This is a genomic window from Rhodococcus sp. OAS809 (assembly GCF_040546695.1).
Lineage (GTDB): Bacteria > Actinomycetota > Actinomycetes > Mycobacteriales > Mycobacteriaceae > Rhodococcus_F > Rhodococcus_F qingshengii.
Window position 1 is genome coordinate 1,954,907 of the sequence record NZ_JBEPOI010000002.1, and the last position, 57,671, is coordinate 2,012,577.

Annotated in this window: 51 protein-coding genes (2 of these 51 running past the window's edge); 18 read left to right on the forward strand and 33 right to left on the reverse strand. The window is 63.3% G+C overall.

Features of this window, described 5'->3' with window-relative positions; genetic code table 11:
- A protein-coding gene (locus ABIE52_RS12050) for an MFS transporter (protein ID WP_192712580.1) crosses the window boundary here: on the forward strand, nt 1–632 show its 3' portion. The gene continues 577 nt to the left of window position 1, outside the view; the window shows 632 of its 1,209 coding nt (coding positions 578–1,209); the start codon falls outside the window, past its left edge; it ends in the stop codon at nt 630–632.
- Here the strand turns inward: ABIE52_RS12050 and ABIE52_RS12055 are convergent.
- Genes ABIE52_RS12055 through ABIE52_RS12065 form a run of 3 tightly spaced genes read right to left on the reverse strand, consistent with a single transcriptional unit; the run spans nt 629 to nt 4,069 of the window.
- Nucleotides 629–2,083, reverse strand: coding sequence for an MFS transporter (locus ABIE52_RS12055; RefSeq protein WP_192712581.1), 1,455 nt, complete (start codon nt 2,081–2,083; stop codon nt 629–631). The two genes, ABIE52_RS12050 and ABIE52_RS12055, sit on opposite strands and share 4 nt — an antisense overlap.
- A 49-nt stretch (nt 2,084–2,132) precedes the next feature.
- The gene (locus ABIE52_RS12060; RefSeq protein WP_003940972.1) at nt 2,133–2,792 is read right to left on the reverse strand and encodes a response regulator; all 660 of its coding nucleotides are present in this window, start codon (nt 2,790–2,792) and stop codon (nt 2,133–2,135) included.
- Nucleotides 2,789–4,069, reverse strand: a complete 1,281-nt coding sequence (locus tag ABIE52_RS12065; RefSeq protein ID WP_037125680.1) for an ATP-binding protein — start codon at nt 4,067–4,069, stop codon at nt 2,789–2,791. Before ABIE52_RS12065 ends, ABIE52_RS12060 begins: the two co-directional genes overlap by 4 nt.
- A 236-nt stretch (nt 4,070–4,305) precedes the next feature.
- Between ABIE52_RS12065 and ABIE52_RS12070 the strand changes: the two genes are divergently transcribed.
- Nucleotides 4,306–5,691 (forward strand): PspC domain-containing protein, encoded by a 1,386-nt coding sequence (locus ABIE52_RS12070; protein WP_192712582.1) that lies wholly within the window; start codon nt 4,306–4,308, stop codon nt 5,689–5,691.
- Nucleotides 5,688–5,921 carry a hypothetical protein gene (locus ABIE52_RS12075; RefSeq protein WP_003940832.1) on the forward strand — a complete coding sequence of 78 codons (234 nt, stop codon included), beginning with the start codon at nt 5,688–5,690 and terminating at the stop codon, nt 5,919–5,921. Before ABIE52_RS12070 ends, ABIE52_RS12075 begins: the two co-directional genes overlap by 4 nt.
- Nucleotides 5,922–5,976: 55 nt before the next feature.
- On the opposite strand, the gene guaA is transcribed toward ABIE52_RS12075, so the two are convergent.
- Complete coding sequence (guaA, locus tag ABIE52_RS12080; RefSeq protein ID WP_007727510.1) at nt 5,977–7,548, reverse strand: glutamine-hydrolyzing GMP synthase; 1,572 nt, start codon at nt 7,546–7,548, stop codon at nt 5,977–5,979.
- 367 nt (nt 7,549–7,915) lie between these two features.
- Here guaA and ABIE52_RS12085 point away from each other — a divergent pair, with 367 nt between their 5' ends.
- Both ABIE52_RS12085 and ABIE52_RS12090 read left to right on the forward strand, forming a co-directional pair.
- Complete coding sequence (locus tag ABIE52_RS12085) at nt 7,916–9,685, forward strand: Ig-like domain-containing protein (RefSeq protein WP_003940887.1); 1,770 nt, start codon at nt 7,916–7,918, stop codon at nt 9,683–9,685.
- Nucleotides 9,686–9,736: 51 nt separating this feature from the next.
- A complete protein-coding gene (locus tag ABIE52_RS12090; RefSeq protein WP_158170552.1) occupies nt 9,737–11,494 on the forward strand; it encodes an Ig-like domain-containing protein in 1,758 nt (585 codons plus the stop codon).
- A gap of 69 nt (nt 11,495–11,563) precedes the next feature.
- On the opposite strand, the gene ABIE52_RS12095 is transcribed toward ABIE52_RS12090, so the two are convergent.
- The 3 genes from ABIE52_RS12095 to guaB form a co-directional block, all read right to left on the reverse strand.
- Nucleotides 11,564–13,318, reverse strand: coding sequence for a GMC oxidoreductase (locus ABIE52_RS12095; protein ID WP_003940689.1), 1,755 nt, complete (start codon nt 13,316–13,318; stop codon nt 11,564–11,566).
- Nucleotides 13,319–13,491: 173 nt separating this feature from the next.
- Entirely contained in the window at nt 13,492–14,631 is a 1,140-nt protein-coding gene (locus tag ABIE52_RS12100; RefSeq protein WP_003940976.1) for a GuaB3 family IMP dehydrogenase-related protein, read from the reverse strand.
- A 27-nt stretch (nt 14,632–14,658) separates the two neighbouring features.
- A complete protein-coding gene (guaB, locus tag ABIE52_RS12105; protein WP_003940903.1) occupies nt 14,659–16,182 on the reverse strand; it encodes an IMP dehydrogenase in 1,524 nt (507 codons plus the stop codon).
- 243 nt (nt 16,183–16,425) lie between these two features.
- On the opposite strand from guaB, the gene ABIE52_RS12110 reads away from it, so the two are divergent.
- The gene (locus ABIE52_RS12110; protein ID WP_003940777.1) at nt 16,426–16,830 is read left to right on the forward strand and encodes a DUF5319 domain-containing protein; all 405 of its coding nucleotides are present in this window, start codon (nt 16,426–16,428) and stop codon (nt 16,828–16,830) included.
- An 89-nt stretch (nt 16,831–16,919) separates the two neighbouring features.
- Here ABIE52_RS12110 and ABIE52_RS12115 read toward each other — a convergent pair whose 3' ends face one another.
- The 3 genes from ABIE52_RS12115 to ABIE52_RS12125 all read right to left on the reverse strand — a co-directional run bounded on the left by ABIE52_RS12115 (nt 16,920) and on the right by ABIE52_RS12125 (nt 19,294).
- Nucleotides 16,920–17,849 (reverse strand): anti-sigma-D factor RsdA, encoded by a 930-nt coding sequence (locus tag ABIE52_RS12115; RefSeq protein ID WP_063836274.1) that lies wholly within the window; start codon nt 17,847–17,849, stop codon nt 16,920–16,922.
- Entirely contained in the window at nt 17,842–18,420 is a 579-nt protein-coding gene (locus ABIE52_RS12120) for a sigma-70 family RNA polymerase sigma factor (RefSeq protein WP_003940953.1), read from the reverse strand. The genes ABIE52_RS12115 and ABIE52_RS12120 overlap by 8 nt, the downstream gene beginning before the upstream one ends.
- A 175-nt stretch (nt 18,421–18,595) precedes the next feature.
- Nucleotides 18,596–19,294 (reverse strand): hypothetical protein, encoded by a 699-nt coding sequence (locus ABIE52_RS12125; RefSeq protein ID WP_003940892.1) that lies wholly within the window; start codon nt 19,292–19,294, stop codon nt 18,596–18,598.
- Nucleotides 19,295–20,062: 768 nt separating this feature from the next.
- Here ABIE52_RS12125 and ABIE52_RS12130 point away from each other — a divergent pair.
- The 4 genes from ABIE52_RS12130 (at nt 20,063) to ABIE52_RS12145 (ending at nt 22,686) form a co-directional block, all read left to right on the forward strand.
- A complete protein-coding gene (locus ABIE52_RS12130) occupies nt 20,063–20,359 on the forward strand; it encodes a WhiB family transcriptional regulator (RefSeq protein WP_003940939.1) in 297 nt (98 codons plus the stop codon).
- Between the two features lie 165 nt (nt 20,360–20,524).
- Nucleotides 20,525–21,190, forward strand: coding sequence for a fasciclin domain-containing protein (locus ABIE52_RS12135; RefSeq protein ID WP_007728616.1), 666 nt, complete (start codon nt 20,525–20,527; stop codon nt 21,188–21,190).
- Between the two features lie 88 nt (nt 21,191–21,278).
- A complete protein-coding gene (locus ABIE52_RS12140; protein WP_007728615.1) occupies nt 21,279–21,947 on the forward strand; it encodes a sigma-70 family RNA polymerase sigma factor in 669 nt (222 codons plus the stop codon).
- A gap of 1 nt (nt 21,948) precedes the next feature.
- Nucleotides 21,949–22,686 carry an anti-sigma factor gene (locus ABIE52_RS12145; protein WP_058226405.1) on the forward strand — a complete coding sequence of 246 codons (738 nt, stop codon included), beginning with the start codon at nt 21,949–21,951 and terminating at the stop codon, nt 22,684–22,686.
- A gap of 74 nt (nt 22,687–22,760) precedes the next feature.
- On the opposite strand, the gene groL is transcribed toward ABIE52_RS12145, so the two are convergent.
- The gene (gene groL / locus ABIE52_RS12150; RefSeq protein WP_003940715.1) at nt 22,761–24,371 is read right to left on the reverse strand and encodes a chaperonin GroEL; all 1,611 of its coding nucleotides are present in this window, start codon (nt 24,369–24,371) and stop codon (nt 22,761–22,763) included.
- An 86-nt stretch (nt 24,372–24,457) separates the two neighbouring features.
- A complete protein-coding gene (gene groES / locus ABIE52_RS12155; protein ID WP_003940763.1) occupies nt 24,458–24,757 on the reverse strand; it encodes a co-chaperone GroES in 300 nt (99 codons plus the stop codon).
- A gap of 233 nt (nt 24,758–24,990) precedes the next feature.
- Here groES and ABIE52_RS12160 point away from each other — a divergent pair, with 233 nt between their 5' ends.
- A complete protein-coding gene (locus ABIE52_RS12160; protein WP_192712583.1) occupies nt 24,991–26,706 on the forward strand; it encodes a TIGR03767 family metallophosphoesterase in 1,716 nt (571 codons plus the stop codon).
- 19 nt (nt 26,707–26,725) lie between these two features.
- Here the strand turns inward: ABIE52_RS12160 and ABIE52_RS12165 are convergent, their stop codons facing one another.
- A complete protein-coding gene (locus tag ABIE52_RS12165; RefSeq protein WP_007728612.1) occupies nt 26,726–27,286 on the reverse strand; it encodes a potassium channel family protein in 561 nt (186 codons plus the stop codon).
- Nucleotides 27,287–27,447: 161 nt separating this feature from the next.
- Here ABIE52_RS12165 and ABIE52_RS12170 point away from each other — a divergent pair, with 161 nt between their 5' ends.
- Complete coding sequence (locus ABIE52_RS12170) at nt 27,448–29,037, forward strand: Hsp70 family protein (protein WP_058226404.1); 1,590 nt, start codon at nt 27,448–27,450, stop codon at nt 29,035–29,037.
- A gap of 18 nt (nt 29,038–29,055) precedes the next feature.
- On the opposite strand, the gene tsaD is transcribed toward ABIE52_RS12170, so the two are convergent.
- From tsaD to ABIE52_RS12205, 7 genes are all read right to left on the reverse strand, one after another.
- A complete protein-coding gene (gene tsaD, locus ABIE52_RS12175; protein ID WP_007728610.1) occupies nt 29,056–30,093 on the reverse strand; it encodes a tRNA (adenosine(37)-N6)-threonylcarbamoyltransferase complex transferase subunit TsaD in 1,038 nt (345 codons plus the stop codon).
- Complete coding sequence (gene rimI, locus ABIE52_RS12180) at nt 30,090–30,584, reverse strand: ribosomal protein S18-alanine N-acetyltransferase (RefSeq protein ID WP_192712605.1); 495 nt, start codon at nt 30,582–30,584, stop codon at nt 30,090–30,092. Before rimI ends, tsaD begins: the two co-directional genes overlap by 4 nt.
- 10 nt (nt 30,585–30,594) lie before the next feature.
- Entirely contained in the window at nt 30,595–31,278 is a 684-nt protein-coding gene (tsaB, locus tag ABIE52_RS12185) for a tRNA (adenosine(37)-N6)-threonylcarbamoyltransferase complex dimerization subunit type 1 TsaB (protein WP_058226402.1), read from the reverse strand.
- A gap of 107 nt (nt 31,279–31,385) precedes the next feature.
- Nucleotides 31,386–31,877 (reverse strand): tRNA (adenosine(37)-N6)-threonylcarbamoyltransferase complex ATPase subunit type 1 TsaE, encoded by a 492-nt coding sequence (gene tsaE / locus ABIE52_RS12190; protein ID WP_058226401.1) that lies wholly within the window; start codon nt 31,875–31,877, stop codon nt 31,386–31,388.
- The gene (locus ABIE52_RS12195) at nt 31,867–32,919 is read right to left on the reverse strand and encodes an alpha/beta fold hydrolase (protein WP_003940782.1); all 1,053 of its coding nucleotides are present in this window, start codon (nt 32,917–32,919) and stop codon (nt 31,867–31,869) included. The genes tsaE and ABIE52_RS12195 overlap by 11 nt, the downstream gene beginning before the upstream one ends.
- The gene (gene alr, locus ABIE52_RS12200) at nt 32,916–34,118 is read right to left on the reverse strand and encodes an alanine racemase (RefSeq protein WP_007728606.1); all 1,203 of its coding nucleotides are present in this window, start codon (nt 34,116–34,118) and stop codon (nt 32,916–32,918) included. The genes ABIE52_RS12195 and alr overlap by 4 nt, the downstream gene beginning before the upstream one ends.
- A 55-nt stretch (nt 34,119–34,173) precedes the next feature.
- A complete protein-coding gene (locus ABIE52_RS12205; protein WP_050655851.1) occupies nt 34,174–35,607 on the reverse strand; it encodes an NAD(P)H-hydrate dehydratase in 1,434 nt (477 codons plus the stop codon).
- A 38-nt stretch (nt 35,608–35,645) separates the two neighbouring features.
- On the opposite strand from ABIE52_RS12205, the gene ABIE52_RS12210 reads away from it, so the two are divergent.
- Nucleotides 35,646–36,017 (forward strand): plastocyanin/azurin family copper-binding protein, encoded by a 372-nt coding sequence (locus ABIE52_RS12210; RefSeq protein WP_003940908.1) that lies wholly within the window; start codon nt 35,646–35,648, stop codon nt 36,015–36,017.
- Between the two features lie 53 nt (nt 36,018–36,070).
- Here ABIE52_RS12210 and glmS read toward each other — a convergent pair whose 3' ends face one another.
- Nucleotides 36,071–37,933: a glutamine--fructose-6-phosphate transaminase (isomerizing) gene (gene glmS, locus ABIE52_RS12215; protein WP_003940837.1), complete on the reverse strand. Its 1,863-nt coding sequence runs from the start codon at nt 37,931–37,933 to the stop codon at nt 36,071–36,073.
- Nucleotides 37,934–38,045: 112 nt separating this feature from the next.
- Here glmS and ABIE52_RS12220 point away from each other — a divergent pair, with 112 nt between their 5' ends.
- Nucleotides 38,046–38,885: a poly(ethylene terephthalate) hydrolase family protein gene (locus tag ABIE52_RS12220; RefSeq protein ID WP_003941000.1), complete on the forward strand. Its 840-nt coding sequence runs from the start codon at nt 38,046–38,048 to the stop codon at nt 38,883–38,885.
- A gap of 238 nt (nt 38,886–39,123) precedes the next feature.
- Here ABIE52_RS12220 and ABIE52_RS12225 read toward each other — a convergent pair whose 3' ends face one another.
- The 9 genes from ABIE52_RS12225 to eccCa form a co-directional block, all read right to left on the reverse strand.
- Nucleotides 39,124–40,227, reverse strand: coding sequence for a hypothetical protein (locus ABIE52_RS12225; protein WP_354541489.1), 1,104 nt, complete (start codon nt 40,225–40,227; stop codon nt 39,124–39,126).
- Between the two features lie 41 nt (nt 40,228–40,268).
- Nucleotides 40,269–40,574, reverse strand: a complete 306-nt coding sequence (locus tag ABIE52_RS12230) for a hypothetical protein (RefSeq protein WP_003941002.1) — start codon at nt 40,572–40,574, stop codon at nt 40,269–40,271.
- A 111-nt stretch (nt 40,575–40,685) separates the two neighbouring features.
- The gene (gene glmM / locus ABIE52_RS12235; protein ID WP_007728598.1) at nt 40,686–42,023 is read right to left on the reverse strand and encodes a phosphoglucosamine mutase; all 1,338 of its coding nucleotides are present in this window, start codon (nt 42,021–42,023) and stop codon (nt 40,686–40,688) included.
- Between the two features lie 154 nt (nt 42,024–42,177).
- Complete coding sequence (gene rpsI, locus ABIE52_RS12240) at nt 42,178–42,687, reverse strand: 30S ribosomal protein S9 (protein WP_007728596.1); 510 nt, start codon at nt 42,685–42,687, stop codon at nt 42,178–42,180.
- Complete coding sequence (gene rplM / locus ABIE52_RS12245) at nt 42,684–43,127, reverse strand: 50S ribosomal protein L13 (RefSeq protein WP_003940842.1); 444 nt, start codon at nt 43,125–43,127, stop codon at nt 42,684–42,686. The genes rpsI and rplM overlap by 4 nt, the downstream gene beginning before the upstream one ends.
- 290 nt (nt 43,128–43,417) lie before the next feature.
- The gene (locus ABIE52_RS12250) at nt 43,418–43,711 is read right to left on the reverse strand and encodes a WXG100 family type VII secretion target (RefSeq protein ID WP_003940975.1); all 294 of its coding nucleotides are present in this window, start codon (nt 43,709–43,711) and stop codon (nt 43,418–43,420) included.
- Nucleotides 43,712–43,811: 100 nt separating this feature from the next.
- Complete coding sequence (locus ABIE52_RS12255; RefSeq protein WP_003940986.1) at nt 43,812–44,117, reverse strand: WXG100 family type VII secretion target; 306 nt, start codon at nt 44,115–44,117, stop codon at nt 43,812–43,814.
- Between the two features lie 184 nt (nt 44,118–44,301).
- Nucleotides 44,302–45,804, reverse strand: coding sequence for a type VII secretion-associated protein (locus ABIE52_RS12260; RefSeq protein ID WP_058226398.1), 1,503 nt, complete (start codon nt 45,802–45,804; stop codon nt 44,302–44,304).
- On the reverse strand, nt 45,801–49,805 hold the full coding sequence (gene eccCa / locus ABIE52_RS12265) for a type VII secretion protein EccCa (protein ID WP_058226534.1): 4,005 nt from the start codon (nt 49,803–49,805) through the stop codon (nt 45,801–45,803). The genes ABIE52_RS12260 and eccCa overlap by 4 nt, the downstream gene beginning before the upstream one ends.
- Before the next feature lie 235 nt (nt 49,806–50,040).
- Between eccCa and eccD the strand changes: the two genes are divergently transcribed.
- Both eccD and mycP read left to right on the forward strand, forming a co-directional pair.
- A complete protein-coding gene (gene eccD / locus ABIE52_RS12270) occupies nt 50,041–51,507 on the forward strand; it encodes a type VII secretion integral membrane protein EccD (RefSeq protein WP_007728587.1) in 1,467 nt (488 codons plus the stop codon).
- A gap of 14 nt (nt 51,508–51,521) precedes the next feature.
- The gene (mycP, locus tag ABIE52_RS12275; protein ID WP_058226397.1) at nt 51,522–52,934 is read left to right on the forward strand and encodes a type VII secretion-associated serine protease mycosin; all 1,413 of its coding nucleotides are present in this window, start codon (nt 51,522–51,524) and stop codon (nt 52,932–52,934) included.
- Nucleotides 52,935–52,948: 14 nt separating this feature from the next.
- On the opposite strand, the gene eccB is transcribed toward mycP, so the two are convergent.
- Complete coding sequence (eccB, locus tag ABIE52_RS12280) at nt 52,949–54,415, reverse strand: type VII secretion protein EccB (protein ID WP_083291751.1); 1,467 nt, start codon at nt 54,413–54,415, stop codon at nt 52,949–52,951.
- Between the two features lie 97 nt (nt 54,416–54,512).
- Here eccB and eccE point away from each other — a divergent pair, with 97 nt between their 5' ends.
- Nucleotides 54,513–56,153 (forward strand): type VII secretion protein EccE, encoded by a 1,641-nt coding sequence (eccE, locus tag ABIE52_RS12285; protein ID WP_192712585.1) that lies wholly within the window; start codon nt 54,513–54,515, stop codon nt 56,151–56,153.
- Between the two features lie 16 nt (nt 56,154–56,169).
- Here eccE and ABIE52_RS12290 read toward each other — a convergent pair whose 3' ends face one another.
- Together ABIE52_RS12290 and ABIE52_RS12295 are read right to left on the reverse strand one after the other, a co-directional pair.
- Nucleotides 56,170–56,727, reverse strand: coding sequence for an NADPH-dependent FMN reductase (locus ABIE52_RS12290; protein WP_003940967.1), 558 nt, complete (start codon nt 56,725–56,727; stop codon nt 56,170–56,172).
- Nucleotides 56,728–56,749: 22 nt separating this feature from the next.
- Complete coding sequence (locus tag ABIE52_RS12295; protein WP_192712586.1) at nt 56,750–57,328, reverse strand: TetR/AcrR family transcriptional regulator; 579 nt, start codon at nt 57,326–57,328, stop codon at nt 56,750–56,752.
- 57 nt (nt 57,329–57,385) lie between these two features.
- Here ABIE52_RS12295 and ABIE52_RS12300 point away from each other — a divergent pair, with 57 nt between their 5' ends.
- A protein-coding gene (locus tag ABIE52_RS12300; RefSeq protein WP_007728582.1) for an acyl-CoA dehydrogenase family protein crosses the window boundary here: on the forward strand, nt 57,386–57,671 show its beginning. Its footprint extends 857 nt past the window's final position; 286 of the gene's 1,143 nt are visible here — the first part of the coding sequence; the start codon lies at nt 57,386–57,388; the stop codon falls past the right edge of the window.

Sequence of the window (57,671 nt, forward strand, 5' to 3'; positions counted from 1 at the left end):
TGATCAATCCCCCGCGGCCGGCGGCGCGGCCCACAGACATCCCGGTCGAAACGGTAAATCCTTATCGCTCGAACTGGTTCCTGTGGCGCATTCACGTCGTCTCGGCACTGCTGGTGTTTCCGCAGTTCACCCTCTCGACATTCGGTCTGGTCTGGCTGATCAGCGAGCAAGTATGGGACGCTGCGCCCGCTGGGCTCCTGATCGGGATCTCCCAGTTCGTGGGTGCACTCGGACGCATCGTTGTCGGCATCTGGAGTGATCGCGCCGGAAGCAGAGTAGGCCCGCTGCGGTTGGTTGCCGTCTCCGCGTCTGCGGTCATGTTGGCAATGGCGGCAGCCGGCGCAGCGCCTTGGGGCGTTCCCGCCTTGATCCTGCTGCTGGCAACCACTATCAGCGTCGCCGACAACGGTTTGGCATTCACTTCCGTCGCCGAAGCTGCCGGGCCGAAATGGCAAGGAAAAGCATTGGGCGCACAGAACACCGGGCAGTTCGTTGCCGCGTCAGCAGTGGGCCCGGTGGTCGGTGCGCTGATCGGCGCGGTCGGCTACCCGCTCGCCTTCGCGATAGTCGCGGCATTTCCCGCCGCAGCAATTCCCTTGGTGCCCAGCCGCGATCGCGACATCAGCGTCTAGTCCCTCATCGGATTCGGTTGCACTGCAGGTCCCGTCAGATCACAATGCGGCTTGCAGGCAACCGAATCCGCTTCCTGAACAGGCTCTACTGTCGGAGTTCGGATCAGCGTCGCGGCGATCGCTGCACCGACCAACAGCAGTGCCACACAGATGTACATCGCGTACCGGAACCCGTCGGAGAAACTCGTCGGATCGACCAGGCTCTCGGCATCAATGCCCACGAGAGCGGGCAAGGCCGCAACCGCAAGAAGCTGGCTCGTGCGAGCAACGGCATTGTTCACACCTGACGCGATTCCGGACTGCTCCACCGGTACCGAACCAAGCACCGCGGCGGTCAACGGCGCGACCATCACCGCCAGGCCGAGCCCGAACACCAGAACTCCCGGCAGCACGACGGTCAGGTACGACGCATCCGGGCCGATCCGCGTCATCAACACCAACCCCACCGCGGCAACGGCGGGCCCGACCGTCATCGGCAATCGCGGTCCGTGCGTCTGCGCGTAACTGCCCGCGCGCGAAGACAACAGCAGCAATGCCAAGGTGATCGGTACCGTTGCGACGCCGGCAGCCACCGGCGAGTACCCGGCAACCAATTGCAGTTGCAGCACGAGCAGGAAGAACACACCGCCCAGCGCCGCATAGACCGCAAGGGTCACCAGATTGGCCGCGACGAACATCCGCGAACGGAACAGGGACGGCGGCACAAGGGCACTCGGTGAGCGTCGTTCCACCACGACGAACAGGCAGAGCGCGATCACTCCGATCAGCCCGACTATCGGGTTGACCTCGATCAGCCCGTACGTCAGTGCGCCGAGACCGACTACTGCGCAGGCAGATCCGACCACGTCCAGGTGCTCGGGCGGATGCGGGTCGCCGCTCTCCGGTACATGGCGCACCGCTGCCCACACCACGACGATCGCCAGCGGGATATTGAGCAGGAATACCGATCGCCATCCCGCCACTTCCACCAGCCAACCACCGAAAAGCGGTCCGATGGCGCCGGCAACACCACCTAAACCCGACCACAATCCGATTGCCGCGCCGCGGTCCTCCTCACGAAGTGACGCGGAGATGATGGCAAGGCTGCCAGGTGTCAAGAGCGCAGCTCCCACTCCCTGCAGGATTCGTGCAATCACCAGAAACGTGATGTCCGGTGCAATTCCGCAGAGCAACGACGCGACCGCGAACCAGACCGTCCCCCACACGAATACCCGTCGCCGACCCCAACGATCACCGAGCGCTCCCCCGAGCAGAATCAGCGACGCCAAGGCCAAGGTGTAACCGCTGAGCGTCCACTGCAGTCCGGCGACACCGGAACCCAGTTCTTCACCGATGTGAGGAAGAGCAATGTTGACGACGGTGCCGTCGAGGAGAGCCATGCTCGAGCCGAGAACGGTGGCGGCGACAACCCAACGCCCACGCTTCGACGCGAGCGCCAGTGGTTCCGTCATCGGTCCATGGTGCGCCTTCACACGCAATCGCGAAAGAGCGCGCGGGAATTCAGTCGATCTGGCGACGATGTGCCCAACGCGTCAACGCATTGCGATTGGACTGCTGAGTCTTTCGCAGGACGTTCGATGCGTGAGTCTCGACCGTCTTCACGGAAATCACCAGGTCCTCGGCGATTTCACGGTAGGTGTACCCACGTGCCAGCAATCTGAGCACTTCGAGTTCTCGCGGAGTCAGCGAGTCGAGTTCCGGATCGAGTTGCGGTTCGGGTGCATTGGAACGCCCGGTGAAGGAGTCCAGTACGAAGCCTGCCAGGCGAGGCCCGAACACTGCGTCACCACCGGCAACGCGTCGTACACCCTCGGCCAGTTCGGATCCCGAGATCGTCTTGGTCACGTACCCGCGCGCGCCGCCGCGGATCACCGCGATCACATCCTCGGCCGCATCGGAAACGCTGAGCGCCAAGCACACCGGGCCGGAATCGATTCCGCGCAGAACTGCCACTCCACCACCGTCAGGCATGTGGACATCGAGCAGAACGACATGCGGTTTCGTCGAGTTGATACCCGCGATCGCCTCAGCGACGCCACCGGCTTCACCGACTACGTCCATGTCTGCCTCGCGCGAGAGTTCCGCCCTCACCCCGGAGCGGAACACTGCATGATCGTCGACAAGAAATACGCGGTACGGGGGCGGCGCAAGCGAAGTCACTGGGGCTGTTCCTCGGGGTTGTCGACACGGTCAGCAGTCTGGTCCCACTTTAGAGCAGAGTCACCGAGCGGCATGTGCACGCGGATCTCGGTGCCCTTTCCGATGTCGGATCGAACCACGACGCGGCCACCCCGTCGCTCGATGCGACCACGAATCGACTTGGCCAAACCCTGACGGTCCTCCGGCACCGCATTGACGTCGAATCCAACTCCGCGATCACGAACGAACACACTGACCTGGTCGCCCTCGACCTCGGCGAAAAGATTGATTTCCTTCTCCCCCGAGTGCTTTGCCGAGTTCACGAGAGCTTCACGCGTCGCACCGAGGAGCGCGGTGAACGCTTCCTTGGGCAGACCGTTCTCGACGCCTTCGCCTTCGAGTTGTACGTCGCCGACCGTGACGGGGCGGACCGTGACGCCATGCTGGTCCTCCACTTCACCGGCGATGATCTTCAGACCTTCGGTCAGGCTCGTGTGGTCGATATCCCCGCCGCTGAACAACCACTTGCGCAGCTCGCGTTCCTGACCACGGGCCAGGCGCGCCACCTCTTGCGGATTGTCGGACTGCTTCTGAATCAGCGCCAACGTCTGAAGTACGGAGTCGTGCAGATGCGAGGCGATCTCTTCACGTTCGTCGTTGCGAATCCGGGCCGCACGCTCGGCGCCGAGAGCCCGCCACATCCGCAGCCACAGCGGCACCGTCAACAAACCGACACCGATCAGCGTCACAACCACGGCCAGCAGGGACGAGCGCAGTGCTTCGAGGTCGACCTGAGCGAGGACGACGACGCCGAGACCCAAGATGATCAACGTCGCTCCCCCGACCACCCGCGCCCACGTGAGAACGGTAGGCCGCTGCGGCAAGCCGATGACGGTCCGGGGACCGTCGGAGTCGAACTCGCGCCACACCAAAGCGGCACCGATCGCGACGACGAAGAACGGTGCGAGCACCGAACCCGCCGTGCCGCTGAACAGCCAGGACAACGCGGCTGCGCCGCCCAATCCGAGTGCGATCAAGCCGTACGCCCGCTGCCGCTCGGCCGCGGACGGCTTCTGGGTGTCCGTGCCGGCGGAGGTGAAGATCCAGAGGGCGCCGTAAATCACGATGCCGGATCCGGCCATCGCCGCCAGAATCGCGAAGGCGACTCGAACCTTCAGAACGTCGATCCCGAGATGATCGGCGATACCGCCTGCAACACCGGCGACGATGCGACCGCCGGAGCGCCGCTCCAGCTTTCGCAATGGAACACCGCCCGGAATGGGCACACCCTTCTTCATGGGTACGGCATGCACCGGTACCCCGTTGACGGGCGGGCCTCCCGTGAACCCGGGAGCGGGACCGCTCACGAACGGCGGATCTGACAGATATTGCACATAGTCGATACTGGCACGAACCACTCGCAGTCACATCAGGGTCCAACCCTGAATCAGGGCGGCGCCCCTGGCCCCGATCGTCACAAAGATCAGGGTTGGCCCTGATGCGCGGAGGCCGCCCCGGAAGCCAGGATTGATTCATGAACAATCCGACTTTCCAAGAACAGATCCAGGATCTGTGGCGGACCCGCCCCGTGCGTCTGCCGGCACAAGGTCACGTGGCCGGGGTATGCGCCGGAATCGGATACCGGTACGGCATCGACCCCATTCTGGTACGTGTCGCGTTTGTGGCCTCCACTATTTTCGGCGGTTCAGGCATCCTTCTCTACCTCGCCGGGTGGTTGGTGCTCGCCCGCGCCGGTGACGGATCGTCCCCCGCACAGTCGCTGATGGGCCGCGGACACAGCTCCGATTCCAGTACCAAGACCATCGTCTTGTTGGTGGCTCTCGCCATCGCGGCTACGACCGTCGGGCCTGTCGGCGTCGGCCTGGGTGGTTCCGGTCTGATCGGGCTGATTCTGATGGTCGGAGGCCTGTGGCTGCTCTACCAACGAGCGCCGGTCCCGCCTGCGCTGCCGCAGAGCACGTCACCGTACGTCGGCGCGGGTACCGCGTATCCAGGCACGGGATTCACGCCCGGGCCGTTCACTCCCGGATACTTCGCACCCAATCAGCCGCCCGTGTACACGCCGTACACAAAACTCCCCGACACCTACGTGCCCGAGGAACGGCCGGCCGAACAGTCACCGCAATCTCAGGCCGATCATCCGACGATCAACCTGTCGAAGGACCCGAGCGCTTCAGCCGCCGCCAATCCGACCGAGGTGATCGGCGAGGCCGCCATCACACCGCCCTCCTGGGATCCGCTCGGTGTCGCTCCGTTCGCCTGGGATCTCCCGGACCCGGCAGTCAAAGCCACGCCGCTGCTGCCTTTGCCACCACGTAAGCGTCGCTCGCGATGGACGCTGACGGTGCTCGGACTCGCGATCATCGTCGCCGCCGTCACCGGGGCAGCGGGCGCGGCAACCGGCAACGAGTGGTTCACTCCCGGCCGAGTCGGTGCTGTCGGACTCGCCGTCATCGCGCTCGGCCTGATCCTCGGGGCATTCTTCCGCAAGGGGTACGGCCTGCTGGTCGTCACCGGACCGCTCGTGGGTTTCGTACTTCTCGCCTCGTTGGTCTACCCGATCGATTTCGACGCCTCGGGTGAGCAAAGATGGACTCCGGCAACCGCTTCCGAGTTGGATCCGTCGTACTCGGGAGCCTTCGGAAGCTTCACTCTCGACCTCAACGGGGTCAAGTTCACCGAGGACAAGACCATCGACGTCGCGGCGTCGTTCGGCGAGTTCGTCGTCATGGTGCCACCAACCGTCAACGTCAAGAACAGCTGCACCGTCGTCATGGGTGACGGATCCGGTTGCCTCGACGGCGGAGTACACCGGGGCCGCGAGGCGACACCGGATTCGCCCACACTGACCATCAACGCCAAAGCAACGTTCGGCAGTCTGAAGGTGACGCAATCATGAGCGAATACGACGAGACCACAGAGCACGACGAGACCCGAGAATCCAAGCGCCCCTCGGCACTTCTGCTGATCGCCGGACTGGCCGCACTTCTGGTCAGTGTGTGGGCGTTGGTCGGGCCGTTCTCTCTGGCGCCGGCAGCGAACATTCAATTCCGTTGGCTGTTCGTCGGTGCCGCCGTCGTGGCTGGACTACTGCTGGTGATTCTGCCGAATCGGCGCAACCGGAAGTAAAACTGCTGTGCGCCTTTATTAACCGCGGGGGGTTAATAAAGGCGCACAGTTGTTTTTACTCCCACTCGATAGTTCCCGGCGGCTTGCTCGTCACGTCGAGGACTACGCGGTTCACGTCCGCAACCTCGTTGGTGATTCGAGTCGAGATGCGCTCGAGGGTCTCGTACGGCAGACGCGTCCAGTCCGCGGTCATCGCGTCTTCACTCGATACCGGACGCAGCACGATCGGATGACCGTACGTCCGGCCGTCACCCTGCACGCCCACGCTTCGGACGTCGGCGAGGAGAACGACCGGGCACTGCCAGATGGTTCCGTCCAAGCCTGCAGACGTAAGCTCTTCGCGCGCAATGGAATCTGCCTGACGCAGGATCTCGAGGCGATCGCGGGTGACCTCACCGATGATGCGGATACCGAGTCCGGGACCGGGGAACGGCTGGCGTCCGACGATCTCTTCGGGCAGGCCGAGTTCGCGGCCCACTGCACGGACCTCGTCCTTGAACAGCAGACGCAACGGTTCGACCAACTTGAACTGCAGGTCTTCCGGCAGCCCGCCGACATTGTGGTGGCTCTTGATGTTTGCAGTTCCCGTGCCGCCGCCCGACTCCACGACGTCCGGGTAGAGCGTGCCCTGGACGAGGAAGTCGACGGTCGCACCATGAGATGCGTTCTCGCCCAGAACATCACTGACTGCGCCTTCGAAGCTGCGGATGAACTCGCGGCCGATGATCTTGCGCTTGGTCTCGGGATCGGTGACGCCTGCCAGCTCACCGATGAAGGTGTCCGCGGCATCCACGGTGATCAGACGAGCGCCGGTTGCCGCGACAAAATCCTGCTCGACCTGCGTGCGCTCACCGGCTCGCATCAAACCGTGATCGACGAAGACGCATGTCAACCGGTCGCCGATTGCGCGCTGAACCAAAGCCGCAGCAACAGCGGAGTCGACGCCACCGGACAGACCGCAGATGGCGTGTCCGTCTCCGACCTGCTCGCGAACCTGCTCGATAAGCGCATCGGCGATGTTCGACGCCGTCCACGCTGCCGGAATACCGGCAATCTCGTGCAGGAAGCGGCTCAGGACCTGCTGACCGTGCGGGGAATGCAGAACCTCAGGGTGGTACTGCACACCGGCGAGCTTGCGGGCGCGGTCCTCGAACGCCGCGACGGGAGCACCGTCGCTGGTCGCGGTCACCTCGAAGCCGGAAGGCGCTTCGGTGACGGCGTCACCGTGGCTCATCCATACCGGCTGCGTCGAGGGAAGACCGTCGTGGAGCAATCCGCCGGATACCGCGATGTCGGTTCGGCCGTATTCGCGGGTACCGGTCTCGGCGACGGTGCCGCCCAGGGCGCCTGCCATTGCCTGGAATCCGTAGCAGATTCCGAAAACCGGAATGTCGTGATCGAACAGTGCGGGATCAAGCTTGGGAGCACCGTCTGCGTAGACACTCGAGGGCCCACCCGAGAGCACAACAGCCAAGGGGTTCTTGGCCACGATCTCCTCGACGGTCGTGGTGTGCGGAATCACCTCCGAGTAGACCTTGGCTTCGCGAACTCGCCGTGCGATCAACTGCGCGTACTGCGCCCCGAAGTCGACGACAAGAACTGGTCTCTGCTGCTCGATATCTGCCACAGGTGCAGTCTAATCGCCGCAGCCAGCGCTTCTGCGCATGCATGGACTCAGCCCGCTACTCGACCGAGCGAGCGCGAGGTACGTCACTACAAAGGCCGCCCCTCAGAACTGCGCAGCGACCTCGCGCGGATCTAGACCACCGTCCAGGTCAACGGCGCCCCGATCACCCGCACCTTAGCTTCGGCAATCAATTCGGCAGCATCATCGCAGGCCAGAGCCCGAAATGGACGAAGGGTGAATTTTCTGGACGTTTGACCGATTCGCCTGAACCAAACGTCCAGTAAAGGTAATCTCGCCCGTCAAGTGATCAGGATCACGATCGCAAACGGCCGGCGCCGCCGAACGGCGCTCACCTCGAGGAGGACCTGTGCGTCGATTCATACGACGACTCGCCATACCTGTCGCGGCTGTGACGGCTGCCGCCGGACTTCTAGTCCTCGGCACGCCGGCCACTGCTGACGAAGCCCCGCCGACCACTTTCACCGGCACGACCGACAACCTGATCTTCACGAAGAGTGTCATCGGGAACGCGGCAGTTCACCCAGGCGACACCGTCACGTACAAGACCGAGATCAAGCACAACGAAAGCGGCATCGAACGGTCGATCGCAAAGATCCGTGACATCCCGCCCGCAGGATTCGTCCTCGTGCCGGGCAGCGCCAAGGCCACCTACCTGGGTGTGACCAACCGGGCCACGATCAGCAACGAATCAGATGGCGGAGTCTCCGCGAAGTGCTCGAGCGGCTGCACCTTCCTGGTCGGTGGATTCGTCGTCAAGAAGAACCAACCCGTCACGCTGGAAGCGACCTACACGGTCCCCGTCGGCACAGCATTCGGGACGTACGACAGCGGCATGCTCTTCGACGTCAACGCCTTCAGCACACAGCAGGGCCTCAACCCCATCAACGTCAACGTCCAGGTAGTCGACCCGTCTGTCGCCACCGGAACCACACTGGTTGCACCGGCAACGGCGAAGGTCGGCACGCCGGTCGACCTGACCGCGACAGTTGCGCCGTCCGACGCGAGCGGCACCGTCCAGTTCAAGGACGGCGGCAACGACATCGGCTCACCGGTCCCGGTCTCGGGCGGTAGCGCCACCCTCTCCCACACCTTCGACAGCGTCGGCGCCCACGACATCACCGCCGCGTACAACGCCGGTCCGGGATTCCACAGCTCGACCTCCGGAGTCCAGACCGTCGACGTCTCCGCGGACACCACCACCACGATCTCGGCCCCGAACGCCGCGCTGGTAGGTGACAGCATCACCGTGAGCGCTGTCGTCACACCGGCAAACGCCGTGGGCACGGTGCAGTTCAAAGACGGCGAGACCAACCTCGGCGCACCGGTGGCTGTAGTCAACGGAACGGCTTCCCTGACCCGCAGCTACGACGCTTCGGGTACCCACAGCTTCACCGCAGTGTTCACCGGCGAGGCCGGTTACGGCGATTCCGTCTCCACCGCAACCCAACTCGACGTCAGCGATCCCGACTGGGGAACCACGACCACCGTTGTCGAACCACTCACCGCTGTTGTCGGTGAACCGACCAACCTCTCGGCCACCGTCTCCCCCATCCCGAGCAGCGGAACCGTGACGTTCAAGGTCGACGGCGCCGAGGTCGGTACCGCACCGGTCGGCACGGGTGACGGCGTCGCGATCCTCCCGCACACCTTCGCATCAGCGGGCGCTGCAGCCGTGACGGCAGAGTTCTCCGGCGGAACCGGATTCATCGGCTCCACGTCCACGTCGTTCACGGTGAACGTCACCGATCCCGAACCCGCCCGCGCCGACACCACGACGTCTCTGACCGTCAGCGGCTCGGCTCAGGTCGGAAAGGCATTGCAGCTCAAGGCCACCGTCGCACCCGGAACAGCAAACGGAATGATCCAGTTCAAGTCCGGCACGACGCCCATCGGCGCACCCGTTGCCGTCGTCAACGGCGTCGCGACACTCACGCACACCTTCGACGACGAGGGAACGTTCGGCCTCACTGCCAACTTCGTCGGCGACGCCGGTTGGAAGAACTCCGTCTCCGGCCCGACGGTCGTGCAGGTCGGCACCGCACCGACCGACGGCGGCGGCACCGGAAGCGTGGACACCGGTTCGCTCAGCGGCCTCATCCCGCTCTTCGGAAGCTAGTCCCCCACATCAGCTTTGGACACCACTCCCGTACCCAGCTCAGGAGAATCCATGTTCGTGTACTCCAGACGTCGCATCGCGGCGCCGATCGCCGCCACGGCACTCGCCAGTGGCGTCATCCTCGCGGGAATCCCCGCATCAGCGGCCCCCGTGACAACAACCTTCGGCACGAGTTGCCTGGCAACCCCGTCCGCTGTCGCCGGTCCGACCACGCAGTCACAGTCCGGCTCGGTCATCGTCGACGCACCGGAATCCATCGGCGCCGGTGAGACCTTCGAGGTCACCATCCAACCCGGCCCCATCGCCTTTCCCGGCTCCGCTTCCGGGGCGACCGTCCAGAACGTCTCCCGCATCAAGGTCGACGTCGACGTTCCTGCGAACGCCACCCTGGTGGAAGCCACCATCGTCCCCGGCACCTCGGCTGGGCTCAGCGGTGTCGCGCCGAACATCCTGCGTGTCAACGAGAACGGCAACGTCGATCCCAACGGAACGATTCTGCGCCTCTCCGGAAACAACCAGGTCATCGGAAACAGCCCCAGCTCGAGCATCAACTCCGAGGGCGGCATCGTCGTCAAGGCGACCGGCAAGAACGTCGACGGTTCCAACAATGCCGACGGCTACACGCAGTTCCAGCTCCCCCAGGTCAAGGCAGTTCTCAAGGCCGGCGATTCAGGGGACGTCGCGATGAAGGTACGCACCGGCGGCAGCGCGGGAGCGTGGAACAACGATCGTAACTTCCTCACGTTCCTCCCCAAGGCCACCCTGGTCATCACCGCCTGGGCACCCACGCGATGCACCCCGCGTGACGCCGAGAACGGTCCGCTCAACAGCGGCGCAGGCCCCCTCGCCACGACGCGGATCATCGAGGCGGACAAGGCAACCACCACCACAGTCGTCGGACCGGCCAACGCCAAGAACGGAACTCCCGTCACCCTGTCAGCCAACGTGAGCGGCGGCGCAAACGGTGGAACCGTCCAGTTCTTCGACGGCGACAACCCACTCGAGGACGCCGCGCCGGTAACCGGAGGGTCGGCCAGCATCTCCCCGACCTTCACCGAGGACGGACCGCACTCCATCACCGCGAGCTACAGCGGAGCCCCCGGGTTCCTGGCGTCGACGTCGGCGTCGGCCAAGATCGTGACCGTCACGACCGATGCACCGCCGGACGCCGTGACCACTACCGCCACGGTTTCGCCGTCGACCGCGAAGGTCGGACAGGACGTCAACCTGACTGCCAAGGTCGATCCGCAGGGTACCGGCGGCACCGTCGATTTCATCGTCGACGGCACCGAAACGGTCAGTGCTCCGGTCGGAACCGACGGAGTTGCCGTCGCTCCGTACACCTTCACCTCGACCGGAACGCACAAGGTTGTCGCGAAGTTCACGGGCTCACCAGGATTCGCGCCGTCCGCTGCCCCGGCATTCCCGGTCAGTGTGACGACGCCGGCTCCGGCCGACGTCGAGACGACCACGGTTCTCGACGCTGTCGGAACTGTTCAGAAGAACACCCCGGTAACGCTCAAGGCAACGGTCGATCCGTCCGGCGCCACGGGCAAGGTCCAGTTCAAGGTCGGTGACACCCTCATCGGTGGACCGGTCGACGTGGTCAACGGTGTCGCAACGGTACCGGCGACGTTCTACAACTCCGGGACCTACAGTGTCACCGCCGAATTCGTGGGCGCTTCGGGCTACACGGCCTCCGCATCCGCGCCGCAGACCCTGACCGTCCCCGGCGATACGGACGGCGGGCCCGGAGGCGGGACCGGCAGCCTCGACCTCGGCACTCTGTTCGGGTCGCTAGGAGGCTGACACTCTGAAACAGAGATGGGGCGTGTCGTCGAATCCTCGACGACACGCCCCATCTTCGTTCGCGGCGAACTATCCGGCTGCCGGCTCCGCCGGAACAGCGGTAGCTGTCTTGCCGCCGGTGATCTTCACGATCGGCAGGACCAGCGCGGCCGGAGCCGACGCCGGCACCACAGGCGACTTGGGTGCAATCGGAGCCAAACGCTCGTAGCCGCTGCCCTGGGCGGGACGCAGGTCGGTCTCCCCCTTGTTCGGCCACAGCGAGGCCGAGCGCTCGGCCTGAGCGGCAATGGTCAGCGACGGATTAACTCCGAGATTGGCCGAGACCGCTGCGCCGTCGACGACGCTGAGCGTCGGGTAGCCGTACACGCGGTGGTACGGATCGATGACGCCGTGATCGGAATCCGACGCGATAGCGCAACCGCCGAGGAAGTGCGCCGTCAGTGGAACGTTGAAGATCTCGCCCCACGTGCCGCCCGCGACGCCGTCGATCTTCTCGGCAACTCGACGCGTCGCCTCGTTGCCCTCCGGGATCCACGTCGGGTTCGGCTGACCGTGGCCCTGCTTGCTGGTGACCTTGCGTCGACCGAACAGGCCCTTCTTCGTGTACGTGGTGATGGAGTTGTCGAGGTTCTGCATGACCAACGCGATGATCGTGCGCTCACTCCAGTCCTTGACCGTCAACATGCGCAACATCTGGTACGGATTCTTCGCAACCACACCGAGGAACTTGATCCATCGGGGCGTCTTGCCGCCGCCGTCCGTCATCAAGGTCTGCAACAGGCCCATCGCGTTCGATCCCTTGCCGTAGCGGACCGGCTCGATGTGGGTGTCGCTGCTCGGGTGGAACGACGAGGTGATCGCCACTCCGCGGGTCAGATCGAGTGCGGGATCGACCTTGTACTTGCCTGCACCGACAATGGATTCGGAGTTCGTTCGAGTCAGCTCGCCGAGCTTGTCGGAGAGCTTGGGCAGCGCTCCGGTGTCCTTCATGTCGAAGAGCAGATGCTGAGTGCCCCACGTTCCGGCCGCGAGAATGACGTTCGCAGCCGTGTAGGTGCGGCGGTTCTTTCGTCCGAATGCACCGGTTCGCTCGGTGAACACGTCCCACGAACCGTCGCGAGCCTCACGAAGCCCGGACACGGTGGTCATCGGAATGATCTCGGCGCCGGCTGTCTCGGCAAGGCCCAGATAGTTCTTGAGGAGCGTGTTCTTCGCTCCGTGACGGCAGCCCGTCATGCACTCGCCACACTCGATGCAACCGGTGCGCTCGGGTCCGACGCCGCCGAAGTACGGGTCCTTCGCTTTCTTGCCCGGCTCACCGAAGTAGACGCCGACAGGGGTCTGGATGAACGTGTCGCCGACGCCCATGTCGTCGGCGACCGACTTCATGATCTCGTCAGCGGGCGTCATGTGCGGATTCTGCACGACGCCGAGCATCTTCTGAGCCTGCTCGTAGTACGGGGTGAGCTCGCTTCGCCAGTCGGTGATGTGCGCCCACTGCTTGTCCTGGAAGAACGGCTCCGGCGGCTGGTACAGCGTGTTGGCGTAGTTCAACGACCCGCCGCCGACGCCTGCGCCCGCGAGAATGAGGCAGTCGCGCAACAGGTGCACGCGCTGAATGCCGAAGCACCCCAGCTTCGGAGCCCAGAGGAACTTCTTGAGATCCCAACTGGTCTTCGCGAAATCTTCGTCGGCATACCGTCGGCCGGCTTCGATGACGCCGACCTTGTAGCCCTTCTCCACGAGACGAAGCGCGCTCACGCTTCCGCCGAACCCGGATCCGACGATCAGTACGTCGTAGTCCGTTGCCCGTTGCTTGCCCATCAGGACACCTCCACCGTGAACCGTAGTTACCCGCCAGTATGCACCTATCCCTTGTGACTACCACCACAAGGGGCCCCATAAGCGTAACCGCAAGTATCAGGAACGGAAGAAAGTCCTGCACAACGAACTGTGGCCCCGGTTCACGAAGAACCGGGGCCACAGAAAGGTACAAACTACGCGCGGACTGTCAGCCCGACCTTCTGGAACTCCTTGAGATCGGAGTATCCGGCCTTCGCCATCGACCGACGGAGACCACCGACGAAGTTCAGCGAACCGTACGGATCGTCCGAAGGGCCGCTCAGAACCTGGTCCAGACTCGGACGCTCACCATAGGAAACCGGAAGAAGTGCTCCACGCGGAACCGAAGGATGAGCCGCAGCGGACGGCCAGTACCAGCCACCACCCGGCGCCTCGGCGGACACGGCCAGCGGCGTGCCCAGAACGGCAGCGTCGGCACCGCAGGCGATGGCCTTCGCCAGATCACCCGAAGTTGCGATGTCACCGTCGGCGATGACGTGGACGTAGCGTCCACCCGTCTCGTCGAGGTAGTCGCGCCTGGCTGCTGCAGCATCGGCAATGGCCGTGGCCATCGGAACGCCGATGCCCAGGACCTCACCGGTGGTGGTTGCGCCCTCGGTAGACCCGTACCCGACGATGACACCGGCAGCGCCGGTACGCATCAGGTGCAGCGCGGTGCGGTGGTCACTGACCCCACCCGCGACAACCGGAACGTCGAGTTCCGAGATGAACGTCTTGAGGTTGAGCGGTTCCTGCTCGGTGTGCACGACGTGCTCGGCCGAGATGATCGTGCCGTGGACGACCAGGAGGTCGATGCCCGCCTTGATCAGCTCCGGCGTCAGTGCGCGCGCATTCTGCGGGCTGACGCGAACGGCAGTGGTGACCCCCGAATCACGGACCTGCGCCACCGCAGCTGCCAGAAGACCGGCCTGCAGCGGAGCCGCATGCAGCTCCTGCAGGTAGCGGATGGCCGCGTCGACGCCACCGTCCTTCTCGGCGATCTCGACGAGACGCCGGAGCTTCTCCTCGACATCGGGGTGACGGCCCCACAGGCCTTCACCGTTGATGACACCGAGGCCGCCGCGCTTACCCAACTCGATCGCGAAAGTCGGCGAGACCAACGCGTCGGTGGGATGTGCGAGGACAGGAATGTCGAACCTGTAAGCGTCGAGCTGCCAAGCAGTCGACACCTCCTTCGACGAACGAGTTCGCCGGGAGGGAACGATGTTCACATCGTCCAACTCGTAGGTACGTCGGGCCGTTCGACCCATGCCGATCTCAACGAGGTCGCGCACGCGCGCCCCTTTCTCGTGTACTGGTTGCTAACGAGCGGTGTAGTTGGGTGCTTCGACAGTCATCGTGATGTCGTGCGGATGGCTTTCCTTCAAACCGGCCGCCGTGATCTGGACGAACTGAGCGTTCTGCAGGTGCTCGATCGTCGCCGACCCCGTGTATCCCATGGCAGCGCGCAGACCACCGGTGAGCTGGTGCGTCACCTGCGAGAGCGGGCCACGGAACGGAACACGTCCTTCGATGCCTTCCGGAACCAACTTGTCCTCGGACAGCACGTCGTCCTGGAAGTACCGATCCTTGGAGTACGACTTGGCCTCGCCACGCGACTGCATCGCGCCGAGCGAACCCATTCCGCGGTAGCTCTTGAACTGCTTGCCGCCGACCAGAATCAGTTCGCCGGGCGATTCAGCGGTACCGGCCAGGAGTGAACCCAGCATGGCCGTCGACGCACCTGCGGCAAGAGCCTTCGCGATGTCTCCGGAGAACTGGAGTCCACCGTCAGCGATGACGGGCACACCGAGAGGCTTGCACGCGGCAACCGCTTCCAGGATGGCCGTGACCTGAGGGGCACCGACACCGGCGATGACGCGGGTGGTGCAGATGGAACCAGGGCCGACTCCGACCTTCACGGCATCGACGCCGGCTTCGACCAGTGCCAGAGCACCCGCGCGCGTAGCGACGTTGCCACCGATGATCTGAACCCGCTCGCCCAGTTCACGCTTGAGCTTGGCGATCATGTCGAGAACGTTGGACGAATGCCCGTGCGCACTGTCCACCACGAGTACGTCCACACCGGCATCGGTGAGCGCCATCGCGCGCTGGAAGGCGTCATCGCCGGCACCGACTGCAGCGCCGACGAGCAGTCGACCGTCACGGTCCTTGGTGGCGTCGGGATGCTGCTCGGTCTTGACGAAGTCCTTGACCGTGATCAGACCGGTGAGCTTGCCGTTGCCGTCGACGATCGGCAGCTTCTCGATCTTGTGCCGACGAAGAAGACCCAGTGCCACGTCAGCGGTGACGCCTTCCTGAGCGGTGATCAGGGGCATCTTGGTCATGATCTCCGCGACCGGGCGGTTCTGGTCGACCTCGAAACGCATGTCCCGGTTGGTGACGATGCCAACCAGCTGGCCGGCGTCGTCGGTGACAGGCAGACCCGAGATGCGGAAACGAGCGCACTTCGCATCGACCTCACCCATCGTGTCGGTCGGCTTACACGTGACGGGATCGGTCACCATGCCGGCCTCGGAACGCTTGACCGTCTCGACCTGTCCTGCCTGGACCTCAACCGACGAGTTGCGGTGCAGAACACCCATGCCGCCGGCGCGTGCCATCGCAATTGCCATGCGCGACTCGGTGACGGTGTCCATCGCAGAACTGACCAACGGAATCCGCAGACGGATGTCGCGGGTCAGTTGACTGGACGTGTCGACCTGGCTCGGGATGACGTCGGACGCAGCAGGCAACAGCAGCACGTCGTCGTATGTCAGTCCCAGCATCGCGACCTTGTTGGGGTCGTCTCCTCCGGTGTGTACATGTCCTGCAGAACTACTCATGCGGTCAGGACCCTCCATGGACCTAGATTCGCCCAGGGCGACCGCTGTAGCAGCCGCCTCGAAACGGATTACGAAAGCTGGATATCGGATAGAAGGCGCCTGCACGGAAAGAAATTCCTGGCACCTTTTCCCGGCGTTGCACACCATGGTATCGGCTCACTCAAAGGTCCTAACCATCCCACCCACGCTGCGTGTACGCGTAACAAGTGGCGCTGACCCCCCTGACCTGCGTACCGTGGTGCTGTGCGTGATCAACTGCCCCCCGGTCTGCCGCCAGATCCCTTCGCCGGCGACCCAGCTGACCCCTCCGCGGCTCTCGATGCCATCGAGCCGGGCCAACCACTCGACCCCCACGAACGCCAAGCGGTCGAGGAGGATCTCGCTGACCTCGCTGTTTACGAGGCACTCCTCGCTCACCGCGGTATCCGCGGTCTCGTAGTCTGCTGCGAGGACTGCCAACAGGATCACTACCACGACTGGGACATGCTGCGCGCAAACCTGCTGCAGCTGCTCGTGGACGGAACCGTCCGCCCTCACGAGCCTGCCTACGACCCGATGCCTGAGGCATATGTCACGTGGGACTACTGCCGTGGATACGCCGACGCGTCGATGAACGAGGCGATGCACGGCGACGGTTTCGACAGCTGAGCGAAACCTCACCCAAGCTCATACGAAAGTGGCCGACAAGCAATTGCTTGTCGGCCACTTTCGTATGAATTCAGATCGGAACGATGCGATCAGGGCGGGGGTGACGAAGAATCACCCGACGGAGACGAGGCCGGCGCCAGAGGCGTCGTTGTCGTCGTTGTCGTCGTTGTTGTCGTGGTCGTTGCCGTGGGCGACGATGACGGTGTCGACGACGCCGCGCTTGGACCAGGCGCCTGCATGATTCCAGGATTGGGCGTTGTCGTCGTGGTCACACCCCCAGGCAGCTGAGGGTTCGCCGGATTGACGGAGATCCCCGGAATCGCCGTGGGAGAGGTGGCAATCGAGGACTGCTGGTCGGTCGTCGACGGCGGCACTGCGGGTGACGTGGTCTCCTGGACCTGCGTCATCAACTTGCCCCAACGCTCGACGAGGTCGGTCTTGTCCTGCGAGTCCTTGACCGCATCGGCACGGTGAGCTGCGTTGTCCAGCACCATCTTTGCCGCAGGAATGTCTCCGGCAGCCAACAGCCGCTCGGCCTTTTCCAGCTCGGAAGTCGTGTCGATCTTCGCAACTGTCGAGTTGGCCTCGTCGGCGAAGACGACCTGCTTGACACCCCACAGGGCATCGCCGGGCTGGGCGTCGTACGCCATCGCCGTCGCGCCACCGAAGACCACTGCTGCAACAGCTGCAGCGGCGGCGATCGGACGAACCACACGCAATCGAGAACGGGAACGTGAACGCTGACGATCGGAGAAGCCGGACGGCGTCGCTGTGATTGCAGCGATGACATCGTCCAACAACGGACCCTCGGGCATCGGAGTCGCAACGACATCGTCACGCCATTGCGAGAGGATCAACGCAAGTTCGTACTGTTCGGTGCTATCGGTTGCTACCGGCCCACCATTCGAAATGGATTCGATCAGCGCATCGTCACGCCGAACCGCAGCCAAATCCACTGGCGTACCGTCGTCGGCGAGATCACCGAGATTCGAAGCGTCATGCCCCTCGTCTCTAGCCAAAGCTCTCACCTGCTTTCGTCACTTCTTTTTTCAGTTTCGCGATCGCTCTGTGCTGAGCGACTCGTACAGCTCCGGCGGTACTACCGACGGCGACGGCCGTTTCCTCGGCCGACATCCCGACCACCAGGCGAAGTATCAAGATTTCTCGATGCTTCTCCGGAAGTGTGCCGAGAAGTTCGTGCATCTGTCTGCTGGACTCCGAATCGAGAGCTCGCTGTTCGGGACCATCATCCAGTGCTATTACATCCGGTACTTCGGAAACGGGCTCCGACTTGTTACGGGCGGAGCTTCGATGTGCGTCCGCAACCTTGTGCGCGGCAATTCCGTACACAAAGGCCATGAACGGGCGTCCCTGGTCCTGATATCGCGGCAGCGCGGTCATCACGGCCAGACAGACTTCCTGTGCGACGTCGTCAGCGGACAGGTGTCCTCTCTCGGCCGCACCCACTCGACCGCGGCAGTAGCGCACCACCATCGGTCGGATGTTCTCCAGAACCAAAGCTAGAGCTGTACGGTCGCCCTGCGCAGCAGCGGCGACCGCGGTGTCCAACTCATCGCTCGTATTTGTCATCGTCAGCGAAAATCCTGGCGTTACAGTGGCACCTCCCGAGCGGGTGTGCTCCCGCTCTCAGCGGAACCCTCTAAGAGTAACCATCCGGACCGACTGGTCTCCGCATACCTGCCCAGCAGTCGCGATATCGATACAGCTCCTTCTGGAATGTTCTCCGGAGACTTCGGTGGCGTGGTTACGACAAAGGTAGGAGTGATCCACCACGCATCGCAATCAGATCGCCGATCTCCCGGGCACTCGGTGAGGTTCTCTCACCGCTGACACCTTCGATCAACAGAGACGACGCCCAGGCCAGGGGCAGCAGGCCGTATTGCCGGCACCGCGCGAACACATCTGCTGCCATCTTCACGGCTGCGCTCGCGTCTGTTCCGGTCAGCGCGGCGCTACGCAGCAGATCCGACTTCACGCGGTGCCGCACAGACTCCGATTCCGCTGACAATTCGACGGCGCGTTCTGCGTGTCTGCGGGCACGAGCGAAGTCGCCTCCCGCCAACGCCAATTCTGCGGAGACCCATTCGATCCGAATTTCCTGCCGCCACAGCCCGCCCTCGGCATCCAGACGCGCCCGACATTGCGCCAGCAGGCGCCAGCCGAGCGGGAGCCTGCCACAGCCGAGGGCGTCTGCGGCCAGACCGGTCAGAGCGTCACAGGCAGCCTCTGGATCACCTGGCAGGCCGCCGACGATCGCCAGTGCGCGCCCGTCCCACGTGGACGCGAGTGCATGGCGTCCGCTCTGGCGAAGAAACGACGCCCTCGTGCTGGCAGACAGAGAGGCAAGAACCCGATCCGAGTGCGTCGAGAACCCGGCCGTGAGCCGATCGAGGACATCCAATGCAGCCCGCGCTCTTGCGTAGTGGCCCTGACCACCCAGCACTACTGCCGTTGTCCACCAATCTCGGGTAGAGCAAGGCGCCGGGAGGCGGTCGAGATCCGGATCCGCACCGAACGCGGCAGACTCGAGGGACCCTGGAAGTGCAGTTGTTTCGTTGGGCACAGGTGATTGAGGGCGCGCAGGTGTCGACACAGGTTGATCATCGCAGCAGCACGAGCAGACATTCGCACGACCGGCGTCACACCAACGATGCCAAAAGTCGCACGAAACACGAAAAGGCAAGTTTGTCGGAGTTAATCAGATATTCAACTGAGATTTGCCAAATGTACTCGTAATGATATTTAACGGGCATATATCCGTGACGTTAACTGCGCATTACTTATTGGACGGATGTCCTAGTTGAAACTTGGGCACTAAGTCCCGAAATGGAGTGCAACCCCGCCCACGCAATATCGGACAAATGACGCAAACCGAGCCGAATGACCGAGTGATTTCGCCGGGCGATCAGCCTCGAACATATCCCTGATCTGTAGGTTTCGCATCTCGAGCAGCCGGGCTTGCCGGCCGCCACCTCGATCGACCCAATTTCGACATCGGCGCAGAACAACGCACGAGGGGCCCGAAATGTAAATATATACTTCGTTAACTCTCGCATTTCGATATATGCCGATCGCCACTGAACGAGCCTATTGACGCGATTTACTCAGCACCCTTACGGTTAGCAAGCGTGAACGATTCAGAAGGCCCGGATAACCTCCGGGCAACTTGGTCCGCTCGTTGATCAACGCGAGCTTGCAGTAAGGAGTCAACATGCCTGCACCGAATCACCTTCCAGGCCCCAACGCAGACATCTGGGACTGGCAGATGCACGGTCTGTGCCGCGGAGTCGACTCCTCCATGTTCTTCCATCCCGATGGCGAACGCGGTAGAGCACGTGCCCAGCGCGAAACCCGCGCAAAAGAGATGTGCCGTCAGTGCCCGGTCCTGATGCAGTGCCGCAGCCACGCGCTGACCGTCGCCGAGCCGTACGGCATCTGGGGAGGAATGTCGGAAACCGAACGTGAACTACACGCGCGCCACCGTCGCACCACCCGCATAGCTTCCTGATACACGTAGGTAGAGCGCACTAGGCCCCCGAGAGTTTTCGGGGGCTTTTGCGTGTGGACGGGACACCGTCGAAAAGAATTTCCGACACGACCCATCCGACCGACGCCCGCCTCCGAATGCCTTCTGACAGTGCACCTCAGCACATCCCTTCAGGAAGGCAGACCCATGAACACCTCTACTCGAGTTCTGGCAGTCACCGCAGCAGCCTCTTTCGCCGTCTTCGGCGTGGTCGGTTGCTCCTCGGACGACAACGATTCGTCGACCGACACGTCCAGCGCCGCCATGACGTCTTCTGCCATGGGATCGAGCATGTCTCCCAGCAGCGCGATGGCAGAGCCCGCTTCTGATCTGGTCGGTGCCGGTTGTGCCGACTACGCAGCTGCAGTGCCGAGCGGCGCCGGATCGGTCAGCGGAATGGCCCAGGATCCGGTTGCCACAGCGGCATCCAACAATCCGTTGCTCACCACCTTGACCGCGGCGGTCTCCGGCCAGCTCAACCCGGACGTCAACCTGGTCGACACTCTCAACGGTGGCGAGTTCACCGTCTTCGCACCGATCGACTCGGCATTCGCCAAGATCGACCCCGCCACGATCGACAGCCTCAAGACGGACAGCGCCACGCTGACCAAGATCCTCACCTACCACGTGGTTCCCGGCCAGATCGCCCCTGACGCGATCGACGGAACTCACCCCACCGCCGAGGGCGGAACGGTTACCGTCACCGGATCCGGTGACAACATCAAGGTCAACGACGCAACTGTCGTCTGCGGTGGAGTCAAGACCGCAAACGCCACCGTCTACCTCATCGATTCGGTGCTGATGCCGCAGTAGTCCCCACCTGCTGTGCGCCTTTATCAACCCCCCGCGGTTAATAAAGGCGCACAGCGGCCAACGGCGGGCCAAGAGAAAAGAACCGGACATGCACGCTACGGTTGTACGCGATGAAGCGAGACAACTCTTCGTGAGCGAGCCAGACCATGCGTCGGATGCGGCCGACGCATGCCCGACGGACAATTCTGCGGCCCGCACCGCGCGAATCGCGGAATCACGCGAGCTGGCGGTGATCCTCGCGAACGTCGCCGGTGGCGACCAGAGCGCCTTCGCCGAGTTCTACGACCGAACCAGCTCCCGTGTGTACGGCATGGTTCTTCGTGTACTCCGTGATCCAGGTTTCTCCGAGGAAGCGGTCCAAGAGGTCTACCTCCAAGCCTGGAAATCAGCCGACAGCTTCGACCCCGCCAAGGGGTCCGCGCTCTCCTGGCTCCTGACACTTGCCCACCGGCGCGCAGTGGATCGCGTGCGCTCCGAACAGTCGAGTTCGGATCGACAGGCTCTCTACGACACCACCAATGCCACTCCCGAATTCGACGTCGTCAGCGACGAAGTGACACGAAGAGACGAGCATCGTGCTGTCACCGACTGTCTCGAAACGCTGACGGACACTCAGCGCCAATCGGTGACTCTCGCCTATTACGGCGGCCGAACGTACCGCGAGGTGGCCGAAGATCTCGGCGTGGCGATTCCCACGATCAAGTCGCGAATTCGCGACGGACTACTGCGCCTACGTGGATGTTTGGGGGTGATGTGAGATGGACGAAGAGCTGATCGACTACGCGTACGCCTACGCGATCGATGCGTTGGACCTCGACGAGCGCCGTGAGGTCGACAGGCGACTCGCCGCTTCGGACTCCGCGACCCGCGCCGAATTCGACGCCCAGGTCCGGCTCACCGCCGAAACCATGGCCGCGATGACCGTCGTCGACGCCGTCGAGCCCCCGCCGTCGCTGCGCAGCAGCGTCCTCGCCTCGATCGCAGAACAGACCGCGGCTCCCAACGCCCCGGTTTCGCTGGCCGAGCGTCGTAACCGTCGACGCCCGTGGACCATGGCTCTTGCGGCGGCCGCCGCAGTCGCAATCCTGGTCGGCGGCATCGGAATCGGACGCACGCTGTCCGACAACACGCCGCCGCAGAACCCCGCATCCGAAATCATGGCAGCACCCGACGTTCATGCCACGACGCGTGACATCCCGGGCGGCGGTAGTGCCACGACGCTGTTCTCGCCCTCCGAAGACGCCGCAGTCCTCGTGATGAACGACGTGACTCCCCCGAGTCCGGATACCGTCTACCAGATGTGGCTGGTGCCGGGCGACACCGACGACACCACGATGATCCCGATGGGGACGATGGCTCCGGGTGACGTCAAACCCACTACCCAGGTGGTGCTCGACGGCATCGGTCCGAATACGAAGTTGGCGTTCACTGTCGAACCGCCCGGCGGATCGCAGCAGCCGACGAGCGAGCCGTTCGCAACGATCCCGCTCATCTGATCGCCAGACGAAAAAAGATCCCCCACCGGAATCCGGTGGGGGATCTCTTCTTTGTCGAAACTACGAGCAGCGAGTCAGTGGCTGTGACCGTGTCCGGTGTCGGCAACTTCCTCGGTCGGCTTCTCGACGACGGCGCTCTCGGTCGTGAGGATCATGCGCGCGACGGAAGCGGCGTTGACCACTGCCGAGCGAGTGACCTTGACCGGGTCGACGACGCCGTCGGCAAGCAGGTTGCCGTAGGTGAGGGTGGCAGCGTTGAAGCCTTCGCCCTTGGTCATCTCGGCGACCTTGCTGACAACGACGGAACCGTCGATGCCTGCGTTGCTGGAGATCCAGAACAACGGAGCGTTGAGGGCTTCGCGGACCACGGCAACGCCGGTGGCCTCGTCACCCGTCAAGCCGAGGTTCCCGATCAGAGCCGTACCGGCCTGAACGAGAGCCGATCCGCCACCGGGGACGATGCCCTCGGAAACTGCTGCCTTGGCTGCGTTGACCGCATCCTCGACGCGGAACTTGCGTTCCTTCAGATCGGTTTCGGTGGCTGCGCCGACCTTGATCACGGCCACGCCGCCGGACAGCTTCGCCAGACGCTCTTCGAGCTTCTCGCGGTCCCAATCCGAATCGGTGTTCTCGATCTCGCGACGCAGCTGCGCAACGCGGGTCGCGATGTCGTCAGCGGTGCCTGCACCGTCGACGATGACCGTCTCGTCCTTGGTGACGACAACGCGGCGAGCGCTGCCGAGCAGCTCGAGGCCGGCTTCCTTGAGCGAGAGGCCGACGTCGGTGTTGATGACGGTGCCTGCCGTGACGACTGCGAGGTCGTCGAGGAATGCCTTGCGACGATCACCGAAGAACGGCGCCTTGACGGCGACGGCCTTGATGGTCTTGCGGATGGAGTTGACCACGAGGGTGGAGAGAACTTCACCCTCGACGTCCTCGGCGATGATCAAGAGCGGCTTGCCGGATTCGGCAACCTTCTCGAGCAGCGGAAGGAAGTCGGGAAGTGAGCTGATCTTCTCGCGAAAGAGCAGGATCAGCGCGTCTTCGTAGACGGCCTTCTGCGCATCGATGTCGGTGACGAAGTAGGGCGAGAGGTAGCCCTTGTCGAACTGAACACCTTCGGTGACAACGAGTTCGGTTGCAACGGTGGAGGATTCCTCGACCGTCACGACGCCGTCGGTTCCGACGCGGGTGAGTGCCTCGCCGACGAGCTTGCCGATCTCTTCGTCACGCGAGGAGACGGTGGCGACCTGAGCGATCGACTTCTCGCCCTCGACGGGGGTGGCTGCGGCGAGCAGTTCCTCGACGACCTTGTCAGCTGCGGCGTTGATGCCGACGCCGAGAGCCATCGGGTTCGCGCCCGCTGCGATGTTCTTGAGTCCGCCGCGGACGATGGCCTGGGCCAGAACGGTCGCGGTGGTGGTGCCGTCGCCGGCAACATCGTTGGTCTTGGTGGCGACGCTCTTGACGAGCTGTGCGCCGAGGTTCTCGAAGGGATCTTCGAGCTCGATCTCACGGGCGATGCTCACACCGTCGTTGGTGACGGTGGGGCCGCCGAATGCCTTGGCGAGCACGACGTGGCGTCCACGCGGGCCCAAGGTCACCTTGACGGCGTCGGCAAGCTTGTCGACTCCGGCTTCGAGAGCGCGGCGTGCGGTCTCGTTGAACGCAATTTGCTTGGACATCTGTTCTGTCAGCTCCTGAATCTTCGGGGCGTGAACGCATTCCGCCCCGGGATCCTGTGTGGACTCCGGGGCGGATCACGTGTGTCTTACTTGGAGACGACAGCCAGCACGTCGCGTGCCGACAGGATCAGGTATTCCTGGCCGGCGTACTTGATCTCGGTTCCGCCGTACTTGGAGTAGATGACCGTGTCACCCTCCTTGACGTCGACCGGGATGCGGTTGCCCTGCTCGTTGACGCGGCCTTCGCCGACTGCAACGACGGTGCCCTCCTGGGGCTTTTCCTTGGCTGTGTCAGGAATGACCAGGCCGGAAGCCGTCGTCGTTTCAGCCTCGTTGGCCTGGACGAGGATCTTGTCCTCGAGCGGCTTGATGTTGACGCTCGCCACGATGAGCCCTCCACTTTGGGGTATGTGCGTCCGAGGCGATCCTCGGACAGCTGTTTGGGTATGCCGTTTACGGCGCGTCACTGCAGTCCCGTCGTCGCGGGTGCCGGAACTCGATCAGCGCCAATTGGCACTCTATACGTGAGAGTGCCAACCCTCAAGGACTGGGCGCATTTTTCTCTTCGTCCAGAGCGAAACAGGACAGCCGTCCACCACGTTCACCTATTGTTCACTTCGTGACGAACATCAATCGCCGTAGTTTTCTGACCTTCGCCGGACTCGGCGCCGTCGGCGCGGTCAGCATTGGCAAGCCGTGGGGCCTGCAATATGCAGGCGCGTCGACCATTCCGACGTCAGGTCCTGGCACCACTCTCGAGTCCGTGTCCACCCCCGTCAGCAGCAGCGGCTACACCAAGCTCACCGCCGGACCCGGTTGGGCGAACATCGTGCGCAGCGAGTTGGCCGAGCCGAAGTCGGGACGCGAGGACCGACGCACCGCACTCGCCTCACTCGTGCAGCTGACCGACGTCCACATCGTCGACGCCCAGTCCCCCATGCGATTCGAGTACGTCCACCAGATCACCGGCTCGGCGTTCCGCCCCCAGGAGACCCTGACGGCGCACGGGCTGATTTCACTTGTCCGCCGGGTCAATTCGATCGGCAGTGGCCCGCACACGTCGCGACCCTTCGATGCCGTCGTCACCACCGGCGACAACACGGACAACAAGGAATTCGCCGAACTCGACTGGTTCCTCACCTCACTCAACGGCGGAACCGTCGTCGCCAACACCGGTGCCAAGGACCGCTACGAGGGTGTACAGAACTCGGGTGCCGATCTCTACTGGAACCCCGAGTCACCGATGCTCGACATGTACAAGAAGGCCGGATTCCCGGAGATCCCCGATTTCTTCGGTGCCGCTTTCACGCCCGTGTCGAGCCCAGGCCTGAACACCCCTTGGTACTGCGTGTTCGGCAACCACGACGATTCGGTGTCCGGCACGGTGCCCAGCGGCATCCCGCCGCTCGAAGCGATGTACACGGGATCTCTCAAGTTCGAGGTGCCTGGTTCACCGGAGCAGGCCAAGCAGATCGACGTCGCCACCAAGTTCGATCCCAGTGCGATACCCGGAATCCTGTCCGCCTTCACGACGCCGCCGCGCCAGGTCACCCCCGACCCGTCGCGCGCGCCGTTCACACCGCGACAGTTCATCGCCGCACATCTTGATCCCGCGCACACCGGTCCCGGCCCCGTCGGACACGGTTTCGCCCCCGACGCCGGCGACACCGGTATCGGTTACTACTCGTTCGAGATCGCACCGGGCGTCGTCGGCATCAGCATGGACTCCACCAACCGCGCGGGCCTCGTCGACGGTTCGCTGGGCGCCGCTCAGTTCCAGTGGATCGAGAACACCCTGCGCGCCGGCAGCAGCACCTACTACGACGCCGCGGGCTCTCGCGTCACCGAGTCGCGAGGTGACACGTATTTCGTGCTGTTCAGTCACCACACGAGCGACACGATGGACAATCTCATTCCCGACCCCGAGAACGTCCTCGAGCCACGCCTGCGCGGTTCACAGCTTCTCGACTTGCTGCATCGTTTCCCGAACGTACTTGCCTGGGTCAACGGACACACCCACGAGAACAAGATCACCCCGTGGCCCGGCGCGACCCCCGAGCAGGGCTTCTGGGAGATCAACACCGCCTCTCACATCGACTACCCGCAACTCGGACGCATCATCGAGATCGCGGACAACCATGACGGAACGGTGTCGTTGCTTGCGACGCTCTTCGAGGCGGAGAGTCCCAATTCCGTCGACTACAGCGACAAGTCGGCAGCCGGGCTCGCCTCGCTGTACCGCGAACTGTCGTTCAACGACATCCACCGCGACCCGAAGCTGACGGGTACCGGCGTCGACCAGAACGTCGAATTGTTGGTCCACACCGGACGATGACTCCGATTGCCGCAGTGTCCTAGGTGATTTCAGGTCCGCTCGAAGGCGAGCGGTGCGCTTTCGCCCACGACACTGCGGCAACGACGAATCGAACGCCGAATCCGATCAACACCAGATTGCAGACGATCTGAAGGCTCACGAGCCCCCGGGCAAGGTCCGTCTGCGCGGCGATGTCACCGAATCCGACTGTCGAGAAGACGGACAACGAAAAGTACAGCGCCGCCATACGCGACAGCGGTTCGGTGAAACTGCCAGGGCTTGCATGCTCGACCGAAAAATAGGTGATGGACACCAACAACAAGTACGTCGGCATCACCACCGCCACAGCTTCGACCGCCTGCAGAGATGGCACATCGGAACGCAGAATTCGCCACACCTGCCAGGTGGTCACGGCAAGTACCGCGGCGCCTCCACCGATCAAGAGGAAGATTGCACTGGCGGTATGTACATCGATCCACGGCAGAAAGAAATACGCGCATCCGAAGGCGATCACCGTCAGCGTGGGTCGAAGCACTGCACCACGGATCAGCGCGCGTCGTCGTTCCCGGTCGATGTGGGGAGAATCGCCTTTTTTCCGCATGAATCAATGATCGACAATTTCGCAGGTAAAACCACCCTTTCGGTCCGAAAAGGACGTCACGGAGACGAAAAGCACTGAGCAATCCTCACGAACCTTCTGTAACGTTCATATAACGGCGGTCGATTGAACATTGACCGGTATTGACTGTGAGGAGGTGTGCGATGAGTTGTTCACTGGGAATTTCCACTGGATCTTCCGGTGTCTATTCAGCACTCGTCGACACCGATACCAGCACAAACGCGCCAGGCGCCGTGCCTGCCGAGACTCGCTTCGTCTCGGCGGATCAGGCCAATTCCAACGTCGGTGACCTTGTCAGAGCATCCATCAAGCTGATGACGACGCAGGTAACGGACGGATCTGAAGCGCCGCGCTCGATCGGTGTCAGCTATCGCACGGACGATCAACTCGCGAGCATCAGGTCATCTCTTTCGCGCTCGCCGAAGCAGGTCCGTGCAATCCCCGAACCTGCCGCCGTACACGCGTATCTCGCCGAGACAGGGAAAACCGAGCGGTACGACACGACAGCTCAGGTGGACGTCGGTGATCAAGGTCTGACGGTGTCCGTCGTCGACCACACCGGTGAAGTTCTGCACTCCGACCGTATAGACGCCCTCGCAGGGGCCGGAATCGACCGGGCATTGGTCGACTTCGTGACGGAGAAGGCGCCAGGGCACTTGCGCCGGTACACCGACGCGGAACTTCTTGCCGCCCGGTGCCATGTCGCCAAAGAGCAACTGTCCACGTCCACCAAGGTGACCATCGACCTTCCGATCGACGCGATGGCGATCACGCGCGACGAGTTCGAGGCCATCATCGCCCCGGATATAGAGCGCGCCGTCACCTTCATCCGTGAAGTCGTGAAGGGCTCACCGCGGCCCGTCGGTGCCGTTGTACTCATCGGCGGTGGCGCACACATTCCGGCCGTGCGGTCCGCCGTCGCCGCTGCCGTCGACGTCCCCATGGTCGAGATCGTCGAGCCCGAGACTGCGGCAACCAAAGGTGCTGCACTCCTGGCAGATTCGATCACCGCAATTCGTTTCCCGCTGCTGGGCTCCGGAAGTGACCAGCGCTCCGGATCCACCGCCAAGGTATCGGGAGCGCTGATCGGTGCGCTCGTGGTCGGCGGACTGGTACTCGGTTACGGCGCAAAGGAATTGGTACCGACCGACGACACCGCGGTCTCGCCCGTCGGAACGGGGTCGACCACGACGACGGTGAGCCCCGAAGCGACACCGAGCACCGGATCGACGATCATTCCGTCTCATGATCCTCTGCCTTCGGTAGCCGGCAGCACGTATCCTCGGTACGGGTATCCCACCACCCCGTTCGACTCGCAGCCTTACGACACGCACTCGTACACAACGCATCAGTACACACTTCCGCCTGCGCCGATCCCGGACACCTCGACGACAACCACGCCGCCGACCACGACAACGACCACTCCGAATTGGCCGACCATTCCCGGAATCACGCTGCCCGATCCACCGGCGTGGTGGCCGACGCTGCCGGACACCGAGGCGACGCCCCCGGTCGATCCGACCGAGGCAAACCCCGGCGGCGGTCTCGGCCCGGGTGAGAGCGGCGGCCAGAACCCGACGACGCCGGAGACTCCTGGATCCGGTTCCACCGAAACCGAAATCACTACCCCTGGTGGCGGTGATCCGACGACGAAGCCCGGTGAACCGAATACCTCGATGCCCGAAAACGGTCCCGCGACCACACCGGATCGGGAACCGGCCCCGGTTGGCTGATTCTCAGTCGGCCGATTTTCAGTGCATCAACTGGCTGACGGAGACCGACAGACCCGGGTCCGTCGCAACACTCAATTCCGAAGGGCCTGCGCCGTTTCCGATCAGGTGAGCGGCCAACGATGCGATCATCACGCCGTTGTCCGTGCACAGTCGAGGTTTCGGAATGCGCAACGTGATGCCCGCTTCGGCGCAGCGCTGCTCGGCGAGTGAGCGGATACGCGAATTGGCCGTGGCGCCGCCGCCGAGAACCAACGTGTCGACCCCGACGTCCTTGGCTGCACGCACTGCCTTCATCGTCAGGACGTCTGCAACCGCTTCCTGGAACGAGGCAGCGATGTCCGGGATCGAAAAGGTCTCGCCTGCGCGCTCTTTCGATTCGACATAGCGCGCGACGGACGTCTTGAGTCCCGAGAACGAGAAGTCGTGCCGCGAATCGCGCGGCCCCGTCATGCCGCGAGGGAAGGCGATTGCGTTCCGATCTCCCTCTTGCGCAGCAGCATCGAGTGCCGGTCCACCGGGAAAGCCGAGTCCGAGCAGTCTGGCCACCTTGTCGAAGGCCTCACCGGCGGCGTCGTCGACAGTCGTGCCCAGTTCGACAATGGGCTTTCCCAGATCTTCGACGTGAAGCAGGTGTGTGTGACCGCCGGAGACCAACAATGCGACGCACGAGGGCAACGGACCGTGCTCGAGAGTGTCCACCGAGACGTGACCGCCGAGATGATTGACCGCATAGAACGGGATGTTCCATGCTGCCGCATAGGCTTTCGCTGCGGCTACACCGACCAGCAGCGCGCCGGCCAGGCCGGGTCCGATGGTGACGGCCAGCGCGTCGGGCTTCTCGATACCGGCGGCAGCAAGGGCACGGCGCATCGTCGGCACGATCGCCTCGAGGTGAGCCCGCGAGGCCACTTCGGGAACCACTCCCCCGTACCTGGCGTGCTGATCCACGCTCGATGCCACCTCGTCGGCCAACAATTCGCAGGTTCCGTCACCGTTCCAGCGGACGATACCGACACCTGTTTCGTCGCAAGAACTTTCGACACCCATGACGATCATGCTTGCTGCTCCTCAATTTCGCGGACACCGAGCACGGCAGGCCGTCTCATCGTGTACGCATCTGCCCCACTGGGCTGGTAGTACTTCTTTCGTGTTCCGACGATCTCGAATCCTTCCCGCCGGTACAGCGCGATGGCAGGTTCGTTGTCGGTGCGCACTTCCAGGAACACCGTGCACTGCCGTGAATCCGCCAGAGCCAGAAGCGCATCGAGCAACGCGCCGCCGATTCCGAGCCGCTGAGCCGAGGGATCTGTACCGATGGTGTGAACCTCGGCCTCCATGTTCGGCGACGCCCCCAACAATGCGACTCCGGCGTAGCCGAGGACGTGACCGTCAGGCTCCCGGGCAACGAAGTAATGATTATGTGCGCCTGCAAGTTCCGAGACGAACGCTTGTGCGCTCCAGGGTCCGTCGCCCGCGAACAACGCGCGCTCCAACTCCGCGCACCGTTCGGCGTCATCGACGTTCATCGGCTCGATGCTGTACTTCATCTGCTCTGTCTCACTTGCCACGTTCTGCAAGGGTCTTCGCGTCCGGGCGTCGGAGGTACAGCGGCTCCAGCGGGGCCGGAACCGAACCGGCCAGGATCTCGCGAGCAGCGACTGTCACCAACCCGGCCGGTGAAGGTGTCTCCGCCGGGTCGACGGGTAGATCGAAGAAGTCCACGTGCGAAGCGGATCCGGCAATCAGCGTCGAAGGCGAAGGATCGACGTCGCCGGCGGAATTCACAGCCGGTCCTTCGACGCGCACTCCGCCGTCATAGCGCGCCCAGTAGATCTCGCGACGCCTCGCGTCAGTCACGACGAGCAGGCTCGGTGTGGTCGGTACCGCAGCCGCGATCGCATCGAGGCTGCACACGCCGTACACGGGAACACCGAGTGCGTCACCGAAGGCAGCGCCCGTCGCCATGCCGACACGCAGTCCGGTGTACGGCCCTGGCCCGACACCCACGACGACGGCGTTCAAGTCGGCCGGTGTGAGCCCTGCCTCGGCGAGGCATTCGAGGACGTGAGGGGTCAAGACCTCGGCGTGCGCACGAGGATTGACCGTGACACGCACAGCAAGCGTCTCCACTGTGTCCGGTGACTCTGCGTCCGGTGCCACTGGGTCCGGCGACGAAGCCGACAGGGAGACGACTCCGGCAGTGACTGCCGGAGTGGAGGTGTCAATTGCGAGAACAAGCACGATTTCTCAGGGTACCCGCACGTGAAGAACTACTTCCGGCCCGGGAGGGTCACGACGTCTGTGACACCAAACTCCGTTTCACGACGTCTGTGACACCAAACTCCGTTTCACGTCGTCCAGGACCAACTCGCAGTCCGCACATCCGATTCGGGTTCCCGATGAAGCTGCACTCGCAGGTGCCGTTCGACGAGCCTTTCCACGACGTCACCACCCCATTCGACCACCACCACTGCATCGGTGAGGTCGGTGTCGAGGTCGAGGGCATCGAGTTCGTCGAGCGCATGCGGTCCGCTGTCTCCCAGCCGGTATGCGTCGACGTGGATCATGCCGACGGGAACTCCGCCGCCGGGGCGGGTGCCCGGACGATGCTCACGAGCGATGACGAACGTCGGGGACGTCACCCGGCCCTGCACCCCGAGCCCGGCGCCGATTCCGCGCGTCAACGCGGTCTTGCCTGCCCCGAGTGGACCGTCCAGCACCACCAGGTCGCCGGCAACAAGTCCCGCCGCCAAGCGTCGGCCGAAAGCCTCGGTATCCTCGGCCGTTTCCAACGTGATCTGTCCGGATACGGGAAGTCCCGTGGAGTTCTCAGCCGACATCGGACCGCTCTTCTACCTGCGCTCGCTGCACCAACTTGTCGATTGCGTCCGTCACGATCGCCGGGAACTCGAGCTGCACCAGATGGCCGGCCCCGTGAACTCGCACGAGTTCGGATTCGGGGAGATCGGCGGCGAGACGCTTGGAGCTGATGAACGGAATCATCATGTCTTGATCGCCGCAGATCACGACTGCCGGTGTGTGCGCGAGGACCTCGAGAGAAGCGGACTCGTCGTGCAGTTCCAACGTCCGCAGGAAATTGACGATGGTCACAACCGAGGTGCGGTCGAGCATGCCGTCCGAGAGTTCATGCAGCCGTGGGCTGACATCGGTGCCGTACGAGGCCGCACGCAGGATCGGCGTGATCAATACTCGCGCAGCGCCCCGGGCATGCTGAACCACTCCTGGTGAGGTGCGCACTGCCAACCGGAATCCGTCGATGATCGGATTCTGCAGATTGCGGGTCAGGCCGGTCTCGGCCAGGCCTGCCGCCGTCGTCGCGACCAGCCCCACGCCGATGACTCGGCCCTCGAACCATTCGGGTCGCTGACCGGCGAGCGCGAGTACCGTCATGCCGCCCATCGAGTGACCGACGAGAACTATCGGCCCCTTGGGTACCTTGGCCTCGACGACGGTCGCGAGGTCGCGGCCGAGCTGAGAAACCGTACAACTCTTCGAACGCGGCATGCCCGAGTCTCCGTGTCCGCGCTGGTCGTAGAACACCATGCGAACCTTGTTGCCCCATCGCTCTTCGAGCTGGCGGCGCTGGAAATGCCAGGACAGCGCACTCAGGCAGTATCCGTGCACGAAAACGACCGTCAGCGGAGCGTCGTCCGGTCCCACTTCGCGAACTGCCAGCTCGACACCGTCCTCGGTGCGCACCGTGCTCTTGCGGTCGCGCGTCATGAGGTCGAAATCCTCGTCCGCGTAGATTTCCCGGCCCGGACGCGTCGCGGTCTTGAATGCGTTCACGCCGGCCATCGAGCCGAGCGCCACGGCGCTGAGCAGGCCACCGAGAATGCTCATCTTTCCTGCAGTCTTCATGACGTCTCTCCCCCGATGTACGTACGCACAGTGCGTCCACGTATCCCGGTCACGACCTCGTAGTGAATGGTGTCGAGTACGTCGGCCCAGGCCTGCGCGTTGGGTTCGCCGTGATCGCCGTTGCCGAAGAAGATCGCGGTGTCGCCTTCGCGAACTCCGTCACCGTCCGGACCCAGGTCCACCAATACCTGGTCCATGCAGATTCGCCCGACAGCCTGGCGACGCTTACCGCCCAACTGCACTTCGAACTTGCCACTCAGTGAGCGAGACAAACCGTCGGCGTAGCCGACGGGAAGCAGCGCAAGAGTGGTGTCGTGCGGTGCGACCCACTGATGCCCGTAGGAGACGCCCTCTCCGGCGGCTACCTTCTTCACCAGAATCACCTTCGCTCGCAGCGTCATCGCCGGTCGTAAACCGAAATCTCCGAGTTCGGGCACCGGAGACAATCCATATATCGCGATTCCGGGCCGAACCATGTCAAACCGCAGGTCAGGACGGGTGACTGTAGCAGCGGAGTTGGAAAGATGAACGACTTCGGGGTCGAATCCGCGAGCGCGGACGTCGGCAACCGCGTCGATCAAACGCTGCTTCTGCATGTCGATGACGTCGTGATGCGGTTCGTCCGAGTGCGCGAGGTGAGAGAACACTCCGCGCAGCCTGATCGTGCCCTCGTCCCGCGCAGTGGCGAGGTCGTCGAGCATCTGCGGCCACTCGGTTCTCGATACGCCGTTGCGATTGAGACCGGTGTCCACCTTGAGCGTCACCATCGCCTTTTGTCCCAGAACCCGTGCCGCGTCGACGACAGCGGCCAGGTGTCGCGGGGAGGACACGCCGATCTCGACGTCCGATCGGATCGCCGAGGCGAAATCGGCGTCGACGCCGTGCAGCCAGGCAAGAACGGGAGCGGTGATGCCTGCCTCGCGAAGGACCAGTGCCTCCGCGATGGTGGTGACGCCGAGTTCCCGGGCTCCCGCCGAGAGCGCCGTCCGCGCCACCGCAACTGCGCCGTGGTTGTATCCGTCCGCCTTGATGACCGCCATCAACGCTGCATCCCCGGCAAATTCACGCAGAACACGCACGTTGTGCGCGATCGCGTCCAGATCGACGACTGCCTCCGTCTGCGGCCCTACTGCGTCGTCGAGTCGGCTCGCCTTCCCCTCCGCAGGCTCCTTCGGTGCTCTTCCCTGGGCAAGCGTCATGGCGACAATCCTGCCACCCACGCAGAATCGGACACGTGTTCGGGTTTGAACACCCTCAATCGAGGGCAAAAGAGCGAAGCACACGCACTGATTCCCGCAGACCTCCCAGCAGGGGTGAAGCCGAAATCGGTGCTCCGGCGACATCGCTCTGACCGCCGGCAGCGGCGATGTTCGCAGCCAACGCGTGAGCCCGCGCCCCGACGGCCCCGGCTTCGAGAGGGCTCAGACCCGCCGCCAGCAACGCACCGATCACACCGGAGAGGATGTCACCCGAACCTGCCGTCGATGCCCAGGAGCCGCCGGCGTCGTTGACCAGCACCTCACCGCCGGGATCCGAGATCACCGTCGTATGGCCCTTCAGCAGGACCGTGACTCCGAGGCGTGCGGCAAGAGCACGCGTGGCCGCGATCCTGTCGTCGCCAAGAGTTGTGAATCGAGCGAACTCGCCGGCGTGGGGCGTCAACAGTGTCGGCGCGGTCCGGGCTGCGACAAGTTCGGGACGCTGAGCGAGGAGGGTAAGTCCGTCCGCATCGACAACAACGGGTACATCAGTAGCCAGCACCGACGCCAGAAGTCGCGCGGCGTCGTCGTCGGTACCCATACCGGGGCCGACCACCCACGCCTGAACTCGCCCGGCGGCTTGGAAGGTCTCACTCGCAATCACCTCCGGGAACCGGGCGAGCACCTCGGTGGCGCCGTGCCCGGCGTAGCGGACCAGGCCGGCGGTCGCGGTCACCGCGGCACCGGTACAGAGCACGCCCGCGCCGGGATACTGCTCACTTCCCGCAACGATGCCCACCACACCCTGCGAATACTTGTCGTCCTCCGGACCGGGCACCGGCCACAGCGCACCGACCTCCGCCGGATCGAGCGAACCGAATTCGGGTTCGCCGACGCTCAATCCGATGTCCACGAGTTCGACACGACCACACAGCGGAGCCGCGAGTACGTGTACCGGCTTGAGCGCACCGAATGTGACCGTCACATCAGCGGTCACCGACGGGCCGTCCACTGCGCCGGTGTTCGCGTCGACGCCGCTCGGAAGATCGACCGCCACGATCGGTGCATCCACCTGGCCGACGAGATCGGCCGCGTCAGGCCGTAGACCGCCGTGCCCGGAAATCCCGACGATGCCGTCGATCACCAGATCCGGCGACCCGACTTCGGCGGCGACTCGGCCGCCGGCCTTCAAGAGAGCATCGAGGCCCGCCCGATGAGCGCGCGCCGGATCGAGCAACACGGCCCGCACGCTCACACCTCGTTTGCGGAGCAACGCACCGGCCCACAGGGCATCACCGCCGTTGTCGCCCGTACCGACCAGCAGCGTCACCGACCGATGCGCGACCGACCCTGTACGGGAACGCAATTCGTCCGCGACTACTCGCGCAAGACCGTACGCCGCTCGACGCATCAGCACCCCGTCGGGCAGCTTGTCGAGCAGCGGCGCCTCAGCTGCTCGCACCTGATCGGCTGTGTAGTACCCACGCATGTCGGAACCCTTCAGTTGCCGTCGCTACCCTCGAAACCATGAAATCACGTCTTCGCCCGGCAATCGCGGGTCTCGTGCTCGCTCTCGGTCTGGTCGGGTGCAGTTCCGGCACCGACTCCACACCACCGGCTCCGGAAACGACGGCCAGCGGACCCGTGGTGACCATCTCCGGGATGGCGTACTCCCCCGCGTCCATCACCGTGAATGTCGGCGAGACGGTCACGTGGGTGTTCGACGACAACGGAATGGCCCACGACGTCAACGGCCTCGGGGACGCCAAGGGCAAACTCCGCAGTCCGCTCAAGAAATCGGGAACCTACACCTACACGTTCACCGAACCCGGAACCTACGACTACACCTGCACACCGCATCCCGAGATGCGCGGAACCGTCGTCGTCGAGACGCCGTAACGCGCTCGGGCCCCACAGTCTTGCGACTGCGGGGCCCGATTTTCTAGCGAAAGCTACTCGACCGTAACCGATTTCGCCAGGTTACGCGGCTTGTCGACGTCGTAGCCACGCGCCGCGGCAACCTCGGCCGCAAAGATCTGCAACGGAACCGTGGACAGCAACGGCTGCAGCAGAGTCGGTGACGCCGGAATCTCGATCAGGTGATCCGCGTGCGCCGCGGCGACGGTGTCGCCTTCCTCAGCGATGACGATAGTCGTCGCCCCGCGCGCCTTGATCTCCTGAATGTTGGACACCAACTTCGAGTGCAGGACAGCGCGGCCCTGCGGCGACGGCATGACGATGATGACCGGAAGGTCCTCCTCGATCAAGGCGATCGGGCCGTGCTTGAGCTCACCGGCGGCAAAGCCCTCGGCGTGCATGTACGCGAGCTCCTTGAGCTTGAGCGCACCCTCGAGCGCCACCGGGTAGCCGACGTGACGCCCCAGGAACAGCACGGTCGACGCGTGCGCGAACTGGCGCGCCAACGCGCGCACCGGTTCTGCCGTCTCGAGTACCTTGCTGACCAATGCGGGCATCGCTTCGAGGTCGGCGTACTCGCGGGCGACCTCGTCCGGATACTTGGTTCCGCGAGCCTGCGCCAAAGCCAAACCGACGAGGTAGTTCGCGGTCACCTGCGCCAGGAACGCCTTGGTGGACGCGACCGCGATTTCCGGTCCTGCCCGGGTGTAGAGGACTGCGTCGGCTTCACGCGGGATCTGTGCACCGTTGGTGTTGCAGATCGCCAGGACGCGTGCCTTCTGGTCCTTGGCGTGCTTGACAGCCTCGAGCGTATCGGCCGTTTCCCCCGACTGCGAGATTGCGACAACAAGCGTCGAGCGATCGAGAACCGGGTCGCGGTAACGGAATTCGCTGGCGAGTTCGACCTCGACAGGTAGACGCGTCCAATGCTCGATCGCGTACTTCGCCAACAGACCGGAGTGGTAAGCGCTACCGCAAGCGACAACGAACACCTTGTCGACGTCGCGCAGTTCCTGATCGGACAACCGCTGCTCGTCGAGGACGATCTTCCCGTTCTCGAAGTGGCCGAGGAGCGTGTCGGCGACAGCGGTGGGCTGCTCTTCGATCTCCTTGAGCATGAAGTAATCGTGACCACCCTTTTCGGCGGCCGCGAGATCCCAGTCGATGCGGAACGGGCGTCCTTCTGCCTCGTTACCCGCGAAGTCGGAGATCCGGTAGCTGTCGGCAGTGATCACCACTGCCTGATCCTGTCCGAGTTCAACCGCATCGCGTGTGTGCTCGATGAATGCAGCGACGTCGGAGCCGAGGAACATCTCGCCCTCACCGACACCGACTACGAGCGGTGTCGAGCGGCGCGCGGCGACAATCGTGTCCGCATGATCAGCGTGCGTGAAGACGAGCGTGAACGCACCTTCCAACCGACGAACCACCGACAGCGCACTCTCGATGAAATCACCTGCCGTCGGCCCCTGGGCGTACGCCCGGGCGACGAGGTGAACCGCGACCTCGGAATCCGTGTCGCTCTGCAGTTCGACGCCTGCAGCCTCGAGCTCCGCACGCAGCGGGGCAAAATTCTCGATGATTCCGTTGTGAACGACAGCCAGCTTGCCCGAGGCATCACGATGCGGGTGCGCATTGCGGTCCGTCGGACGCCCATGCGTCGCCCAACGGGTATGGCCCATACCGGACGTACCGACGAAGTGATCCGCACCGTACTCGCCGAGCTCCGCCTCGAGGTTGGCCAACTTACCGGCCTTACGCTCGATCTCGACCCCACCGGTTCCGTCGAGAATCGCGATTCCCGACGAGTCGTACCCGCGATACTCCATTCGTCGCAAAGCCTCCACCACAACGCCCAGAGCTGGGCGGTGGCCGACGTATCCCACGATTCCGCACATGGTGACTCAGGGTACTTGGACATCGGCGGTGGGCGCATTTTGCGGTTCCCGCACCTGGTTGCAGCGTCCGCTCCGCATACACGAGGCGGCTCATCGGATAACGTCTTCAACCGTGGCACCGAAACTGAAAACACTGACCCGTGAGCTGTCCAAGCGCGGCCCGCACCGAGTTCTCCGCGGCAACCTCGCCCTGGCCGGACAGCCGGGTGTCGTGTACACGCCGGAAACCGGTTTCAATCTCCCCGCCGTTGCCTTCGCGCACGGGTGGATGGTCGGGTCCCACAAGTACGAGCAGACACTCCAGCACCTCGCTTCCTGGGGAATTGTCGCAGCGGCGCCCGACAGCGAACGCGGTCCGGTCCCGTCACATCTCGGATTGGCTGCAGATCTTCGAGCGACGCTCGACATCTGCGTCGGCGTGCGACTCGGCCCCGGACAGATCAGCGTCCAACCCGATCGGGTCGCCTTTGCCGGTCACGGCATGGGCGCGGGCGCTGCGGTACTGGCCGCAGCGCAGCGCGGGGATGTCGGTGCGGTAGCCGCACTGTTCCCGGCCCCGACAGCACCCAAGGCGGAGAACTACGCGTCGAAGATCACAGCGCCCGGATTGATTCTCGCCGGCGAAGACGACGTCGATTCCTTGACCAGCAATGCCCGGCCGCTGAGCGTGGAGTGGGGCGGTCCCGTCATCGCACGTACCGTGAATGACGCCCAAGACGCCGGACTGATCGAAGGCCGCCGACTCCTCGGCGCCCTGGGCCTCGGTGGATCCGAGCGCAAGACACAGGCCGCCACACGGTGCCTGCTCACGGGCTTCCTGTTGTTCCATCTGACCGGCGACAAGAAGTACAAGGATTTTGCTGATCCCGACGTCGAGATTCCGCACACGGCGCCGTTGCTGCCGGTCGAACCTCACTCCGACGCGCGGGCCAGCCAGCTGTTGCGTAAGTAGGAGTCCGTACTCGCCACCGACTCCGGCGGCGAGCACGGCGGCGTCGTCGGCTCTGACGCGGATCGCAGATACGGGCCGGCTCTCACGGTCCCATCCGTGTCATTCTCGGCGGATGTCGTTTCGGACGGCGGCTCCTGGTGCGATTCCGCGCTCGCTGCGGCCACTCTGCGCTCACGGAAGTCGTCGAGTTGAGAATCGAGGGTTCGACGGATCGCTTCGAACGGCGCGTGAACGGACTTCACAGCGGACCAGCTCCGGCCAACTCAGCGCCCGTCTCTCCGCCGGGGACCACGATCGACTCGTCGGAGACTGTGGAAGGCGGCTCCGGGTCCGGCGCGGGCGAGAACTCGGCGTTGGATTCAACCGGCACCTCGTGCTCGCGAATCTCAGGGTCGGGAGTTTCGGGCTGGAGTGTCGCAGGCTGGGACGCTTCTTGCGGGCGCGCCTCGTGCAGCGACATCTCCGGATCGGCATCGAGCACTATTCTCGGCCAACCATTTTCGCTCAACTCCAGGGTGGCCGACACAGAGTTCCCGTCAGCACCTGCAACATCCAGACTCACCCCACGACCGTCGGACGCAATCGAGAAGCCCCAAGTGTTGCCGCCGATCGAGAAAGAGACAGGAGCGGCGGCGACACCGGATGCACTCGGCTCGGCGATCGGAAAGGTTGACGTGAACGCGTCTGTCACCCACTGGGTCGCGGCGTCAAAAGCATGACCAACCGCGCTCGCGCACTCCGCACACGCCCTGTCGAATTCATCGCGAGTATCGAGATACGCCGAACGAAAAACCGTGTCCAGCCATGGCGCCGCACCACGACCGGTGGAAGCGACGTGAGTCAGCTGGTCGATCTCCCCCGCACCCAGACCGCCGATCGTCGCCCGGTCGAGGCTTGCCACCTTGAAAGCCTTGTCTGCCAAAGCCGTTCGAACCGTCCGCGCGAACTCGTCAGCCAGCGTGATCAACAGTGGCGCCGAATCCGCATCGGACCGAGCTTCACGCCGCGCCGCGAAGGCCTGATCTACGACCGCACCCACGCCGGAAACATTCCACACTGCAGGAAGATTCTCCGCCAGGTGCGTCAGCATCGCGATCTCGGCGACCGAACCGTCCACCGCTGCGGCCATGTCCGACGCATCTCGCATTAGTGCCTCGAAATCGATACCAGCCTCTGCGCGATACGCATCCTCGTAGGACGTAAGCATCCGTTCTTCGAAGCCCAACCGAGAGGCCAGGTTGTGAAATCGATCGAAGAACTGCAGTCCCCTCGCACCAGCATCCAGGATTTCGTCAGGACGCACGCGTGAATCACGCAGTGCAAGAATATCTTCGACGCACAAGGAGCTGTTTGGTACTGCCTGTGCGGTACCGCTCGTCGGTCTCATGAGACCGACCCGCTGGAGTCTCGCAATCGCTGCGCACCCTGACCGTCCACCTCAGCGATCACCTCAGCCGAAGAGGAAAGCCGACGCGCCAACGCATCGAGAAGATCCGCACGGCCAGTCAAGCGAGAATTCAGGACCGCCAATGCCGACGCCAACGCGGCTCCATGCTCGGCGTAATCACGGCCCGAAACGGCACCGCTGAATCGCAAACGCCTGATCGGCTCGGCAGAATCGCGCAGAGCCTGGGCCACCGACACCGCATGGCGTGCCAATTCATCTGTTCCAGCGCGGTCGACATCCACGAGCGCTCCCAAGTTTCAACGGAACCACTCGAACGTCGAGCGGCCTTTGACTCCTTGGACGCAGCAGGGCGCAATTACGTTCCCTCAAAACGCGAATGCCGTAATGAGGGGCTAAACCGAACCGACGATCTCGGCCAACTCGTCGGCCAGCTTCTGCGCGAGCGGAAGTTCGGTGGCCTCGACCATGACGCGGACCAGTTGCTCTGTCCCGGACGGGCGCAGGAGCACGCGACCACCGTCACCGAGGACGCGCTCTGCGTCCGCGACTGCTGCGAGTACCGACGGCGATGCTGCGACTGTCGCCTTGTCCCCAACCTTCACGTTGATCAGAACTTGCGGGAGGGTTGTCATCGTTGCGGCCAGCGCGGATGCCGACTTACCCGTGCGAGCCATGCGTCCGAGCAGCCGGAGGCCGGTGAGAATCCCATCGCCCGTGGTGCCGAACGCCGGCAACACGACATGGCCTGACTGCTCGCCACCGAGGCTGTATCCGCCCGCGCGCAGTTCCTCCAAGACGTAGCGGTCGCCTACGGCAGCAGTCACGATGTTGATACCGGCCTCGCGCATCGCGATGTGCAAACCGAGATTGCTCATGACAGTCGCGACGAGAGTGTTCTCGACCAACTCACCGGCGTCGTTCATCGCGATCGCCAGAACTGCCATGATCGCGTCACCGTCGACCACCGCTCCGGTCTCGTCGACGGCCAGGCAGCGGTCGGCGTCGCCGTCGTGCGCGAGGCCTAGGTCCGCCCCGTGATCGACTACGGCTTTCTGAAGATTCTCCAGGTGCGTCGATCCGCAGCCGTCGTTGATGTTGAGGCCGTCGGGATCGGCGCTGATCGCGATGACGCGAGCGCCCGCTGCCGCGTAGGCAACCGGTGCGAGCGCGGAAGCAGCGCCGTTGGCGCAGTCGACCACAACGGTGAGTCCGGCGAGTGGCTCGCTCGCCGCGCTCGCCAGATGCGCAAGGTACAGCTGAGCGGCGTCGTCGACCGTACGGACGCGGCCGATCCCGGCACCTGTCGGTAGGACGGGCGGCGCAGTGCCGTCGAGTGCATCCTCGATCGCCACCTCGACAGCATCATCCAGCTTGTGTCCACCGGCTGCGAAAATCTTGATTCCGTTGTCCGGCATGGGATTATGCGATGCAGAGATCATGACACCGAGACTGGCGTCGAGCTTTGCCGTCAAGTATGCAACTGCCGGAGTCGGAAGAACACCCACGTCGAGCACGTCGACACCCGCGGAACTCAATCCTGCGGTCACCGCGGCTTGAAGCATCTCACCGCTGGCGCGAGGATCGCGGCCGATCACGGCGGTCGGACGTTCGTCCGCGGTGTCGGCTGTCAGTACGCTCGCCGCGGCAACTGCCAATCTCAATGCAAGATCTGCAGTCAGATCCGAATTGGCAAGTCCACGAACACCGTCAGTACCGAACAACCGACCCATAGAACGACTCCTGAATCCTGTGAACCTCGAGAAGGTAACTCGAGAAGGGAATTTCTCCGAGAAACACAAGAGCGAGCGTCCGGTAACGATGGACGCCCGCTCTTGTGGTGAACAGGTGCCGAAGCAGACCCGTCGGGTCAACCTCGGCAAAGCATCAGCGCTTGGAGTACTGCGATGCCTTACGGGCCTTCTTCAGGCCGTACTTCTTACGCTCGACCGCGCGGGCGTCACGCGTCAGGAAGCCTGCACGCTTGAGGGCCGGACGATCATCAGGGGTTACCTCGATGAGTGCGCGCGCGATAGCCAGACGCAGTGCGCCTGCCTGACCGGACGGGCCGCCACCGTGCAGCAGTGCAATGATGTCGAAAGACTCGGGACGCTCGACGAGCACCAGCGGAGCCTTGATCAGCTGCTGGTGAACCTTGTTGGGGAAGTAGTCCTCCAACGTACGACCGTTGAGCTTGAACTGACCGGTACCGGGAGCCATCCGGACGCGAACGACAGCCTCCTTGCGGCGACCGACGGTCTGGACCGGGCGATCGAGGACGATCGGTGCGAGCGTAGCTGCAGCAACCTCTTCGACGACCTCGACTGCGTCAGAGACAAGCTCTTCCACTGCTTCGATGTTCTCTTCGGACACGTTCTGCTCTTCCGGCGATGTCACTGTGCGACCTGCTTGATCTCGAATGGCACCGGCTGCTGCGCGGTGTGGGGGTGATTCGGGCCCGCGTAAACCTTGAGCTTGCTGCTCATTGCGCGGCCGAGCTTCGTCTTGGGGAGCATGCCGACAATGGCCTTCTCGACGAGACGATCGGGAGTCCTGTCGAGGACCTCACCGACAGTGCGGGACTTCAGGCCACCCGGGAATCCGGAGTGGTGGTAAACGTTCTTGCCCTGCAGCTTGTTGCCGCTGATGGCAACCTTCTCTGCGTTGATGATGACAACGAAGTCACCACCGTCGATGTGCGGCGCGTAGGTGGGCTTGTGCTTGCCACGCAGCAAGTTCGCTGCCTGAACGGCAAGACGGCCGAGCACCACGTCAGTGGCGTCGATGACGTGCCACGTGTGGGTCACATCTCCGGCCTTCGGGGTGTACGTAGACACAGATCTTCCTCGTCTTAATTCATTCCACTGCTGACCATGTGCGTATCGCGTAAACGATCCTCGGCGGCCAGTTGAGACCCGAGAACCGCCGGTCTCCACGCATTTCTGCCGGAGCCCTACGGCACGCCACCGATAGACGATACCGGTCTACCCGCTGCCAGGTCAAAGCGCAGCCATTCCTGCCAACAGCATCATCGTCCAGCACAGCGATGCGAGCGATCGACATGCGCCTGCCCCGGCAACCTGACGGTACCGGGGCAGGCGGGGTGTCATCACGGCATGGGATGTTGTCAGCGACCGAACCCGTTTGCGGCGATCCGATCAGCTTCCTGCATCTTCTCCGAGCCGCTCGCCGTCGCTCCGGCGATCTGCGCGAGAACCATGTTCAGTTCTTCGGAAGCCTGGGCCCAGCGACGCTGTGCGTCGTTCCACGCTTCGGAACCTGCCCCTTCCCAGCCTGCTTGCAGCTTGTCCACGACGACCTTGATGTCACCCTGCTTGTCGTTGATCGCTTTGGCCTGCTGTTTCATCTGATCGGACAGCATTGCGAGGCCGCCGAAGTCGTACTTGATCCTGTCGGACATAACTGCTCCCGGTTCGGTGTGGCTGGAGAGAACTTGTGAGAACTAACTTGTGAGAACTACTGGCTGAGGATTGCTTGATCGGACGATGAAGAGCTGGCGGTCAGGACATGTTCACCGTCGCGCCGCGAAGCGAGCTGACGTTGTCGTCTTCGGTCGAGTCGAAGGTTCCCGCGGCCTGTTTGATCTGCTCGCAGATGTCGGTCAGAGCTGTGTCCAACTTCAGGGCCGCGCTGTTGTATCGCTCCATGATTCCTGCGTATTCGACCTGCGCCGCACCGTTCCACGAATTGTGCGAAGCGTCGGCCTCCGACCGAACAGCGTTGACCAGCCCCCTGATGTCACCGAGATGTCCGTCGATGGTCCCCGCCGAATCGATCAATTCAGCGGTAGTTGCGGTAAAGCCCATGTCGTCCCCCTGGATTCGGTGAGTACCGTTCGGTATCGGCGATCACACACAACGGGCTTTGTCCGTCGGATGTGCACCGGGGTCGAGCGGAACTCCCTGATGTGCGCTACACATACTTTGACGCGACCTTCGTACCAACGGTTCCGGCCCGACCGAAGAATATTTTCAGAACCGACCGATCCGGTCACGGTGTGAATTCGACCGACTGCCACATCCGCAGGCAGTCCGCTTCGAGACTGCCCCACTCACCGACCAGATACTGGCAGCCGATACTCACTTGCCGTCCGTTGTCGACGTACACGTGCCAACGCACCTCGGAGAAATCGTCCGGAAACTCGACGTACACCACTGCCCGTTTTCCTGCGGCATCGTCGAGCACAGAAAACTCTGCGAACCGCAATGGGTCCTCGAACGTCGAAAACTGCTGACGCAAAACGGCTTCGACGGAATCGAATCCCACACCTTCCGCAAGACGTTTCTCGATGACCACGATCTTGCGATCCGCGCCCGAACCGGGTACCAAATCGGTACGCCCGCTCGAGGTCCCTCGCGACAGAAGCTTCCAATCGGAAGGCACTTCTGCCGCAACGCTTCCCACGTCCACACGAGTAAGTTCCGGCGTGGCACCGGACTCGATCGACGAGATCGAAGTCTTCGGCGCAGGCGTTTCCTGACCTTTCGACGCCTCCACGATCTCGACTTCGTCTTCCGCCGTGGCTGCGACCGACCCCGCCAACCGAGAATCGTTTCGATCGCGAGTGGACACCACGACCGTTCCTGCGACCGCACCGGCGACGGCGACCACCGCAAGCGCCGCCGCGAACCATCGACGGCCTCTTCGCCGCCCGCCGACGCGACGCGGCGAAGAGGCATTCGAGTCCGCGCCAGGAATCGACTTCGCGCCATCCGTATCGCCTACCCACCCGGCGCCAAAAGCCGAATTGTCGACGATTCGTCCCGAACTGTCCCGCGCGGTTGTCTGGCGAACGAGCGTCTGAGGATCCACCAGAGACGCAGCCACCCGGCTCTCGTCCAGAATTCGGATGCTCGCGTGGCCGTGAACATTCGTCGCCCCCCGTTCGAGCGAAGCCGCAACAGCATGAGAGCTCGGCCCGACCAACACCACAGCGTCCCGAACCGATAGATCCCCGATTGCGGAAAACAACCCCGCAACGTCTGCGATCTCCGAACTTTGTGTTCCGTCGATTCGGAGTTCACCGTCGACCTCAGCGACAACAGAAGCGACCACCGTTCCGCCTCGCAGTTCGAGGACGACACACCGCGATCGCCAAGCCGTATGAGCCGACCTCGCCGCCGCGATCGACGTCGGAACGAGTACGACGTCGTACGCCACTCGACGTGCTGCATCGAGCAATCGCCGCCTGCGTGGGGCACCCCAATCCGAGGGATGACTGAGATGAAGAATGTCTGCGTCGACGATTCCGCACCCGTCCATCGCACTGGAGATCAGCCTGGCCACCTCCAAGACTGTCGGGACAACCCGACCATCCACGTCGACATAATCGTCGTCGATGTAATCGATCGCATTCTCACCGGCCGCACCGGGGCCCGACGCCGGTTCGCGTCTGAGGTCTGCACTGCAACAGAATTCGCGTTGACCCGACACGACCCAGATATTCGATGCACCCCAATGTAACGAGACCGACACTGCGGACGGAGCGGTCACAGCGGTGGTATCCACGGAACTTGGACAAGTTGGGTTTGCGAGCGGGAAACGTAGACCCCACGGCCTTCCGGCATCGCCGACGCGCGGACAGTGCCGACGAGATTTCCCTCGTCACGGCTTCCGCTCATGATCAATCCGGCCGGCGCCATGTCACGAATTCTCGCAATGACCGGCTCGTACAGTGCTCTGGCCGCACCACCGGAACGGCGGGCAATAACCAGGTGCAAACCGATGTCCTTGGAGTGCGGAATGTATTCGAGCAACGGCGCCACCGGATTTCCACTCGGTGTGGCCACAAGGTCGTAGTCGTCGATCAGTACGTAAATCTCCGGCCCACTCCACCACGACCGTTCCCGCAATTGCTGCTGCGTTGTTTCGGCGTTCGGCATTCTGGCAGCGACGATCCGAGCCAAGTCGACCATCAATTCACCGAAGGTCGTCGACGACGCCGAGTACCCGCCGAGGTGATTCCCTTCGACCACGCCCAGCAGGGAATGCCGATAGTCACCGATGATCAGCTTGGCCTGGGCCGGTGTGTTCGACGCGATGATCCCTTCGGCTATTCCACGCAAGAGAGATGTCTTCCCACACGCGGTGTCGCCGAATATCAACAGGTGCGGGTGTTCCCGGAAGTCCATGTACACCGGGGCGAGGTCGGTCTCACCGAGCCCGATCGGCACCGTGAGGCACCGACCGTCGGCCGCGCTCGTTGAGGGCCACCGGGTCCCGACAGCTTCGAGAAGTTCCGCCCGCGAGTAGAAATCCGGGAGCATCCGCACGGTGGGTGCCGGACGCGAATTCGACATGGCTGCAATACGTTCGACCGTCGCCACCACAGCCGTACTCGAGTTCTCACTACCCGGTAGGCCGTCGATTCGAGGTAGTCCGGTGAGAAGGTGGAGTCCGTCGCGAGTGATGCCACGACCCGGTCGACCTTCCGGCACCAGGCCGGCTTTCCGGCGACCCGCATCCGAATCTCCCGGATCACCCAAACGAAGTTCGATGCGAGTACCCAGTTGATCCTTGAGTGCCGGCCGGATCTCGGCCCACCTCGACGTCGTGACGATCACGTGTACACCGAAGGACAAACCTTGACCGGCGAGCATGTTGATCTGGGGCTCGAGTGATTCGAAATCCGAACGAACGCTTGGCCAACCGTCGACGACGAGGAAGACGTCACCGTACGGGTCCTCTCGGAGTCCCGCAGCCTCACCTTCCCCGGCGGGATCAGCTGTTCGCAATCTACGGAAATCGGCCATCGATTCGATGCCGAGGTCACGAAACAGTCGCTCCCGTTTGGCGACCACACCGAGTACCTCGGCAACTGTGCGCCGGACGCGGTCGGAATCCAAGCGGTTTGCCACCGATCCGACGTGCGGCAGATCTTTCAATCCGAGGAGCGTTCCACCGCCGAAGTCGAGGCAGTAGAACTGAATCTGTTCCGGCGTGTGCGTCATGCTCAGAGACAAGATCAACGTGCGCAACGCCGTCGACTTTCCCGACTGCGGGCCGCCGACAATCGCGAGGTTGCCAGTCGATCCGTTGAGATCGGCGACGAGTAGATCGCGGCGCTGATCGAACGGCCTGTCGACTATGCCCAAGGGTGCGCTCAGATTTCCGCGAGGTTGATCACCGGTCGCCCACCGCGGCAACAACTGGTCAAGCGTCGGAGATGACTCGAGCGGCGGGAGCCACACTTCATGCGCACGTGGACCGTGACCGCGCATGCGGTCTACGAGGACTCCCATGAGAGTACGTGCATCGTCACCGATTTCACCCATGTCGACGACGTCGGGCTCGACGGGAACGACAACGGCCTCTGGTCCGATCACGGGCTTCGCGGTAAACGGCAGCGGCGCCAGTTCGACGGGGGAATCGACCGAGAATCGAGTGGGCACGATCCGCTCGCCCTCGTACGGGCCTGACACGTACGCACCTTGGAAGCGAACGATCTCAGCAGAATCGGACTTCAGGTATCCCGCACCGGGTGTACCCGGAAGGTGATAAGCATCGGGAACGCCGAGGACGGAACGAGACTCGTTCGCCGAGAACGTTTTCAACCCGACGCGATACGAAAGATGGCTGTCGAGACCCCGAAGCTTTCCTTCGTCGAGTCGCTGACTGGCCAGCAGCAGGTGAATGTGAAGTGACCTGCCCAATCGCCCGATGGCCACGAACAATTCGGCAAATTCCGGCTGTTGACTGAGCAGTTCAGAAAACTCGTCGACGACCACGAAGAGTGCCGGTAACGGATCGAGTGCAGCGCCGGCCAGCCTCGCCCTCTCGTAATCGGACACGTTTGCGAAGTTTCCTGCCGCACGCAACAGTTCTTGTCGACGATTCATTTCGCCGGCGAGCGCGTCCTTCATACGATCGACCATCGCCAATTCCTCGGCAAGGTTGGTGATGATCGCAGCAACATGCGGTGCCTCCTCGAGGCCGAGAAAGGTTGCACCACCTTTGAAGTCGATCAGGACGAGGTTCAGTGCGTCGGGAGAGTGGGTCGCGATCAGGCCGAGCACCAAGGTTCGCAGGAACTCCGACTTGCCAGAACCGGTGGCTCCGATACACAGCCCGTGCGGACCCATACCGTTCTCGGCCGACTCCTTCAGATCCAGTTCGACGGGGTTTCCGTCTTGTCCGACACCGATCGGCACGCGGAGTCGGTCGCGTCCCTGACGTGGAAGCCAGCCATGCTCAGGATTGAACCTCGCAATGTTTCCTATCCCCAACATCTGGCTCCACGTCCGAAGGGATCGGTCGTCGTCAGCTGCGTCGACGGCATTCTGCGATGCCGCACGGAACGGTGCGATGCGACGGCCGAACGCCTGCGCCAGGCTCGTCGTCGCAGCGTCAGGCCTCGCAAAGTTCTCAACTCCTGCGCTGCTCACCGCGCCGATCTGATCGCTACTGACGACAAGTCGCAAACCACGCGTCGCCACCAGCCGCGGGCAGAACCCGCACAGGTCGAGGACGGTCACCGAGTCGAGCCCGGATTCGGACAACAGGCCGGTGTCACCTTCGAACAAGCCACCGTCCACGACCAGCACGAGATGCGGAACGCCCGCACTGGCTGGAGTGTTGCGAGCGAATCGAGCACGCATCGAAAGCGGTTCCCCGAGGGAACTTTCGAATTCGAGATACGAACCGAACACCATGCGTGCAGTGCCGGTGGCGTCCTGAGACTGCGGGTGTTGCGCGTGTGGGAGCCACTTGACCCACTCCCACTCGGATTCGGTATCGGGACCGCACACCACCGCAACTTGGAGCGTGTCCGGACCGTGGAATGTGCACAGTTGCATCAACATCGAGCGGACAAGCGCACGAGCGGAATCTCTCTGCCCCTCGATGGACATCGCAGCAAATCCGCGAAGCGAGACGGCGGTCGGCAGGTCCTGCACAACCGAATGTGCACGGACGAATCGCCGAAGTGAGACAGCAGCGACGGGTTCGAGATCCTCGACCGGCCCGGTCTCCGGAGACACGAGTCTGGTGGCCAATCGCTGTGTACCCAGACCTACCCGAACGTGGCAGTAGTCCGAGTCGGTGATCTGACGCTCCCACATCCGCACAGTCCCGGCCAGTGTCCAGAGCAGCGACGGCTCGGGATTGCTCCACTCGAGAGCAGCACGCTGCGCACCAGTCGTCGCAGCAACATCACTACGCATCTGATCCAGGTACCGGAGGTAGTCCTTGCGGTCCTCGTTCGCCTCGGACGCTCTTGCTCCACCGCTACGACCGCCCCCGGCGAGCATTCCGAGCATCGACACCATCATCATGACCGGAAACAGCAGGGACATCGGATTGCGCGCCATGCCGGAAGAGAACATCAGCGCCACCATGCCGATCATGGCAACCACCATGATCACCGGAAGTAGTTTGGTCAGTAGGTTTCCCGGCGTGACGCGAGGTATCTCCGGTGGGGCCTGAAGCGTCACCTCGCCGCCCGGTGTGCGCGGCGATTCACGGCGTGCTCGACGCGCAAATCTGACAGTGCTCAATTCACCCACCCCCATCGGTGCTGCAGCTGTTGCCGCCAGGCGCCTCGTCCGACTACCGCCGGCCCCCCAAGGCGTACTCGCGCAATTGCAAGAGAGTAGATCACAACACCGACACTCGGGTCGGTGCCACCTGTTGTCGGCGCTGTCTCCGATACGGGCACGCAGTTCATGTCGTATTGTTCGGGTGAACTGGGGTGACGCGAAGGGGGAATCGCGTCATGGGAGGGGACAGATCTTGACCAGCACCACTACAACCAGCGCTGCGAACACCGGAAACGGACGAGGCGCGAGTCATTCTGCCGAACTGTGCAGGTTGACGGTACTTTCAGCCCATTCGCAGGTGGATCTTGCGGTGCCGCTTCGTGTTCCACTCACCGTGGTCATTCCGGGCATTGTGGACACAATTGTCAACCACAGCAATTTCAACGAGTTCGACCACACCACTGAACAATTCGAGCCCGTCGACTGGACTCTGTCGAAAGTCGGCAGGGCACCGCTGGCACCGACGCTGTCGCTGCACGAGCACGGAATCCGCGATGGAGAATTGCTCGTACTCGAGGCCTCGGACACCGCTGCCCCGCCCCCACTCTTCGACGACATCATGTACACCGTCGCGGCCACGGATGCGGACGTCTACCGACGCTGGACTCCGGTCACCGCGCGCATTGTCGGCTCGACCGCCGCCCTCGTCGCTGCGCTCGTCGCGGCCCTCGCCCTGGTCCTCGGCGACACGGGACTGATCGGCGCCGTCTGCGGCGGAGTGACGTCTTTGGTGCTCACCGTCGCCGCCGTCGTGGCAGCGCGGGTGTACGGAGACTCTGGAAGTTCCGTCACGCTCGGATGCGCTTCGGTGCCACTGGCGTTCGTCTCCGGCGCACTCTGCGTGCCCGGCACTGTTCTTTCGGCTCATCTGCTTCTCGGTTCGGCATCTGCCGCTGCGGTAACTCTGATCTGCTTCCGCTTGTGCGGCGCCGGATTAGCTGTCTTCACAGCACTTCTCGTCGTCCTTCTCGCGGCGGTGGGCACCTTTGCCGTCACTACCACGCTTCCCGAGGCGCGCACCGCGACCGTCAGCGGCGCGGTGATTGCCGCCGCATTGATCGTTCTCACGTTCACCGCTCGACTGTCGATGTTGTTCGCGCGACTACCGCTTCCTCCTGTTCCGACGCCGAGTAATCCCCTCGACGACGACCGCGACGGACTGCCCGAACCCGAACTACCCGGGCTGACCGAGTTGGCGGAAAGGGCAGGGCGGGCGCGTAGCTATCTGACCGGGCTGATCGTGGCCACGTCAGTGGTCGCGCTCGTCGCTGCCGTCGCACTCGCGTGGTCCTGGCCTGGTCAGGGGATCGTCTGGCCGAATCTTGCTCTCGCATTCGCGACGGCCGTCGTGCTGATGTTTCGCGGGCGCACCTACGCGGGCGCACAGCAGGCTGTGCCACTCATCGCGGCAGGCATCTCGGTGATTCTCGTTCTCCTGGGCGACATGGCATGGACCCATCGCGACCATGCATTGGTCGTCTTCGCCATCACGATGACCGTTCTCCTCCTGGCACTGGTTCTGGGAATCCTCGCCCCCCAGAACACATTCAGCCCCGTGATGCGACGCGCTGCCGAGCTGTTGGACCTCGCTGCGATTGCAGCAATCGTCCCGCTGATCTGCTGGGTCAGTGGCCTCTTCGCGCTCATGCGTGGCCTCTGAGCGATCGGTGATCGATGGTGATTCGACGTGCAACAAACATCTGCGCCAGTCTCGTGATCGTTGCCTTCAGCATTCTCGCCGGGGCAGGTGGCGCATCGAGCGCGGTTCCCTCCCCCATCGATCCTGCAATGCTGCCCGAGGACGGTCCGCCTGCACCTCCACAACCCACCGAACAACGAACCCTGTGCGTCCCAGCCGTGGCAGGTGGTGACGGTGCGGACATTCCACGTTCTCAACGAGATCTGGGATTCGATTCTGTGTGGCCGATCACCAGAGGGGCAGGACAGCGAATTGCTGTCATCGACACCGGTGTCAGCAGACATCCCCGGCTGCCATCGCTCGACGGCGGCGGTGATTACGTCGGTACCTCCGACGGCACCGACGATTGTGACGCACACGGAACTGTCGTGGCCGGTCTCATCGCCGCCCAGCAAGTCGAGGGTTCCGGATTCTCCGGAGCTGCGCCTGACGCACAGATAATTTCGATCAGGCAGTCCAGTGCCGCCTTCTCGGTGGCCGGCCAACGCGAAGACCCTGCTGTAGCCGAGAACTCATCCGGGTACGGAAACGTCGACACCATGGCATCGGCCGTCCGTCACGCTGCGGACATGGGTGCAAGCGTCATCAACATCTCCGAAGTCGCCTGCAAGCCTGCCGGGGACGGGATCAACGACCAACGACTCGGCGCTGCAATCGAATACGCCACGATCGCGAAGAACGTCGTAGTCGTCGCAGCTGCAGGTAACGTCGGATCCGGAGGTTGCAAGAACCAGAATCCGCCGCCGGATCCCGTCGATCCCCTAGCCGATCCATGGAACTCGGTTGCGACGATTGCCAGTCCGGCTTGGTACGACGACTATGTCCTCACGGTCGGGTCGGTAGACCCCAATGGCGCCGCCAGTTCCTTCAGCCTCGGCGGTCCGTGGGTCGACGTGGCGGCGCCCGGCATCGGAATCACCTCACTTCACCCGACGTCGCCCGGTCTGACCAACGGGGTGTACGGCTCCGACGGCGCCGTACAGTCGTTCAACGGGACCAGTTTCGCTGCGCCCTTTGTCGCGGCGACCGCCGCACTGGTCCGGTCGGTTCACCCGGAACTGACGGCGCTTCAGGTCATGCAACGTATCGAAGCCACCGCCCACGCTCCGGCGCAGGGTTGGAATCCCTACGTCGGTCACGGCGTCATCGATCCACTTGCGGCAGTGACGGGCGAATTGGCCCCAGGAGAACGCGTCAAGGTCAACCATCAGTCGGTGTCGATCGATCCCCTACCCACGCCGCCGACCCCCGACAACCGATCTCGCGACACGGCACTCGTCGGAGCCGGAACGGTCGGCACCCTCGCCCTACTGACGCTGTTGGCATCGATGCCTCTTCGTCGAGTAATTCGTCGGCATCTTCCCGAACGCCAGAACATCGATCCCTGAACCGTCAGCAGTGTTCAGTTCACCGGAGCGGCCGGCGCAGTATCGGGGGCGATTCCGTCGTGAGCTATCAGTGCATTGCTCTTCTCGAGCGCGGGACCTGATGCAAGTAGGTCGAGCATCTGCCAAGGCGCGCGATCAGGCGTTCGCGTCAATCCGAGCGCGCGAGCGGAGGTTTCGTCCGGTACGCCGTACTTCACACCGGTGTCGGCTACGTAGAACACTCCGTCGTGCCTGGTGCTGTTCGTCTCGATTCCGGTCGCTTGAACAAATCCGCCGAATCCCTGTTCGACATGGACGTTGTCGAGATTGTCACCCGATCCGTCCGCCTGCGCCAAGGACACCAACTTGCCACCCTCCGGGATCGGAACCTGCAATCCAGCGACAAGTTTCAGCGTTGCAGAACTACTTTCGCCGCCCTCGACTGCAGGTGGGGGAGCCCATTCCAGACAGCCGACAGGTGCGCCGTGATCATCGACGATCTCCGGAACCACCCGCGGCAACAAGTCGACGGCCAGCTCACTCACCGAGGGAATACGACTGATGGCATCAGGGGTGACGCTCGCGATCCCGGTGGCGCCCTGCGAATCCGAGAAGTAGATCAGTTGGGCGAGCGCCGCACCGATCTTCTGGATCCCGTTCTCGAGTACCACGTAGTACTGCGGGTCCGCACCCACCGAAACCTGGACGACGGAGCCGACAGTCTTGTTCTGCAGAGGAAACCGGGGCGCCGATCCCAGTTGGCGGATTCGCGGAGCCTCGATGCGCGGAACTTCGGGAATCGAATTGAGGAATCCGATACTGATCGGTCGCGCCTGTGCTCCTTCCAGGCCTAAAGCCCGCATGATCGCCGGATCGTCCACATCGATTTCCGCTCGCTTCCCGTCGTACACGAGAAAGTGATCGGAACCCGACTTCACCAGGAATGCACGGTCATTCGTCAGATATGTCGTGTTTTCGCCGACATTGGACGAGCCGACCAGGACCGAAGTCGTCAACGATTTTCTCCCGTCCGATCCGACGGAATCGCACACCGTCCACGCGGCGTTGGTAGGGTCGGCCGATTCCGGCAGCGCGGACGGTGCGCCGGGAATGCCGACGAGCGCGCCCCGGGGTTTCGCCTCGACCTCGGATGCCTTGACTACTGCCGGTTTTCCTGGCGAACCCAGAATCAGTCGTGCGGAGGCCAAGTTCAGCACAGGGCGAAACGTACCCTCCATGGCGACGAACATCGCGCCCGATTCCTTTGCAACGACGATCTCTGCATCGCCGATTCTGTCCTGTGGCCGAAACAGAGCGAGTACAGCGCAACCCGCCAATCCCAGTGCAGCGAGGACTATTCCGACGGTGAACGCGCGCGACTGTGATCGCATCGGATCGTGAAGCATCCGCACGTCTCGTCTGACCAGCGCATGTTCCATCCGCCTGACCAAGAATCGGTACCCGTTGACCTGCCAGCGCGTGGTAGGTGTCGCAGCCATCATTCCCCCCGTGCCTTACATCCCCTTGCGAAGACACAGTACAGTTCCGCTGGGGCGGAAATTTTCGGGTAGTTCGCAGGTCAGGTATCGGGGAGGAACCGTGGACCGATCGCGGTTGAAGCATTGGCCGTCGTCACACAGGATTTCGACGCGCGAGTTCGTGCCGGCACAGATTTTCGGAATCGGTGCGGGCGGAATCGCGATGGCCAGTGGGCTCGATTGGTTCTGGGGGCTGGCAATCGGTTGTGTGGTTGCCGGATCAATGCTGCTTCATGTGGGCGGTTGGTCGGTAATGTCCTGGATTGTCAGGTACTTTCGCTATCTGCACCGCAAGGACGTCGACCGCAGCACGATCGTCAGTTTTCACACTCCCTCCGAGCAGTCCATCGGGCTCCGAGTGGACGGATCTTCGCTCGTCGCTGTGGTCGAGATCGCTCCCCCACGCGACTACCTGACCAGGATCGGCCGTCATTCGTTCGACGCTTCCCACCTTCTGCCCACGGCAGCCCTCGCCAATTGTCTCTATCAGCACGACATCTCACTCACCGGCATCGACATCGTCAGTCACGGATACCGCGCCGCGTCGGGAACGCCTGCCACCGAAGTCTACGAACGTCTCATCGGACCACTACCAGCCACCGCCACCAGAAGTGTTTGGCTTGCACTACGTTTCGACGCGCTGGAGGGTGGTGCAGCAGTCGAACGCCGGGGCGGGGGCGAACAGGGCGCCGGCCGCGCGATAGCTGTTGCCGCCAATCGTGTCATCCGGGTGCTCGATTCAGCGGGGTGCAAGGCGCGGATCCTGACCGCACCGGAGATCGCGTCGTCCACTGCCCAGGTGACAAGAGGAGTGGCCGGCCACGAGGTCACCGAAACGTGGCGAAGTACCCCCTTGCCTGGCGTGTCCAACGTCGGATTTGGGATCGAACCCCGTTTCATCACCACTGCGACCCTGACCCGAGTGTGGGCAGTGGCAACGGTCGGGACGTCCGTGACAATTCGGTTACGACCCACCGGACAACGCGGAGAGGCGAAGGTCAGTGCGACATGTCGCTTCACCACGCGCAATCCACCTGAGAACGCACCGCTGGCCGGTTTGGTCTCGCTACGTGGGCGCCAGCGCGACGGATTGCTGACCAATTTGCCAACCGCATTGGCCGCGCTGGACGGCATCACGCCGGGCGTTCGCATGGACGGGGGCACACTCGACTCACTCGCTCTACCCCTTGCCGGGTGCGGCCAACTCATCGGCTCGGACCGAAACGGGCACGGTGTCGCGGCCAGAATTTCGGGGCCGGGCGTCAACACCGTTCTTGTCGCCGGCGAACTCTATCTGGCTCAGCAGTTGATCTTTCGAGCCATCGCGACCGGCGCACTGGTACTCGTCCACACCGATCGACCGCAAGCGTGGACCGCGCTCACCGACTCGATGGGAGTGCCTGACCGACTCCGCGTGTCCGGGCAGGGCGGTGGGCCTGAGGGCGCCTTCAACACTGTCGTGTTCGACGGCGTCGAGGGGTTATCTCCGCGTGCCGGCGTGACCGCAATCTATGTGTACGGACATCCACGCCAATGGCCTCGGATCGACCCTGAAATCTCGATAGTCCAGCCATTCGCACTCGGTGACAAGATCACGGTCGAAACCGGCCGTACGCGCGTCGACCTGACTTTGGTGACCATCGCTTCCGAGACATCGTTCATCGGCCGTCCACGAGCCGGCGACGCTCACCAGCTGGCGTGATCGCATTTGTCCAAGATCAGCCGGGATAGGGGTCACTCGCACGTTGCATCCGCAATCCGCTTCCCCACCAATCCAATTCACGAATCATCTTCTCGCTTGCATCGATCGCAATCGAATCGACGCCGTACGGCTCGTGTCCGAATTGCTTACGCACCCGGTGAATGGTCACGCTTTGACGCACCGAGACCATGTGCAACTCCGCCACCACTTGCCTCAGTTGCTCGACGGCCCGAACACCACCTGAAATCCCGCCGTAGGACACGAATCCGATCGGCTTGGCACGCCACTCGTGTTTCACCGAATCGAATGCGGTCTTGAGGGCAGCCGGATACCCGTGGTTGTATTCGGAGGTCACGGCGACAACAGCGTCGGCGCGCCCGATTCGCCGGCGGAAAACCTCCGTGGCAGGTGAATCCGAGAAATCCTGGGGCAACGACAGCTCTCTGAGGTCGATCACCGATACGTTCCACGACGGGTTCGCGGTTGCGCGCTCGACAAACCAGTCCGCCACTGCTCGTCCCATTCGCCCCTCGCGGACCGAACCTACGATGACTTCGACGTTCAAAGGTGCCATGAACGTCGATGCTAGCGACTGATCACGCAGTGATCCCGTCCGTGATGAGTGCTGCCAGTTCCCGATAAGCGCTGGCATCGTCCAGACCAGTTGCCCGGTAGACCGCGCGTTGCTGGATCCGAACCATCGTCGCCGCAGCGGCATCGGCGACAAATGATGCGTGTACCTGCCGGAATGCGCCCGAATCGACTCCCTCGACGATGAGCGATCGCACACGATCAGCAGCGATCGACGTGTTCTTCTCGTAGACCTGGCTCGCCGACACCGATTCGGCCAGGTCTTCCATGAACTGACTGGACGCCGCGGACAGCCGATCACCCACTGCTTCGAGATACACCGCGACTCGACGAGGCGGGGCCGTTTCGGCGGCGACTGCACTCTCCACTGCATCGGTCGCCGCCCGGAAGAAGTTCACTGTCACAGCCCGCACCAGATCCTCTTTGCCGGCCGCCACGGTGTACAAGGTGCTCTTGGAGCAGTGCAGACGAGCTGAGATCTCGTCGAGCGTGAGGTGGGCGAAACCCTCGCTCAAGAACAGTTCGACCAGTTGATCGAACAACTCTGCCCTGCGCGCAGTCGTCTTGTGAACCAGCCTTGCCATACCCACGACAGTACTGCAGTATCGTTCTCAGTACTACTACCTAGCTAGGAGCCGACCGTGCCCGTCGAACGCCTGATGCCCAGCCAAGAAGCTCGCGATCTCATCGAACTGACGCGTGATGTCGCGGACAAGGTACTCGCGCCCAAGGTCAACGAATACGAGAAGGCCGAGAAGTATCCAGACGGAGTGTTCCCCGCACTCGGACAGGCGGGCCTGCTGAGCCTTCCGTATCCCGAGGAGTTCGGCGGCGGCGATCAGCCGTACGAGGTGTACCTCCAAGTGCTCGAAGAGATCGCCTCACGCTGGGCAGCGGTTGCAGTGGCGGTGAGCGTGCACAGCCTGT

Coding starts and splice junctions, on each gene's coding strand:
- ABIE52_RS12195 (WP_003940782.1), bottom strand. CDS start 32,919: ATGAAGACTGCAGGAAAGATGAGCATTCTCGGTGGCCTGCTCAGCGCC.
- glmM (WP_007728598.1), bottom strand. CDS start 42,023: ATGGGTCGGTTGTTCGGTACTGACGGTGTTCGTGGACTTGCCAATTCG.
- ABIE52_RS12165 (WP_007728612.1), bottom strand. CDS start 27,286: ATGCGGAAAAAAGGCGATTCTCCCCACATCGACCGGGAACGACGACGC.
- ABIE52_RS12055 (WP_192712581.1), bottom strand. CDS start 2,083: ATGACGGAACCACTGGCGCTCGCGTCGAAGCGTGGGCGTTGGGTTGTC.
- tsaE (WP_058226401.1), bottom strand. CDS start 31,877: ATGTCGGCTGAGAACTCCACGGGACTTCCCGTATCCGGACAGATCACG.
- ABIE52_RS12290 (WP_003940967.1), bottom strand. CDS start 56,727: ATGGCACCTTTGAACGTCGAAGTCATCGTAGGTTCGGTCCGCGAGGGG.
- eccB (WP_083291751.1), bottom strand. CDS start 54,415: ATGATGGCTGCGACACCTACCACGCGCTGGCAGGTCAACGGGTACCGA.
- tsaD (WP_007728610.1), bottom strand. CDS start 30,093: ATGATCGTCATGGGTGTCGAAAGTTCTTGCGACGAAACAGGTGTCGGT.
- glmS (WP_003940837.1), bottom strand. CDS start 37,933: ATGTGCGGAATCGTGGGATACGTCGGCCACCGCCCAGCTCTGGGCGTT.
- ABIE52_RS12255 (WP_003940986.1), bottom strand. CDS start 44,117: ATGGGCTTTACCGCAACTACCGCTGAATTGATCGATTCGGCGGGGACC.
- ABIE52_RS12205 (WP_050655851.1), bottom strand. CDS start 35,607: ATGCGTGGGTACTACACAGCCGATCAGGTGCGAGCAGCTGAGGCGCCG.
- ABIE52_RS12090 (WP_158170552.1), top strand. CDS start 9,737: ATGTTCGTGTACTCCAGACGTCGCATCGCGGCGCCGATCGCCGCCACG.
- ABIE52_RS12130 (WP_003940939.1), top strand. CDS start 20,063: ATGCCTGCACCGAATCACCTTCCAGGCCCCAACGCAGACATCTGGGAC.
- ABIE52_RS12145 (WP_058226405.1), top strand. CDS start 21,949: ATGGACGAAGAGCTGATCGACTACGCGTACGCCTACGCGATCGATGCG.
- mycP (WP_058226397.1), top strand. CDS start 51,522: ATGGTGATTCGACGTGCAACAAACATCTGCGCCAGTCTCGTGATCGTT.
- ABIE52_RS12250 (WP_003940975.1), bottom strand. CDS start 43,711: ATGTCCGACAGGATCAAGTACGACTTCGGCGGCCTCGCAATGCTGTCC.
- ABIE52_RS12120 (WP_003940953.1), bottom strand. CDS start 18,420: ATGACAAATACGAGCGATGAGTTGGACACCGCGGTCGCCGCTGCTGCG.
- alr (WP_007728606.1), bottom strand. CDS start 34,118: ATGACGCTTGCCCAGGGAAGAGCACCGAAGGAGCCTGCGGAGGGGAAG.
- groL (WP_003940715.1), bottom strand. CDS start 24,371: ATGTCCAAGCAAATTGCGTTCAACGAGACCGCACGCCGCGCTCTCGAA.
- ABIE52_RS12095 (WP_003940689.1), bottom strand. CDS start 13,318: ATGGGCAAGCAACGGGCAACGGACTACGACGTACTGATCGTCGGATCC.
- rimI (WP_192712605.1), bottom strand. CDS start 30,584: ATGAAGTACAGCATCGAGCCGATGAACGTCGATGACGCCGAACGGTGC.
- ABIE52_RS12075 (WP_003940832.1), top strand. CDS start 5,688: ATGAGCGAATACGACGAGACCACAGAGCACGACGAGACCCGAGAATCC.
- ABIE52_RS12210 (WP_003940908.1), top strand. CDS start 35,646: ATGAAATCACGTCTTCGCCCGGCAATCGCGGGTCTCGTGCTCGCTCTC.
- guaB (WP_003940903.1), bottom strand. CDS start 16,182: ATGAGTAGTTCTGCAGGACATGTACACACCGGAGGAGACGACCCCAAC.
- ABIE52_RS12140 (WP_007728615.1), top strand. CDS start 21,279: ATGCACGCTACGGTTGTACGCGATGAAGCGAGACAACTCTTCGTGAGC.
- ABIE52_RS12065 (WP_037125680.1), bottom strand. CDS start 4,069: ATGAAGAAGGGTGTGCCCATTCCGGGCGGTGTTCCATTGCGAAAGCTG.
- ABIE52_RS12295 (WP_192712586.1), bottom strand. CDS start 57,328: ATGGCAAGGCTGGTTCACAAGACGACTGCGCGCAGGGCAGAGTTGTTC.
- ABIE52_RS12135 (WP_007728616.1), top strand. CDS start 20,525: ATGAACACCTCTACTCGAGTTCTGGCAGTCACCGCAGCAGCCTCTTTC.
- ABIE52_RS12070 (WP_192712582.1), top strand. CDS start 4,306: ATGAACAATCCGACTTTCCAAGAACAGATCCAGGATCTGTGGCGGACC.
- ABIE52_RS12170 (WP_058226404.1), top strand. CDS start 27,448: ATGAGTTGTTCACTGGGAATTTCCACTGGATCTTCCGGTGTCTATTCA.